This is a genomic window from Streptomyces sp. NPDC001292 (assembly GCF_042896465.1).
Classification (GTDB): Bacteria; Actinomycetota; Actinomycetes; order Streptomycetales; family Streptomycetaceae; genus Streptomyces.
Genome location: NZ_JBIAXG010000011.1, coordinates 115,344 through 172,185, shown reverse-complemented (window position 1 = coordinate 172,185; position 56,842 = coordinate 115,344). Strand labels below are relative to the sequence as shown.

50 protein-coding genes and 4 pseudogenes (2 of these 54 only partly in view) are annotated in these 56,842 nt (G+C 69.9%); 24 read left to right on the top strand and 30 right to left on the bottom strand.

The window, feature by feature from the left end; all coding sequences use genetic code 11:
- A protein-coding gene (locus tag ACFY4A_RS15225; protein WP_390829895.1) for an FG-GAP-like repeat-containing protein crosses the window boundary here: on the top strand, positions 1–69 show its end. Its footprint begins 2,886 nt before the window's first position; only the last 69 of its 2,955 coding nucleotides appear in the window; its start codon lies off the left edge, out of view; the stop codon is at positions 67–69.
- Positions 70–117: 48 nt separating this feature from the next.
- The gene (locus ACFY4A_RS15220) at positions 118–363 is read left to right on the top strand and encodes a hypothetical protein (RefSeq protein WP_390829914.1); all 246 of its coding nucleotides are present in this window, start codon (positions 118–120) and stop codon (positions 361–363) included.
- 92 nt (positions 364–455) lie between these two features.
- Here ACFY4A_RS15220 and ACFY4A_RS15215 read toward each other — a convergent pair.
- Positions 456–592: pseudogene (locus tag ACFY4A_RS15215) on the bottom strand (IS5/IS1182 family transposase); the annotation flags it as partial.
- Between the two features lie 320 nt (positions 593–912).
- Here ACFY4A_RS15215 and ACFY4A_RS15210 point away from each other — a divergent pair.
- Complete coding sequence (locus ACFY4A_RS15210) at positions 913–4,020, top strand: glycoside hydrolase N-terminal domain-containing protein (RefSeq protein ID WP_390829894.1); 3,108 nt, start codon at positions 913–915, stop codon at positions 4,018–4,020.
- A 332-nt stretch (positions 4,021–4,352) separates the two neighbouring features.
- Here the strand turns inward: ACFY4A_RS15210 and ACFY4A_RS15205 are convergent, their stop codons facing one another.
- Positions 4,353–4,916: a hypothetical protein gene (locus ACFY4A_RS15205; protein ID WP_390829893.1), complete on the bottom strand. Its 564-nt coding sequence runs from the start codon at positions 4,914–4,916 to the stop codon at positions 4,353–4,355.
- A 146-nt stretch (positions 4,917–5,062) separates the two neighbouring features.
- On the opposite strand from ACFY4A_RS15205, the gene ACFY4A_RS15200 reads away from it, so the two are divergent.
- Together ACFY4A_RS15200 and ACFY4A_RS15195 are read left to right on the top strand one after the other, a co-directional pair.
- Positions 5,063–5,749, top strand: coding sequence for a response regulator transcription factor (locus ACFY4A_RS15200; RefSeq protein WP_390829892.1), 687 nt, complete (start codon positions 5,063–5,065; stop codon positions 5,747–5,749).
- Positions 5,742–7,544 (top strand): sensor histidine kinase, encoded by a 1,803-nt coding sequence (locus ACFY4A_RS15195; protein ID WP_390829891.1) that lies wholly within the window; start codon positions 5,742–5,744, stop codon positions 7,542–7,544. The genes ACFY4A_RS15200 and ACFY4A_RS15195 overlap by 8 nt, the downstream gene beginning before the upstream one ends.
- A gap of 123 nt (positions 7,545–7,667) precedes the next feature.
- Here ACFY4A_RS15195 and ACFY4A_RS15190 read toward each other — a convergent pair whose 3' ends face one another.
- Entirely contained in the window at positions 7,668–8,312 is a 645-nt protein-coding gene (locus ACFY4A_RS15190) for a DUF1775 domain-containing protein (RefSeq protein ID WP_390829890.1), read from the bottom strand.
- Positions 8,313–8,501: 189 nt separating this feature from the next.
- On the bottom strand, positions 8,502–9,890 hold the full coding sequence (locus tag ACFY4A_RS15185; protein WP_390829889.1) for a copper resistance CopC/CopD family protein: 1,389 nt from the start codon (positions 9,888–9,890) through the stop codon (positions 8,502–8,504).
- Between the two features lie 715 nt (positions 9,891–10,605).
- On the opposite strand from ACFY4A_RS15185, the gene ACFY4A_RS15180 reads away from it, so the two are divergent.
- Complete coding sequence (locus tag ACFY4A_RS15180; RefSeq protein WP_390829888.1) at positions 10,606–10,923, top strand: hypothetical protein; 318 nt, start codon at positions 10,606–10,608, stop codon at positions 10,921–10,923.
- Positions 10,924–10,941: 18 nt separating this feature from the next.
- Here the strand turns inward: ACFY4A_RS15180 and ACFY4A_RS15175 are convergent.
- Both ACFY4A_RS15175 and ACFY4A_RS15170 read right to left on the bottom strand, forming a co-directional pair.
- A pseudogene (locus ACFY4A_RS15175) lies at positions 10,942–11,238 on the bottom strand (histidine kinase); the annotation flags it as partial.
- Between the two features lie 574 nt (positions 11,239–11,812).
- On the bottom strand, positions 11,813–12,478 hold the full coding sequence (locus tag ACFY4A_RS15170) for a response regulator (protein ID WP_390829887.1): 666 nt from the start codon (positions 12,476–12,478) through the stop codon (positions 11,813–11,815).
- Positions 12,479–12,645: 167 nt separating this feature from the next.
- Between ACFY4A_RS15170 and ACFY4A_RS15165 the strand changes: the two genes are divergently transcribed.
- The gene (locus tag ACFY4A_RS15165; protein WP_390829886.1) at positions 12,646–13,017 is read left to right on the top strand and encodes a response regulator transcription factor; all 372 of its coding nucleotides are present in this window, start codon (positions 12,646–12,648) and stop codon (positions 13,015–13,017) included.
- 113 nt (positions 13,018–13,130) lie between these two features.
- Here ACFY4A_RS15165 and lepB read toward each other — a convergent pair whose 3' ends face one another.
- The 5 genes and pseudogenes from lepB to ACFY4A_RS15140 all read right to left on the bottom strand — a co-directional run.
- Positions 13,131–13,661 (bottom strand): signal peptidase I, encoded by a 531-nt coding sequence (gene lepB / locus ACFY4A_RS15160; RefSeq protein WP_390829885.1) that lies wholly within the window; start codon positions 13,659–13,661, stop codon positions 13,131–13,133.
- Positions 13,658–14,161, bottom strand: a complete 504-nt coding sequence (locus tag ACFY4A_RS15155; RefSeq protein WP_390829884.1) for a hypothetical protein — start codon at positions 14,159–14,161, stop codon at positions 13,658–13,660. The genes lepB and ACFY4A_RS15155 overlap by 4 nt, the downstream gene beginning before the upstream one ends.
- Entirely contained in the window at positions 14,145–15,752 is a 1,608-nt protein-coding gene (locus tag ACFY4A_RS15150) for a multicopper oxidase family protein (protein ID WP_390829883.1), read from the bottom strand. Before ACFY4A_RS15150 ends, ACFY4A_RS15155 begins: the two co-directional genes overlap by 17 nt.
- 497 nt (positions 15,753–16,249) lie before the next feature.
- Complete coding sequence (locus ACFY4A_RS15145) at positions 16,250–18,238, bottom strand: fibronectin type III domain-containing protein (RefSeq protein WP_390829912.1); 1,989 nt, start codon at positions 18,236–18,238, stop codon at positions 16,250–16,252.
- Between the two features lie 201 nt (positions 18,239–18,439).
- A pseudogene (locus ACFY4A_RS15140) lies at positions 18,440–18,707 on the bottom strand (LysR family transcriptional regulator); the annotation flags it as partial.
- Positions 18,708–19,428: 721 nt separating this feature from the next.
- On the opposite strand from ACFY4A_RS15140, the gene ACFY4A_RS15135 reads away from it, so the two are divergent.
- The 4 genes from ACFY4A_RS15135 (at position 19,429) to ACFY4A_RS15120 (ending at position 22,030) form a co-directional block, all read left to right on the top strand.
- Positions 19,429–19,629, top strand: coding sequence for a hypothetical protein (locus ACFY4A_RS15135; protein ID WP_390829882.1), 201 nt, complete (start codon positions 19,429–19,431; stop codon positions 19,627–19,629).
- An 11-nt stretch (positions 19,630–19,640) separates the two neighbouring features.
- Positions 19,641–19,769, top strand: a complete 129-nt coding sequence (locus ACFY4A_RS15130; protein WP_390829881.1) for a hypothetical protein — start codon at positions 19,641–19,643, stop codon at positions 19,767–19,769.
- A 250-nt stretch (positions 19,770–20,019) separates the two neighbouring features.
- The gene (locus ACFY4A_RS15125; RefSeq protein WP_390829880.1) at positions 20,020–20,463 is read left to right on the top strand and encodes a hypothetical protein; all 444 of its coding nucleotides are present in this window, start codon (positions 20,020–20,022) and stop codon (positions 20,461–20,463) included.
- A 313-nt stretch (positions 20,464–20,776) separates the two neighbouring features.
- Positions 20,777–22,030 carry a M14 family zinc carboxypeptidase gene (locus ACFY4A_RS15120; RefSeq protein WP_390829879.1) on the top strand — a complete coding sequence of 418 codons (1,254 nt, stop codon included), beginning with the start codon at positions 20,777–20,779 and terminating at the stop codon, positions 22,028–22,030.
- 219 nt (positions 22,031–22,249) lie between these two features.
- Here the strand turns inward: ACFY4A_RS15120 and ACFY4A_RS15115 are convergent, their stop codons facing one another.
- A complete protein-coding gene (locus ACFY4A_RS15115) occupies positions 22,250–23,113 on the bottom strand; it encodes an AraC family transcriptional regulator (protein WP_390829878.1) in 864 nt (287 codons plus the stop codon).
- Between ACFY4A_RS15115 and ACFY4A_RS15110 the strand changes: the two genes are divergently transcribed.
- Positions 23,112–23,753, top strand: a complete 642-nt coding sequence (locus ACFY4A_RS15110; RefSeq protein WP_390829877.1) for a LysE family translocator — start codon at positions 23,112–23,114, stop codon at positions 23,751–23,753. The genes ACFY4A_RS15115 and ACFY4A_RS15110 overlap by 2 nt on opposite strands.
- 516 nt (positions 23,754–24,269) lie before the next feature.
- On the opposite strand, the gene ACFY4A_RS15105 is transcribed toward ACFY4A_RS15110, so the two are convergent.
- Positions 24,270–25,292 carry an MBL fold metallo-hydrolase gene (locus ACFY4A_RS15105; protein WP_390829876.1) on the bottom strand — a complete coding sequence of 341 codons (1,023 nt, stop codon included), beginning with the start codon at positions 25,290–25,292 and terminating at the stop codon, positions 24,270–24,272.
- A 110-nt stretch (positions 25,293–25,402) separates the two neighbouring features.
- On the opposite strand from ACFY4A_RS15105, the gene ACFY4A_RS15100 reads away from it, so the two are divergent.
- A complete protein-coding gene (locus tag ACFY4A_RS15100; protein WP_390829875.1) occupies positions 25,403–25,552 on the top strand; it encodes a hypothetical protein in 150 nt (49 codons plus the stop codon).
- On the opposite strand, the pseudogene ACFY4A_RS15095 reads toward ACFY4A_RS15100, so the two are convergent.
- Positions 25,521–26,441: pseudogene (locus tag ACFY4A_RS15095) on the bottom strand (NAD(P)-dependent oxidoreductase). The gene ACFY4A_RS15100 and the pseudogene ACFY4A_RS15095 overlap by 32 nt on opposite strands.
- 412 nt (positions 26,442–26,853) lie before the next feature.
- Here ACFY4A_RS15095 and ACFY4A_RS15090 point away from each other — a divergent pair.
- Positions 26,854–27,021, top strand: coding sequence for a hypothetical protein (locus ACFY4A_RS15090; protein ID WP_390829874.1), 168 nt, complete (start codon positions 26,854–26,856; stop codon positions 27,019–27,021).
- A 143-nt stretch (positions 27,022–27,164) separates the two neighbouring features.
- Here the strand turns inward: ACFY4A_RS15090 and ACFY4A_RS15085 are convergent, their stop codons facing one another.
- Both ACFY4A_RS15085 and ACFY4A_RS15080 read right to left on the bottom strand, forming a co-directional pair.
- Positions 27,165–27,914, bottom strand: a complete 750-nt coding sequence (locus tag ACFY4A_RS15085) for a class I SAM-dependent methyltransferase (protein ID WP_390829873.1) — start codon at positions 27,912–27,914, stop codon at positions 27,165–27,167.
- Positions 27,915–27,968: 54 nt separating this feature from the next.
- Positions 27,969–29,573, bottom strand: a complete 1,605-nt coding sequence (locus tag ACFY4A_RS15080) for an ISL3 family transposase (RefSeq protein WP_390829872.1) — start codon at positions 29,571–29,573, stop codon at positions 27,969–27,971.
- 537 nt (positions 29,574–30,110) lie between these two features.
- Here ACFY4A_RS15080 and ACFY4A_RS15075 point away from each other — a divergent pair.
- The gene (locus ACFY4A_RS15075; RefSeq protein ID WP_390829871.1) at positions 30,111–30,233 is read left to right on the top strand and encodes a hypothetical protein; all 123 of its coding nucleotides are present in this window, start codon (positions 30,111–30,113) and stop codon (positions 30,231–30,233) included.
- 306 nt (positions 30,234–30,539) lie between these two features.
- On the opposite strand, the gene ACFY4A_RS15070 is transcribed toward ACFY4A_RS15075, so the two are convergent.
- On the bottom strand, positions 30,540–31,175 hold the full coding sequence (locus ACFY4A_RS15070) for an MFS transporter (protein ID WP_390829870.1): 636 nt from the start codon (positions 31,173–31,175) through the stop codon (positions 30,540–30,542).
- On the opposite strand from ACFY4A_RS15070, the gene ACFY4A_RS15065 reads away from it, so the two are divergent.
- Positions 31,144–31,818, top strand: coding sequence for an NUDIX domain-containing protein (locus tag ACFY4A_RS15065; protein WP_390829869.1), 675 nt, complete (start codon positions 31,144–31,146; stop codon positions 31,816–31,818). The genes ACFY4A_RS15070 and ACFY4A_RS15065 overlap by 32 nt on opposite strands.
- Before the next feature lie 126 nt (positions 31,819–31,944).
- Positions 31,945–32,709 (top strand): GNAT family N-acetyltransferase, encoded by a 765-nt coding sequence (locus ACFY4A_RS15060; protein ID WP_390829911.1) that lies wholly within the window; start codon positions 31,945–31,947, stop codon positions 32,707–32,709.
- 46 nt (positions 32,710–32,755) lie between these two features.
- On the opposite strand, the gene ACFY4A_RS15055 is transcribed toward ACFY4A_RS15060, so the two are convergent.
- The 4 genes from ACFY4A_RS15055 to ACFY4A_RS15040 form a co-directional block, all read right to left on the bottom strand.
- Positions 32,756–33,979, bottom strand: a complete 1,224-nt coding sequence (locus ACFY4A_RS15055) for an alpha/beta hydrolase (protein WP_390829868.1) — start codon at positions 33,977–33,979, stop codon at positions 32,756–32,758.
- Positions 33,980–34,120: 141 nt separating this feature from the next.
- Positions 34,121–34,795 (bottom strand): response regulator, encoded by a 675-nt coding sequence (locus ACFY4A_RS15050; protein ID WP_390829867.1) that lies wholly within the window; start codon positions 34,793–34,795, stop codon positions 34,121–34,123.
- The gene (locus ACFY4A_RS15045; protein ID WP_390829866.1) at positions 34,792–35,076 is read right to left on the bottom strand and encodes a hypothetical protein; all 285 of its coding nucleotides are present in this window, start codon (positions 35,074–35,076) and stop codon (positions 34,792–34,794) included. Before ACFY4A_RS15045 ends, ACFY4A_RS15050 begins: the two co-directional genes overlap by 4 nt.
- A 216-nt stretch (positions 35,077–35,292) precedes the next feature.
- Complete coding sequence (locus tag ACFY4A_RS15040) at positions 35,293–35,706, bottom strand: MarR family winged helix-turn-helix transcriptional regulator (RefSeq protein ID WP_390829865.1); 414 nt, start codon at positions 35,704–35,706, stop codon at positions 35,293–35,295.
- Positions 35,707–35,900: 194 nt separating this feature from the next.
- Here ACFY4A_RS15040 and ACFY4A_RS15035 point away from each other — a divergent pair, with 194 nt between their 5' ends.
- The 4 genes from ACFY4A_RS15035 (at position 35,901) to ACFY4A_RS15020 (ending at position 39,788) form a co-directional block, all read left to right on the top strand.
- Complete coding sequence (locus ACFY4A_RS15035; protein ID WP_390829864.1) at positions 35,901–36,821, top strand: SDR family oxidoreductase; 921 nt, start codon at positions 35,901–35,903, stop codon at positions 36,819–36,821.
- A gap of 1 nt (position 36,822) precedes the next feature.
- Positions 36,823–37,710: an amidohydrolase family protein gene (locus ACFY4A_RS15030; protein ID WP_390829863.1), complete on the top strand. Its 888-nt coding sequence runs from the start codon at positions 36,823–36,825 to the stop codon at positions 37,708–37,710.
- Between the two features lie 10 nt (positions 37,711–37,720).
- Positions 37,721–39,265, top strand: coding sequence for a long-chain fatty acid--CoA ligase (locus ACFY4A_RS15025; protein ID WP_390829862.1), 1,545 nt, complete (start codon positions 37,721–37,723; stop codon positions 39,263–39,265).
- A 64-nt stretch (positions 39,266–39,329) separates the two neighbouring features.
- Entirely contained in the window at positions 39,330–39,788 is a 459-nt protein-coding gene (locus ACFY4A_RS15020) for a MaoC family dehydratase (protein WP_390829861.1), read from the top strand.
- Positions 39,789–40,158: 370 nt separating this feature from the next.
- On the opposite strand, the gene ACFY4A_RS15015 is transcribed toward ACFY4A_RS15020, so the two are convergent.
- The 7 genes from ACFY4A_RS15015 to ACFY4A_RS14985 form a co-directional block, all read right to left on the bottom strand.
- The gene (locus tag ACFY4A_RS15015; RefSeq protein ID WP_390829860.1) at positions 40,159–42,960 is read right to left on the bottom strand and encodes a SpoIIE family protein phosphatase; all 2,802 of its coding nucleotides are present in this window, start codon (positions 42,958–42,960) and stop codon (positions 40,159–40,161) included.
- A 543-nt stretch (positions 42,961–43,503) separates the two neighbouring features.
- The gene (locus ACFY4A_RS15010; RefSeq protein ID WP_390829859.1) at positions 43,504–44,931 is read right to left on the bottom strand and encodes an amidase; all 1,428 of its coding nucleotides are present in this window, start codon (positions 44,929–44,931) and stop codon (positions 43,504–43,506) included.
- Between the two features lie 30 nt (positions 44,932–44,961).
- Positions 44,962–45,789: an ABC transporter ATP-binding protein gene (locus ACFY4A_RS15005; protein WP_390829858.1), complete on the bottom strand. Its 828-nt coding sequence runs from the start codon at positions 45,787–45,789 to the stop codon at positions 44,962–44,964.
- The gene (locus ACFY4A_RS15000) at positions 45,786–46,766 is read right to left on the bottom strand and encodes an ABC transporter ATP-binding protein (protein ID WP_390829857.1); all 981 of its coding nucleotides are present in this window, start codon (positions 46,764–46,766) and stop codon (positions 45,786–45,788) included. Before ACFY4A_RS15000 ends, ACFY4A_RS15005 begins: the two co-directional genes overlap by 4 nt.
- Before the next feature lie 5 nt (positions 46,767–46,771).
- Positions 46,772–47,644: an ABC transporter permease gene (locus ACFY4A_RS14995; protein ID WP_390829855.1), complete on the bottom strand. Its 873-nt coding sequence runs from the start codon at positions 47,642–47,644 to the stop codon at positions 46,772–46,774.
- Positions 47,641–48,594 (bottom strand): ABC transporter permease, encoded by a 954-nt coding sequence (locus ACFY4A_RS14990; RefSeq protein ID WP_390829910.1) that lies wholly within the window; start codon positions 48,592–48,594, stop codon positions 47,641–47,643. The genes ACFY4A_RS14995 and ACFY4A_RS14990 overlap by 4 nt, the downstream gene beginning before the upstream one ends.
- Entirely contained in the window at positions 48,594–50,234 is a 1,641-nt protein-coding gene (locus ACFY4A_RS14985; protein ID WP_390829854.1) for an ABC transporter substrate-binding protein, read from the bottom strand. The genes ACFY4A_RS14990 and ACFY4A_RS14985 overlap by 1 nt, the downstream gene beginning before the upstream one ends.
- 150 nt (positions 50,235–50,384) lie before the next feature.
- On the opposite strand from ACFY4A_RS14985, the gene ACFY4A_RS14980 reads away from it, so the two are divergent.
- A complete protein-coding gene (locus ACFY4A_RS14980) occupies positions 50,385–51,506 on the top strand; it encodes a LacI family DNA-binding transcriptional regulator (protein WP_390829853.1) in 1,122 nt (373 codons plus the stop codon).
- Here the strand turns inward: ACFY4A_RS14980 and ACFY4A_RS14975 are convergent.
- Both ACFY4A_RS14975 and ACFY4A_RS14970 read right to left on the bottom strand, forming a co-directional pair.
- Positions 51,470–53,107 carry an amidohydrolase gene (locus tag ACFY4A_RS14975; RefSeq protein WP_390829852.1) on the bottom strand — a complete coding sequence of 546 codons (1,638 nt, stop codon included), beginning with the start codon at positions 53,105–53,107 and terminating at the stop codon, positions 51,470–51,472. The two genes, ACFY4A_RS14980 and ACFY4A_RS14975, sit on opposite strands and share 37 nt — an antisense overlap.
- A 91-nt stretch (positions 53,108–53,198) precedes the next feature.
- Positions 53,199–54,650, bottom strand: coding sequence for an APC family permease (locus ACFY4A_RS14970; protein ID WP_390829851.1), 1,452 nt, complete (start codon positions 54,648–54,650; stop codon positions 53,199–53,201).
- Positions 54,651–54,823: 173 nt separating this feature from the next.
- On the opposite strand from ACFY4A_RS14970, the gene ACFY4A_RS14965 reads away from it, so the two are divergent.
- Positions 54,824–55,558, top strand: coding sequence for a TetR/AcrR family transcriptional regulator (locus tag ACFY4A_RS14965; RefSeq protein ID WP_390829850.1), 735 nt, complete (start codon positions 54,824–54,826; stop codon positions 55,556–55,558).
- A gap of 204 nt (positions 55,559–55,762) precedes the next feature.
- Positions 55,763–56,842 carry the 5' portion of an NAD(P)/FAD-dependent oxidoreductase gene (locus tag ACFY4A_RS14960; protein WP_390829849.1) on the top strand. The gene runs 315 nt beyond the window's last position, so the window shows 1,080 of its 1,395 coding nt (coding positions 1–1,080); the start codon lies at positions 55,763–55,765; its stop codon lies off the right edge, out of view.

Genomic DNA, 56,842 nt, shown 5'->3' with positions numbered 1-56,842 from the left:
GGCAAGGGCACCTTCGGCTCACGTACGAAGATCGCGAGCGGCTGGGCCGGCTACAAGGGCCTTTTCTAGCCCCGCTGTGGCGCATGTCACGCCCTCGGCGAGGGAATCGCCGGGGGCATGACACCGGGCAGTGCGCACAGGGCGATCGCCCAGGCCGGGGCGGCCCTGGCGAAGGTCTGGGTACTGCATCGCGTCCCGCAGGACTCGGCTCCTGGGCAGCGACTGCTGGCCCGATTACCGCTGCCCTGGCTGCGGGTGCCGCGCGTGCTCGGCGTCGACGACTTCGCGCTCAAGCGTCGCCACTGCGGCGATGCCCGACGGATGGCCGAACTCGCCGTCCTCTGCCGTGTGCAGCCCGGGTGACTACCGTGCGCGAGCGCGGGGTCCTATGGCGGAACGCTTCCCATCCACGCCTTCCCGAACGGAACTCCCTGCCGCGGCATGTCCGGGCCCTCGGCGAGTGCACAGCCGCCGAGCTGGCGCCGGATCTTGCTGGTCAGCCCGCCACGCGAGCGACCGAGCGCCCTGTTGCGGAGCCCCCTGTTCGGGTTCCAGCGGCGTGCTGATGAGCGCGGACGATGGTGGCATCGACCGAGTCAGTCGATGCCGCTGCGTGATGCGGTTCTCCCGGCAGATGCGCTCGAAGGGCACCTCCGGTGCGTTGCGCGGGAGGGCGATCAGCGGAGACAGCGCCGCACACCTCTAGACATCCGATCTGTCCTCCCTTGAAGATGACCTGGCCGTCAAATTACATCGATGTGTCGCCCCCACCCCCCCGCGAATGAACCGATCAATGGGCCGGGAGGTCTCGCTGTGACCAATGAACCCCAACCGCAGAGACGAAGCATCCTCAAGTGCGGTGGTGCCCTCGCCCTCGCACCGCTGATCACTCAGCTGACCGGGGGAACCCCTGTGGGACGGGCCGTTGCCGCCGGGACCGCCGCGCCGACGCTCGTCCAGTGGCCGGCCCTGTCGCGCAAGGCGCTGAAGTACTCGATCCCTGCCACGGACTGGCAGTCGCAGGCCCTGCCGATCGGCAACGGCCGGCTCGGCGCCATGCTCTTCGCCAACCCCTACGAGGAGCGCATCCAGTTCAACGAGCAGAGTCTGTGGGGTGGTGTCAACAACTACGACAACGCCCTCGCCGGCCAGCCGGACAGCGCTTTCGACACCGGCATGACCGGCTTCGGCTCGTACCGGAACTTCGGTGATGTCGTCGTCGCCTTCGGTCCTCCCCGTGCGAAGGTCACGGCCCCGGGGGGACCGTACCGCACCTCCTCGACGGAGGGCGTCGACAAGACGTACGACGGTAACTCGAGCACCAAGTGGTGCATCGAGGCGCCCGGCACGAAGGTGCAGTGGCAGGTCGAGCTCCCCGATCCCGTCGAAGTCGCGTCCTACCGTCTGACGAGTGCCAATGACGTACCCCAACGCGACCCGCAGGAGTGGACGTTCTCCGGTTCGTCCGACGGCGCCACGTGGACGACGCTGGACAGCCGCACTCTGGCGACGCCCTTCGAGAGCCGTTTCCAGACGAAGGAATTCACCTGTGCCGATACCGCGGCCTACCGCTTCTACCGGTTCGACTTCGTCCCTGAAGCAGGGGTCAGCCACTTCCAGGTGAGCGAGATCGGTCTGTCCGGCGTCGACCTCGGCGGGGGCGGTTCGATGTACCTGTCGTCGCCGAGCGGGCACTCCGAGGGATCCGGTTCCGGGACCGGGCCCCAGGCCACGGACATCTCGAGTTCGGTGGACCGCGATCCGGCCACGGTCTGGCGGGTCGACGCCGTCGCACCGGCGATCGTCTGGCAGGCCGACCTGTCCACCGCGGCCGCCGTCACCTCGTACACGCTGACGGCGGCCCCGGACCGCCCGCAGGACGACCCCCGGCGATGGGAACTCCAGGCATCGCAGGACGGGCAAGCCTGGGTGACCCTCGACACGCAGAACCCCGGCGCGCCCTTCGCCGGCCGACGCGACACCCGGACCTTCCGGATCACCAACAGCACGGCGTACCGCACCTACCGGCTCACCTTCACCCCCGGTGAGTCGTCCACCGGCTTCCAGATCGCGGAGGTCGCCCTGGAGGGCAAGGGGTTCGACACGCGCATGCAGCGCACGTTCGTCGACTACCAGCGCGCCCTGGACTTCTTCGAGGGTGTTCATCTCACCCGCTTCGGCGCGCCGGGGCGGCGCGTTCTGCGGGAGGCCTTCGCGAGCCGGTCCGCGGACGTCATGGTCTTCCGATACACGTCGGACAGCGACCGGGGACTCTTCGGAGCGATCTCCCTGACGTCAGGACAGCAGGAGGCCCCGACGACCGTCGACGCCGCCGCCCGGCGGATCGCCTTCAGCGGTGTCATGGGCAACGGCCTCAAGCACGCGTGCACCCTCCAGGTCGTACACACCGACGGCGACTTCAGCGCCGACGGGGCGGTGCTCCGGTTCACCGACTGCACGACCCTGACCCTGCTCCTCGACGCGCGCACCGACTACAAACTCGACGCCGCCGCCGGATGGCGCGGAGCCGATCCGGAGCCGGCCGTCGCCGCGGCGCTCGACAAGGCGGCCGTCCGCTCCTACGACGAGATGCGCGACGAGCACACCGCCGAGATACGGGCGTTCATGAACCGCGTCTCCGTCGACTGGGGCACCTCCGACGACGCTGTCGTCGCCTTGCCGACCAACGCTCGGCTGGCGCGTTACGCGGCGGGCGGGGAGGACCCTACCCTCGAGCAGACGATGTTCGACTTCAGCCGATACCTGCTGATCAGTTCCTCGCGCCCCGAGGGCCTGCCCGCCAACCTCCAGGGTCTCTGGAACGACAGCAACACGCCGGCGTGGGCCTCCGACTACCACACCAACATCAATGTCCAGATGAACTACTGGGGAGCCGAGACGACGAACCTGCCGGAGTGCCACGAGGCGCTCGTCGGATTCATCAAGCAGGTGGCGGTGCCCAGCCGTGTGGCGACCCGCAACGCCTTCGGCAAGGACACGCGGGGTTGGACCGCCCGCACCAGCCAGAGCATCTTCGGCGGCAACGCATGGGAGTGGAACACCGTTGCGAGCGCCTGGTACGCCCAGCACCTGTACGAGCACTGGGCGTTCACCCAGGACCTGGTCTACCTCCGCAAAGTCGCCTACCCGATGATCAAGGAGATCTGCGAGTTCTGGGAGGACCGTCTCAAGGAGCGCGAGGACGGACTCCTCGTCTCGCCGAACGGCTGGTCCCCCGAGCACGGGCCACGCGAAGACGGCGTCATCTACGACCAGCAGATCATCTGGGACCTGTTCCAGAACTACCTCGACTGCGAGGCGGCGCTCGAGGCGGATGCCGACTACCGGGCCAAGGTCGCGAACATGCAGGCGCGCCTCGCGCCGAACAAGATCGGCCGGTGGGGTCAATTGCAGGAGTGGCAGGAGGACATCGACAGCCCCACCGACATCCACCGCCACACCTCGCACCTCTTCGCGGTCTACCCCGGCCGCCAGATCACCCCGAAGACGCCCGGTTTCGCGGCCGCCGCCCTCGTGTCGCTCAAGGCACGGTGCGGAGAGAAGGAAGGCGTCCCGTTCACGGCCGCGACGGTATCGGGCGACAGCCGCCGCTCGTGGACCTGGCCCTGGCGGGCGGCCCTCTTCGCCCGCCTCGGTGACGGGCATCGCGCCCAGATCATGCTGCGTGGACTGCTGACTTACAACACGCTGCCGAACATGTTCTGCAACCACCCGCCCTTCCAGATGGACGGCAACTTCGGCATCTCGGGCGCCGTGGCGGAGATGCTCCTGCAGAGCCACGACGGCACCATCCACCTGCTGCCCGCCCTGCCGGACGGGTGGAAGGCCAAGGGTTCCTTCACCGGGCTCCGCGCCCGCGGCGGCTACGAGGTCAGCTGTGCGTGGCGCGACGGGAAGGTCACGTCCTACAGAATCGTGGCCGACCGGGCCCGCAACCGGGGCAACGTCACCGTCCGGGTGAACGGCGTCGACACGAAGGTGAAGCCCGACAAGCCCTGAGGTCGGCCGTCCGCTGGCCGAGAAAGCAGCCGGCATCGCCGTGCACTGCACCAGCGTGCAGAAGGCGTTCATGCGCCGTCCAGGCCCAAGGGCCTGGACCTGCTCGCCCAGGCCACCGGCCGCGGCCCGTCGCTGCAACGGTGGTGACACGCGGGTCCTCGGCCCGCCTCGGTCGATCCCTCGTCTGCCGGTCTGTCCGTTCGCCGGTCAGCCGGCCTGCCGGTCCTCAGGGCAACTGACCTGCAGATCTTGCCTGGTTGCCGGCCTAGCCGGTCTCTCGACGGCCAGACCTTGTCGATCTGTCGGCCTGTCGACTTCGTGGTCCGGAGCCGTCAGCGGTCGTCGTGGCCGCCGTGCGAGCCGCCGTGGCGGTCGTCCCGGCCGTCGTGCGAGCCGCGCCCGTGGTGCTGGTCGTCATCGGAGGGGTCGTCCGCACCGTGACCGCGCGCACCGCCACGGTCGTCGCCCGCCGGATTGACCGCATCGTGACCCCGCAGACCGCCGTGGTCGTCGCCCGCGGGGTCGTCGGCGTGGTGCCGGGACTCGGGACTACGGTCGCCGGAGCGGCCGTGATGCGCGGTCGGGTGGTCGTCGGCGTGCGGCCGGTCCTCCACGGTGGTACCCGGCATGCCCTGGGTCGCCGGTGCGGTACGGGAGGTGTCCCGGCCGGTGCGGGCACCGTGGTCCGCGCCGGAGTGACGGCTGTGGTCGTCCGCGCTCCGGTCGTCCGAGCCGGGCCGGTGGTGGTGCGCCGACGGGGCGGCCGGGCCGGGGGCCCGGTGACCCGGCGGTGACGTGACGGCCGTGGCGGTGACGGCGCCTGCGCCGATCACGGCCGCGGTGACGAGCACGGCTGCCACGGTACGACGGCGGCCGGTGAGCCGGGAGATGCTCATGACGTGTCCCTTCGTTCGCTCCGCGGCCGGTGCGCGGAGTCCGTCCGGCGCGTTCACCGGACGAGAACCACCGTGCGCCACGCGTCCTGAAGCCAGGCTGAAGCAACCTGAACGTGTCTTCAGGAAGGTTCTGACACTCTGTGGGCATGCGCCTGCTGATAGTCGAGGACGAGCGACGCCTCGCCGCAGCCCTCGCGCGAGGGCTGGCCGCCGAGGGCTTCGCCGTGGACGTGGCCCATGACGGCGTCGACGGGCTGCACTTGGCCCGTGAGCAGGAGTACGACCTGATCGTCCTCGACATCATGCTCCCCGGCATGAACGGCTACCGGGTCTGCGCCTCGCTCCGGGAGGACGGCGACGACACCCCCATCTTGATGCTGACCGCCAAGGACGGCGAATACGACGAGGCGGAGGGACTGGACACCGGGGCGGACGACTACCTGACGAAACCGTTCTCCTACGTGGTCCTCCAGGCCCGCATACGCGCCCTGCTGCGCCGCCGCACCCGCACCGGCTCCACGGTCCTGCGCGTCGGCAGCCTGAGCCTCGATCCCGGAGCCCGGCGCGTGACCCGTGACGGGGAGGAGGTCCCCCTGACCACCAAGGAGTTCGCGGTACTGGAGCACCTCGCGCGGCATGCCGGTGAGGTGGTCTCGAAGGCCGACATCCTCGCGCACGTCTGGGACTTCGCCTACGACGGCGACCCGAACATCGTCGAGGTCTACGTGAGCGCGCTCCGCCGCAAGATCGATGTGCCCTTCGGACGCCGCTCCATCAAGACCGTGCGCGGCGCGGGATACCGCCTGGAGGCCGAAGGGGGACGCGATGTCTAGGCCGCTGGCGTCGGTCCGGGCGCGCGCGGCGCTCGCGGCCACCGTGGTGGTCTGTCTCGCGCTGGTCGTGGCGGGCTTCGGCGTGGTCGCGGTGCTCCAGCACAACCTCGCCGGACGGGCCGGCCTGGAGGCCGAGGTCACCGCCCGGACGGTGGCCGGTTCCCAGGACGCGCTGAACGGCCGGTTCGACCGGCTCGACCTGCCCGAGGACGGGCGCGTGGTCCAGGTCGTCGACTCGGCCGGGCACGTGCTGGGCGCCGGTGCCGCCCTTGCGGGCCGTGCCCCCGTCGCCGACTACGCCCCGGCCGCGGACAGCTCCGCCGCGCCCGTGTCCACCGCGCCCTCGACCTCCACGGCACCAGCGTCCGCAGCGCCGTCACCATCGGGGTCCGGAGCGGCATTCGTACGGCCTTCCCCATCGGTGTCCGGGACGGCAGGCGCGACCGGCACGGCCGCGCACGCGAACAGCGGTGCGGGCGTTCCAGGTAGCGTGCTCGCCGCCGTGTACGTCCCCGCCGGCACCGGGATCGCCCGCACCGTGGGCCCCGTGGACGACCACGGGCGCCGAGGCGGGGGCGGTGACGACCACGGCGGCAGCGGCGGGAGCGACGATGGCCCCGCCACGTCGGATGGGAAGACCAAGGAACCGACCGGTGACGACCACGGCGGCGGCGAGGACAACCACTCCGGGAGCGGTGGCAGCAGCGAGGACAGTGGCAAGGGCGGAGCCACCGGCAGCCCCCCGCGCGGCAAGGTCGGCACTGACGTGCAGCGGCGTACGATCCGGGCTACCGTGGCCGGCGCGACCCACGACTACAGCTTCGCCGCCGTACAGGGCACCACCTACGACGGCCGCACCTACACCGTTTACGCGGGGATCTCCCTGGAGGAGGAGCAGGCCACCCTGGACCAGGTCACGAAGTCGCTGCTGACCGGCCTGCCGTTCCTGCTCGCCGTCGTGGCGGCCGTGACCTGGCTGGTCACCCGGCACGCACTGAGGCCGGTGGAGGGCATCCGCGCTGAGATGGCGGAGATCACCGGGAGCGGCCACCTGTCCCGTAGGGTTCCGGAGCCCCGGTCGGGGGACGAGATCGCCCGGCTGGCCCGCACCACCAACCAGACGCTGGCCGCCCTGCAGAGGTCGGTCGAGCGGCAGCACCGCTTCATCGCCGACGCCTCCCATGAACTGCGCAGCCCCATCGCCAACTTGCGCACCCAACTGGAGGTCGCCGACGCGCACCCGGAGCTGCTGGACACCCACGGCCTTGTCCAGGACGTCGTGCGCCTGCAGCACCTGGCCACCGATCTGCTGCTTCTCGCCCGGCTGGACGCCGGGGAGAGTCCGGTCGGCGCGCGCGTCGACCTCGCGGACCTGGTCCGGGAGGAGGTGGCCGCGCGGGCGGCGACGGACCGGTTCGTCCCCGCCGTGACGCTGGAGGGCGAGTCGCTCGCGGTGACCGGCAGCAGGACGCAACTTGCCCGGGTCCTCGCCAACCTCCTGGACAATGCCCAACGGCACGCGGAGGGCGCAGTGGGGGTGACCGTGGCCGTCGAGGGCGACGACGTCGTCCTCACCGTCGGCGACGACGGTCCCGGGGTCGCCCCGGAGGACCGGGAGCGGGTCTTCGAGCGGTTCGTCCGCCTGGACGAGGCCCGAAGCCGCGATGCAGGCGGTGCCGGTCTCGGACTGGCCATCGCCCGGGATGTGGTGCTGCGGCACGGCGGCTCGCTCACCGTCGGGGGTGATCCCGGCGAGGGAGCGGTCTTCCGTGCCCGGCTTACGCGCGCGAAGTGACGAGCAGGGTTCGCATCCCCGCGGGGTCTTCCGTGCCGACCTCGCTCAGCCGGGTGACGGCCCACTCTCGCGCCCGGGGCCGCCGCGCGGGGGCGGGCGCTGCGACCCCGTACGGGGAACGGCTCAGCGGGACACGGCGCTCCGGCGTCGCGCTATGGAGCGCAGCGTCGGCAGCCCCGCGACTGCCAGGAGGACCACCACACCGCAGACGATCGCCGCCGTCCGCGCGAATCCCAGGCTCTCCCCGGCGTGGGGCGCCGACTCCGCGTGGGCCGCTCCGGCGAGACTCAACACCGGTGCGGGGTACTCCGGTTCGGGCTTGCCCTCGTCGGCCGGCTGGTTCCAGGAGATGACCTCGCCGTCGTCGTACTGCTGCTTGGCGACGAAGGTCAGCGCGTCCACGCCGGCGGGGACGCGGTCGATGTGCACGACGAAGTCGGCCCCGTCCCCGCCGCTGATCGCGCCGCCGGACCAGCCGACGGTGCCGCTCCCGCCGCCGGGTGCCTGCTGCTGCGCGGTCCACCCCTTCACCTGCTCCGCGCGCATCCCCCGCACGCCCTTCGGTGCCTCGATCCACACACCGACGGTGCGCGCGTCGTCCTTCTCGTTGGGCACGTGGAACGTCATCCGCACGTCCTTCGCGCCCGGCTCCACCTCGTCCTCGGAGTGCACATGCACATGCGCCCAGGCGGGGGCCGCCGTCACCATGAGCAGGCCCGCGGTCAGCAGGGCCGCGGCCATCCGGGTCGGCCGCCGGAGAAACGTCATAGGTGATTCCTCTCTCGGCGTCCGTGCACGCTGGTGACGGACGACAGGAATCGTGGGAGCGGCCGGCCTGAATCCGGCGCGGGAAGGCTCTGTACAGCGTCGGCGGCGGACTGCGTCGTGACGCCGGGTGTTCCGGGGCCGCACCCGCTTGGCGGGGACGGCCGGTGTGCGGCACGGTGAAGCGTTGCCTCACGCGGGCGGATTGGTGACGACCATGGCCGCCGTGACGCTCAGGACGAGGACCCCGACGAAAAGTTCCGTCATCAGGCCGCGCCGGAGGGTGCGTACGTGCGCCGTGTCCGGCAGCACGGGAGGCGCCGACGCGACCAGTGTCGCTGTCGCCCCGGTCCCGCCAAGGGGTTTGCAGAAAAAGGGAGTCGGTGCCGGGACCGCCGTGTGCCGGCGCAGCCAGCGCCGGGCGACGCCGCCGAGCGCGACGACCACGGCCACGCCGGCCGACTTCAGGAGCAGCAGCCGGCCGAACCGGGTGTCGAAGAGGGCGCCGACGGTGCCAACTTCACGCCACGCCTGGAAGGTGCCTGTCACGACGAGCACGGTCACGCCGGCGAACGCGAGCCGGGAGAACCGGGGCAGCACGGAGGCCAGCGCGCTGACGGCTCCCGGCCTTGCCAGAACCGCCACGGCGAGCGCGAGTCCGCCCAGCCACACGGTCATCGCGGCGAGATGGGCGAAGTCGGCGGCCAGGGCGAGGAATGCGTACCGCCCGTCGACGGAGTGGCCGGTCACCGGCCACGTGCCCCACAGGACCACGGCCGCCGTGGTCGCCACGAGGGCCGCCGCCCTGGCCCGCCTGCTCGACGTGCCGGCCGCAAGGGTCGCGAGCACGGTCGCGGCGCCCAGGGCGAGAAGGGCGTAGAAGCGTACGGCGTAGGCGTAGTCGGCGAGCGCCGCGTGCTGATGGGCGCCGGAGCCGGACCAGGCGTCCGACAGCGGCCGGCCGTCGGCCCAGACGGCGTGGACGGCCAGGACCGTGAGGGTGCCGGCGGCCAGCAGGCCGAGTCCCGCCCACACCAGGCCCCGGGTGCCGCGGTCACGCAGCCCGGCGGGCCACAGCCACAGTACGACCAGCAGCACGCCGGGGCCGATCGCGAGTCCGGCATAGCCGACGGCGCGCGACACGCCGAGGAGGCGGCTCGCCCACACGCTGCCGGAACCGCCGAGCGGCGGGACGACGCCGACGACCCGGCTGGTTTGGTGGATGGAGAAACGAAAGGCGCCTGCCACGGGATGTCCGTCGGCCGACGTCACCTGCCAGGCCACGGTGTACGTGCCCGGGTGCAGGCCGCCGGGCAGGGCGGTCCGGACGACGGGGTCGGGACGGTCGTCGGGGTGGCCGCCGAGGTCCACTCGGCGCATGTGGTCGTCGAACACGCGCACCGCGTTCTCCCGCGCGGTAACCGGCTGCCGGAACGTCAGCGCCGCCTGGGCGGGCAGGCCGGGCAGCACCTCGCCGGCGGCCGGATCGCTCGACCGCACGCCGGTGTGCGCGGAGGCGGGCCCGGCGGACGCGGCCGCCAGGCAGAGAACAAGGCAGAGCATGGTGATGATGCGGCGCATCCGTTTCCCCCCGGGTGCCCTTGAGATGCAGCGTGTCCAGGGTGGGTCCCCGCAGCCGCCTGCGGCAGCCTCGCCTTTGGGGGTGCGACCCCCTCAAAACGAGGGGGGTGTGAACCGCTGCCGGTTGACACTGGTTGAGCGTGTGCTGGTGTGCGTGAGTGAGCGTCGCGGTGACGGTGCGCGGCACGGGACGGCAGTGCGTGGCAGGGCGACGGGAGTTCTGGTGTCGAATGCGCGACCTTTGACCGGGGCCGGTCGTTGGGCGCGGTGACGGGCTTCTCCGGCATCGGGGGACGGGGCATGGGCGGGCTGCGCGAGGTGGCGGCGCCCTTCTGGCGCCCGGCCCGTCCGGGGTGGCGGTCGGAGCGATCGTGTGGGGCATCGGACCGTCCAGGCCCGACCGGGCACCCCGGGGCGTGAGGGACCCCGCCCCCGCAGCCCCGGACCGCGGACACGATCCGCCGGCGCCGGACGCGGAGCGAAAGCGGGTGCCCTGGGGGTATCCCCGGCGAAGCTGGGGGAGTGCCCACAACCGTTCGGGGCACGCTGTTGAGCACGAGTCCTGGCACCAGGACTCACTCCCGCTCAGTTTCCAGGAACGGTCAGGTGCGCAGCGGCAGCACGGTACGGACCTCGGTGCCGCCGTCGGGGCGTTCGTTGACCTCATCCCGCCGCCCAGTTCGGTGACCGTGTCCCGGATGAGCTGCAGGCCGAGGTGGCCGGCCTTGCCGAGTGCGTCTCCAGGGCCCTTCCCGTCGTCCGCCACCCGCACCAGCAGCCGTTCTCCGCCGCCGGTTACCTCGATCCAGGCGTGCCGTGCCTCGGCGTGCTTGAGGACGTTCGTGACGCACTCCCGCGTGCAGCGGTAGACGAGAGCGGCGAGGTCGGGCCCGAGCGCGGCGCGGAGCTCGACGGTCGTGGTGACGATGAGGCCCTCCCTGCGCAGACGTTCGGCGAGCAGTTCGACCGCCTGCGGCAGACCGTCCTCGGTCAGGTCCGGCGGATAGATGTCCACCATCATCGTGCGCAGTGAACCGACGGCGCCGCGCAGGACCTCACCGACCTTGTCGAGCATGCCGTCGGCCGTGGCGCCGGTTGCCGGGGGCAGTGCGCCGCGGACGGCCGACAGGGCGTATCCGGCCCCGGCGAGTTCCTGCACGACTCCGTCGTGCAGGTCGCGGGCGATCGCGCGCCGCTCCCGTTCGGAGGCGGTCAGGGCTTTGCTCAGCAGTCGGCTGCGTTCCGCGTCCGCCTTGCTGACGCGGCGCAACAGGTGGACTGACACCGGTAGTTGAGCCACAAGCAGAAGCAGCAGCGCCACGATGGAGAAGGGCACGAGGGTGTGCATCAGCTCCGTCCGCGCTGTGGCGACGCGGGCGTCGGTGGAGTACACCTCGAGTGCCAGCCGTTCACCGGAGTCCAGGTCGAGCGGGACGTAGACCTCCACGAGGCGGCGGCCGCCGTGGGCTTCGGTGAGGTTCTCCTCGTCGGACAGGTCGGACAGGTTGGCCCAGCTCGCCCGCCTGTCGATGGTCCTGCGTACGTCGTCGTTCGGGAAGGACATCCCGATGGCGTGGTGGTCGTTGGAGTACAGGACCTCGCCCTGTCGGTTCCACACCTTCACCCGGACGACGCCGGCCTCGCCCTGCCGGGCCTTGACGGCCTCGTCCAGTCGCGTGCGCGCGGCGACGTCCCCGCGGAGGAGCGCCGGCATGGCCGGTCTGAAGATCACGTTGCCCATGAGCTGCGCGGAGCGGGCCGCCTCGGCGAGCGCGGTCTTCTCCGCGATCGAGTCGGCGGCCACCACGGTGCCCGCCCCGACGACCGCGAAGGCACCCACTCCGATGAGCACCATGGCGACCAGCGCCCGCCGGACGGTTCTGCTGCCCCCCGTGTCCGCCGTGGAGCCGCCGCCCGTCCGGTCAGCCATCGGTACCCGCCTCGACGAGGCCGAGCCGTTGCGCCTTCACGACGGCCTCCAACTGCGAGCGCACCCCGAGTTTGAGGTGGATCGCCTTCACGTAGCCGCGGCAGGTGTTGACGCTGATCCCCAGCAGCCTGGCGATCGCAGCCGGCGCCAGGCCCTTGCCCATCAGGCCGAGCACCTCGGACTCCCGGGCGGTGAGACTGGCCGCGCCGGGCTCGTCGGTGACCTGGGGCCGGCCGGCGTCGCCGAACATCGACGCCGACACCAGCATCGACCCCTGCCGCACCTCCCGCAGGACGGTCAGCATCTCCTCCAGCGATCCGGACTTGGGCACGAACGCGCTCGCGCCCGCCTGGGCGGCCCGCACCACCCAATCCGGGTCGCGGTGCGCCGAGACGATGACGACGATCGCGCTCGGCGCGGCTTCCCGGACCCGCCGGGTGACGTCCAGTCCGCTCTCCCTGCCGAGCGAGATGTCCATCACCACCATGTCCGGGCGTTCCCGCGCGGTCAGTTCGACCGCCGCCGACCCGGTCGCCGCGCATCCCGCGCAGTCGAAGTCCGGCTGTGATCCGAGCGCGAAGGCCAGCAGCTCGGCAAACGTCCGATGGTCGTCGACGATCAGCACGCGCGTCCCCGACGAACCCCTGTGCTCCCCCATGTCCCCCCCACCGGGCGGACCGCCACCGCTGCCGGTCCGCAGGAGACATGGAACCACGGCATGTGAGGAAAGGCCCATTAGTTGTGCAGGAATGGTGCTTTTTCCGGGTGGTCGAACCCTCTGGTTTGGGGATGGCTGTGACGCCCGGGACCAGGCACCGTTGAACCATGCCGATTCGCCTGCTCGTCGTGGACGACCACCAGCTTGTGCGGGACACCCTGGCCACCATCCTGGGCGCAAGCGCACTCGTCGACGTGGTGGGCGTGGCGTGCGACGGGGCGGAGGCCGTCGCGGCGGCACTGCGGCTCGCGCCGGACGTGGTGCTCATGGATCTCGCCATGCCGGTGCTGAACGGCGCCGAAGCGACCCGGCGGCTGCTGGTCCTGCGGCCCGGCACCCGAGTCGTGGTGCTGACGTCCGCGGTCGGCGGACGGCTGGAACAGGCGGCCCTCGACGCCGGGGCCTCCATGGTGCTGCACAAGGACGCCGGGATCGACGCGGTGCTCGACGCGATCGTGGCGGTGGCGCCGCGGGCCTGAGCCGCCGGGCGGGTCGCTCCCGGTGTGCGGCCGGCGGCGGGCGGCATGCGACCGACGGCGAGGGCGGCGGCCCCGCGTGCCGTGCCGCCCGCATGGCGGTCCGCGGATCACGCTCACGGCGCCCCCGGACGCGGCCACCAGCGCAGCAGCACCCGTCCCCTCACCTCCCCGACGGGCACCGGGCCGAACTGCCGGGAGTCGACGGAGTGCCGGCGGTTGTCGCCCAGGACGAAGACGGTGCCGTGCGGCACGTGCGCGGGCCCGTAGTACAGGCCGTCGAGGGTCCGCCGGTCGATCGCCGGTTCCGTGACGGGACGGCCGTCGACCATGAGGACCCCGTCCTCGATCCCGACGGTGTCACCGGCCACCGCGACGACCCGCTTGACCAGCCGCGAGCCGCCGTGGTCGAAGACCACGAGGTCTCCGCGCCGGGGCGTTCCGCTCCAGTAGGCGTGTTCGTCGACGAGCAGGTGGTCGCCGGCACGGAGCGTCGGCTCCATGCTGGCCGACTCCACCCGTACGCGCTCCAGGAGGAGGCTGCCGACCACGCAGGCCGCGGCCACCACCACGCACGCGACGGCCCGGCGCACGGCGGCCCGCGGTGCGGCGAGGTGCCGTACCGCGGGCCGCCGGGTCGGGCTCACCCGAGCAGGCCGGTCAGTCCGAGTGTCCACAGGACCGTTCCGATGACGAGGAGTCCGTTGACCGCCCGGGACCGGGCGCGACCGGACAGGCACCGTACGAGCACCAGCAGTGCGGCGAGCCGCGCGCACAGCGCGGCCGTCAGCGGCGGGTCGGCCTCGACCGGGCGGTTCTGCTGTCCCAGGGTCACGCCGGTACTGACGGCCACCACGTACGAACCGATCAGCAGACCGAGCACGAGGACCGCGGAGAGCGCCGCGGCCGTGCCCCGCGAGACCCACACCTGCCGCGCCGCGACGAGCTGGACGACGGCGGCCAGCAGGAAGGGCAGGGCCCCGGCCAGGCCGTGCGCCACGCGCTGCTGGAAGGCGACCAGGTCCCCGGCTGCCGCGGCCACGCACAGCAGCGACGCGACGTGCGTGGTGCGAAGGCCACCCACGAGGCCCGTACGGCCCACCGGCACCGCCCCTTCGGCCGGCGACGCCTCAGGCGAGGGTGTCATCGTCGCCTCCCAGCTCGGGGGCGGGCTCGGTCTTCGCCGGGTCGGCGTAGACCGGGTGGTGCTCGGTGCTGGGCGGTCCCACGCGGAACTGCGCCATCATGTCGTGGTCCTCGTGCACGAGGTTGTGGCAGTGGATCATGTAACGCCCGGTGTGCGGGCCGAACCTGACCGCCACGCGCACCGTCTCGTTCTCACCGACGTACACGACGTCCTTGCCGCCGAGCTCCCAGGGGCTGGGTGCCTTGCCGTTGCGGTCCAGCACCTTGAAGTCGACCAGGTGCACGTGGACCGGGTGCCACCAGCCGCCGGACTTGTTGACGAACTCCCAGACCTCGACGTCCCCGAGTCCCGGGTCGGCCCAGACGTACTCGTAGTCGGAGGCGATGACGTCGGCCCAGGTCTTGCCGTTGATGGTCCAGGTTCCGTCCTTGCGGACGAACTCGAACGTCCGGGTCCTCTTCGCCATCGCCGCGGTGAGGTCCATCGCGGGCGCGTTCGGGTTCAGCAGGTCCGGGATCGCGTTGCCCGACAGGTCGGTGGGGTCGCTGACGACGTCGAAGGCCATCACGTCACCGGTGGTGTCGAAGTCCTCGACGTTCGGCACGCTCAGGTTCTTCAGGACCACCCGCTGGCCGATCTTGTACCTGGCGAAGTCGATGATGACCTCGTACCGTTCGGCCATGCCGTGCCGGTAGCTGGTCGCCGAACGGGGCTGCGGCATCAGCCCGGCGTCCGTCCCGATGAAGACGAACGGGTCGCCGGTGCTGAGCGCGAACTTGAAGCCCCGTGAGATCGCGCAGTTCAGGATCCGGAAGCGGTACTTGCGCCGCTCCACCTTCATCACGGGCCAGGGCCGGCCGTTGACCAGGATCACATCACCGAAGAGTCCGGAGTGTCCCTCGTCGTCGTACAGCAACTGCCCGTCGCGGTCGAACATGGCGTCGCGGATGAGCAGCGGCACGTCGTACCGGCCCTTCGGGATGGGCAGCGACTGCTCCAGCTCGTCGTGCATCGTGTACAACGCGGCGAGGCCTATGTACGCGTTCTCGGCCGTGTGGTGGGCGCCGTGGTCGTGGTACCAGAGCGTCCGGGCGTCCTGGAAGTTCGGGTACTGGTAGTCCTTGTACTGGCCCGGCCGTGTGATGTCGCTGGCGTAGCCGTCGTACTCCGGAAGCGATCCCGATCCGTGCAGGTGCACCGAGGTCCACGACTCGTACCCCAATCGGGGGTGCACCGAGGGGAGTTCGTTGATCTGCCGTACGACGGCCGGCCGGCCCCGCGTGGCCCGGATCGTCGGGCCGCCGAACGTCCCGTTGTACGACCAGGTCTCGGTCTTCATGCCGGGCAGGATCTCTGTCGCCGCGCTGCGCATGCTGACGGTGTAGTAGTCGGTGGTGCTCGACCGCTTGGTCGGAACCGCCTCGGGCGGTACCGCGAACGGCACGGTGAACGGCTTCGGGAACTTGCTGACCGCGATCCGGTCGGAAGCGGTCTTGGCGCGCGCGACGCGTTCGAGTGGCAGCGCCAGAGCTGCCGACGCGAGGACGCCGAACTTCATCAAATCACGTCTGGACAGCGTGCTTTCGTGCATGTGCGTGCTCACCCCCATGGTGGGCCGCCGAAGCGGCACTCGGGCCCTGCTCTCCCCCTGGAGTCGCGGATGCCCGTGTTCTTCTCTCGGTGCTGGTCGGTACTGCTCGGCGCTGGTCCGTACGCGGTGGGTCATGTGCGGCGCCGCACATGACCCACCGGCAGCGATGCCCGTGTGGGTGGACGGGCTGTACGCCGGTCGTGCTCCCCGGCCGTGGGGGCCCGCGGTGTTCCTGAAAGCACCGCTGAGGAGAGGCGACCAGGCGGGAAGGCAAGGAGCGGGCAGCCGGTGGAGGGGGGTCCACCGGCTGCCCGGAGGAAACAGGACGGCCGGTGAACTGGGGGCTCTTACGGCTGCCCTGTCCGGGCCGGCTCCCCGGTCGGTCGGCGGGTTCGTTGAGGAGACGAACACCGCCTGCCGGGGCACCGGTCGGCCGGTCGGCGCTGTTGCGAAAGTCCCTCGCCGCCGCCGGGCAGACGGGACTTGCGCAACAGGCCCTAGCTGTTCGGCACGGTCACCGGTCCCAGGGTTCCGCCCTTGTCGGACGAGATGTAGACGGGGGACGGGTTCCTCGTCGCGGCACTGCCGGTCCTCAGGCGCAGGCTCCAGGTGCCGTTGACCGCGCCCGCCGCGGCCGGCTGCACGATCACGTCGGTGGCGAAGACGGGACCGGTCGACGACCCGGAGCGGAACGTCAGCGACGCGCCGGGAACGGATCCGGTCCCGTCGAGCCTGAGGTCGCCGGACTTCCACTTGGCGAGGGTGATCACGATCTTGTCGACCGCGGGCACCTTCGGGGTGACGTCGGCCGGCGTCGACGCCGCGCCCCGGCCCACCGCGTTCACGGCGACGACCGTCACGGTGTACACCGTGTCGTTCGTCAGCCCGGTGAGGAGCAGGCTGGACACGCTGGGTCCGGCCGTGGCCGTGACCGGCGTCCCCGAGGCGGGCGTCGCGGTGATCTCGTAGCCCGTGAGGGGCGACGTGCCCGGGTCCGCGGGCGCCGTCCAGCGGACCGTCGCGCTCGCGTCGGAGCCCTGGACGGTGACCCCCTGAGGGGCGCTCGGCGCCCTGGTCGACCCGAACGTGTACTTCTCCATCCTGGCCTGCGAGGCGTTGCCGGCCGGGTCGAAGGCCACGTACCGCAGGGTCTTCGGCCCGTCGGACGCCTTCAGCCCGATCGGCCCGGTGTACAGCGTGGCCGCAGGCCCGGCGGTGCCCGCCTCCAGCGGGTCGGAGCCGTCGAGCGTGTAGTAGATCTCCGAGCCGGTCTCGTCGGCGCTGAGGGTGACCTGCGTGTCGTCCGTGTAGAAGCCGCCGGCGGGCTTCGCGGTCACGGTCGGCGGCGCCGTGTCGCCCGACGGGGTGTTGCCCTGCAGCGCGGGCGGCCAGGACTCGCCGGTCTCGCTGAAGGACCTGACCTCCACGCGCTTGCCGTTGACGGAGCCCGGCAGGGTCGCCGTGGTCGCGTCCGGATTGTTGACGCGGACCCCGACCTCGCTCTGCACACTGTTCCTGCTGAGCTGGTCGACGGCTCGCACGGTGTATCCGAGGACCCGCGCGGCTCCGGGGACGGGCTGCGGCGGGGTCCAGCTCACGGACGTCGAGTCGCCCTGGTCGTGCACCTCGACGTTGGCCGGCGAGGCCGGCCCCTGCTGCGACGGACCGGGCGGGCAGCCGCCCATCCCGGGCCCGCCCACCTCGCCGAACTCCGAGATCGTCACGCCCTGGGTGTTGCCGTCGGGGTCCTGGTCCTGCCAGCTCGTCGCCATGTACAGACCGTCAGCGGCCGTGGCGGCCGTGTCCGCGTCGAGGAACTCGTAGGTCGCTGTGAACTTGCCGTCGGCCACCTGCAGTCCGGACGCGTAGCCGCCCTTCGGCGCGTTCGTGAGCGGGCCGGGCGCCGCCCGCACGTCGCGCCGTGCCACCACGGTGTCGCGCAGGGCCGGTTCGACGATCCGCTGTTCCAGGAACGTCGGATCGACCTGGGACCCGAGCCGCCCCTGGATCACCAGGGTGGTCGGTGTGGTCAGGGTACCGCCGGTGACACCGAGATCGAAGGTCGTGGCGTCGGCGGCCACGGTGCCGCCGAACTTGACCGACACCACGTCCCCGGCCCGGATGTCCGGGGTCACCTGGGGACCGCCGCCCGCGCCCCAGCACAGGCCGCCCGGGTGATTGATCTCGATGGCCGGGTTGCCCGCCGCGATCGAGGCCGCCGCGGCCATCGTGCCGGTGGCCGAGCCGACGACACCGTCGCCGGGGCGCCGCACCTCGACGGTCACCTGCTCTCCCGCGTGCTCGGAGAATCCGTCGATGGAGACGAAGTCCCGGTCCGGGAAGATCGTGATGTTGTCCGGGAAGGCCGGAACGGCGGCTTGGGCGGTGACCGGCGGCATCGAGGCGCTGATCACCATGCCGGAGATGACGAGGCCGGCGGCGGCGGTGCGCTTCCCCCTGCCCCCGCCCCGCGCGAACTTGCTCATGACGACATTCCCCTCTGTGGCGGCACCCGGACCGACCGCGCCGGGCGGTCGGCTGCGATGAGCGGGTTCCAAGGTCCCCAACTCCCGTACACCGCGGCAGCCTCGTCTTGGGCACCCCCCTATCCCCAATCTGGAGGGGGTACCCCCTCTCAGGGCGTGCCACGGGGCGACGCGAGTAGGTGGTCTGGGTTCAGAAGGCGGCAGTGGCCAGAGGCCGGCGAGTCGGGCGCTGCGCGCTGTCAGACGTACGTCGGGGTGTGCCTCCCGGAAGGCCATGACGGCCGCGGGGAGCAGCGAGGCGCTCACCGTGGGGAAGGTGGCGGTGCGGAGGGTGCCCGCACGCAGGCCTGCGAAGTCGGCGAGTTCGTTGCCCGCGGCCCGCAGCTCACGCTCGATCCGTCCCGCCCGTTCGGCCAGGGCCCCGCCCGGCGGTGAGGCTCACTCCCCGCGCATGGCGCTCCAGCACATCGACCTCAGCGCCTGTCCACAGCCGCACCGGCGGCTCGCAGCGTCCGGGCGGTGTCGGCTTCCAGGCAGATCAATGTGCCCTGAGCGATGGCGAGTTCACCGTCGTAGCCGGTCCAGCCGGAGCGGTTGGACGGGGGCTGGTGGAGCGGTCGCGCGGGCGGGCTGCGGCATCGCCCGGTGCGTCGGCTGGTGCCTGCCGCGGTGCGGAGCCTGCCGGATCCGGGGCGTGTGCCGGCCGGATCCGGCAGGCTCTGATCACATCTCGTAGTCGAGAGTCCATGGGCCGACTGGCCCATGTGCATGACGAAACTGCCATTGCCGGCCACGTCGGCCGGCTCGCCGCTGCCCGAGCCGGCCACCACGGTCAGGTCGGCCTTGATCGTGCCGTCGGCGAATACTCGGGGTCTGTACGGTCAACGGCTCTGTCGCGTAATCGGTGGTGACATTCCGTATCGATGAGGCAAGTAAGGATGCGGCCATGCATCGTCCAGCGGCGAGTACCTCGACGTCTTTCATGCCTGGAACGCTATCAATCTTCGCCGAGTACACATCAAAATTGCCTTTCGGTGAGCGGTTCCCGCACGGAAGACTCGACGCGTCACACGCCTGCCCTCGACCGGGGAAGCGCGGCGTTGGGAGGGCGGCGATTCCGGCGCCCTACTCGAATCCGGTCCCCCCGCACGGCCGGTGGTGGCGCCTGATGGACCCACGGAGGATCGCAGATGAAGTTCGGCAAGAGCGGAGAAGGTGTCCTGAGTAGTCTGCTCCGTCGCGCGGCAGGAATCACCGCCGCGCTGATCACGGGAGTGTTCTCGTTGAGCGTCGCGGAGGCTCCAGCGGCTCAGGCGTCTGCCCAGGAAGTCGTGGCGTTCCAGAACCAGGCGACCCTGATGTGTCTGGACGGCTACGGAGGCAGCACCTAAGCGTCCTGAACATGGACGCCCACGTCGTAGTCGCAGGTGGCACCAAGAAGGTCCGGGAAATCCAGCAGTGGCTCAACGGCCGGTACCGGCAGAAGGCCGCCTGCAACATCGGCCCCGCCGACCGGATCTACTCCCAGTGACGTGCATTCGAACTCACACTCAGGGCCGGTCACCCCCGGCTGAGGGGCGTCGCCGACAAGATCCGCCGGTGGAACGACGAACCAGGGCCCGTGGGCGCGGGCGTCACCGACGCCTTCGACCCCGAGCGCCGCAGCGCTGCGCGGGCCTATGCCCGGCGTAAGGGGCAAGGGGCCCTGGCGAACCCGCCCGCTCCGTACGGCCCCGGGCCGTACCAGCACTGTTATCCGAGAAGTGAAGGGAAGGTCAAGCATGTTGCGCGTCTTCGAAGGCTGGCGAGAACGTCTCGCCGTCCTGATGGCCTTGGTGGCGGTATTCTCCGTGGCCCAGGCAACCACGGGTGTGACGCCGGCGAGTGCGGCCGGAATCAACTGCCGGGACCTCGGGAACGGCCTCCTGTGTTCCAACTCCCGGTGGCCCAATGGCACAGGCGAGTGGGGTTTCACCGACATCTGGTACGACAAGTACGCGGGTCCGGCCGTTGAGATCGTGGCAATCGGCTACTGGCACGAGGGCAGCCCCGGCTACACGGATGCCTATGTCTACCGGACCCTCTATCCGGGGCAGCGAGTGATGCACAACTTCGAAAGACCACCGTACTACGGTCCCTTCTGCATCACTCCGCGCCTTTGGTACCGCCCGGCAGGCACCCAGAACGCCCCGCAGCGGCTCGACGGCGCGCAGAACTGCTTCTGAAGCGACGGGACCCGCTCGGTTTGGGGCGTTGGTTCCCGGGGAGCCGGGCATGTTCGGCGGACATGACGCGCCCGGACACCGTCGGTGCGGGCAACTCCAGCCGCACCGACACACCGCCCAGACCACGATGGCATTACATCTCAATTGGGGAAGTCGCGGTAGCAGACGAGGGTGCATGCCCGGCCCTCGGGGCCGTTCGCCGACATGGGCATTCATGTACGCCCCATTGACCTTTCCTTGACCCTCGGGTGAGCATGATCCGGAAACGCCCCCCACGCCAGTCCCGCCCGTAACGTCGTGAGGAGCCCGCCCCATGCGCACCTACCCGCGGAACACCCGTTCGCGAGCGCTACGCACAGCCGTTGCCACCGCCGCGGCCTCCGTCGCCCTCGGCTCCGTACTGGTCACCTCACCGGCCGCCGCCACCGCCACGGCCGCCGAAGGCGAGCCGGGCAACTGCAAGATCTCCGACGATCCGTCCTGGTCCGGCTGGACCGACCACAATCAACTCGGCGCCACACTGAGGCAGATCGAGGAGACCAGCAAGGGCCGGGTGCAGGTCGAGGTCGCAGGGCGCACCATCCAGGGCCGCGAACTGTGGGCCGCGCGAGTGGGCACCGGCCCCCGCGTCCTGATGGTGACCAGCGCCATTCACGGCAACGAGCGCACGGGCACGGAGGCCCTCATCGGCATCCTCAAGGAGCTCGGTTCGGACTCTGGACCGAAGGCCGCCGAACTCCTCAGCAAAGTCACTTTGGTTGCCATGCCGATGGTGAACCCAGACGGCGGCGAGCTCAACCGTCGTATCAACGTACGCTCCTGGGACCAGACCGTCGCGCAGTTCCCCCAGCTGGCCGGGGCGCCGCGCGCCTGGTACCACAGCCTCAGGGGTGACGGCATCGACCAGCCCGGCTATGACCTCAACCGGGACTTCAACCCGGATCTGAACTACGTCCCGCAGGCCTCCGACCTCCCCGGCAACCAGACCGACGCCGGCTTCTTCCTTTCCCCCGAGTCGCGCGCGATCCGTGACACGTATGTGAAGATGCGCAATGAGAAGGGATCTGTCGACGCGTTCATCGATCTGCACCACATGGGTCCCTGCGAGCGGATCACGGGCGGCCCTCAGGACGGCAAGCTGATCACGGTCTCGCTGGACTATCCGCCGCTCGGCGTGAACGACGGGGCCAAGTACAAGAAGCAGTGGCCGAAGCTGGACCAGGACAAGTCCCGCCGCTATGCGCTCACGGTGGCCAATGGCATCGCCGACGCATACGGCGAGCAGTCGAGGCTCGCCGCGACCGGCCGCTATCTCCACCCCGACGCGCGCGAATACGCCGGCCAGGGCCGCTCCGCTTTCGCGCTCAACGGAACCGGCACAGTCCTCTTCGAAGTCCGCGGACAGCAGGACGACTTGGGACAGCGGCAGCGCGGCATGTTCGTCCAGTCCGTACGTACCGGAGTGGAGTCCCTGATGACGGGCCTGGCCACGGGCAGCGCCGACCGGGTCAACGGGGACGACTTCTTCAAGCTGCCGGACTACGGGTGGGAGACCACGGCGGACTGACCTCGGCGGAACGGGTCCCGTGCGCAGGCACGTGACCCACGGCAGCGACGCGGCCCGCGGCAGGTTCCCGACCTGCCGCGGTTACCGCGTCTGTTCGTACCCTGACCCCCCTGGGATACCTGTCAGCCAGACCCGTACGCGGCGGCGCAGCGACCCGTCGACGGCAGTCCTGGCGGATGTTCCGACGTTCCGGTGCAGCCGCCTGAAGGAGTGTTTATTTCAAGCCGCTGCATTCTGGGTAAGTGAAGCCCAAATGGCCGGTGTGATGCCGTAGGTTCTCTTGAATTGCCGAGTCAGATGACTCTGGTCGGCAAATCCTGTCTCCGTCGCCACTTGGGCGATTGGTTCGCCAAGCTCGATGGCCTTACGTGCCAGCGCAACCCTGCGCAAGGTGCGGTAGCGGTCGGGGCTTGTACCGAACGCTCGGCGGAATTGACGGCTGAGCGTGTACCTGTCCTGGCCAGTGATTTGTTCCAGCGTCGCCGCGGAGGTTTGCTCGCAGGCGTGTGCCGACAGATATTCGCGGGCCAAGTCGACGGCTCGTATATCGATGAACCCGTAATTCATGACTTTGGAAGGATGTGCAAGAGTGGCCAGAGAATCGGCGATTATTGCGGTAATATCGACATGTGAAAGATCTCTGATAGGATCGTCGATATCGGCGAGCCAGGACTTTATCGAACAGAGCTGGCCGACTGGATCCTGTACCGGTTCGGAAACAAAGGGCAATTCTTTGTCGCCAAGCGCTGCACGTATCGCCTCGGCTGCAATGTAAAAGATTCGATAGGCGAAGCCTTCATCGGTTCCCGGGCCCCCGTCATGCTCCTCGTCGGGATGCAGGATGTGCATCTGGCCGGGCACGCAAAAATGAATGCCCCCGCGATACTTGAACTTTTGGACGCCTGCAGTCGTGATCCCGATGGCGTAGTCGTCATGGCGATGAGGTCCGAATGCATGCACGGCGAGTCGCACCTCAGCCCTGTCAATGCCTCGAAAGCCCTGCCCGAACCTGATCGAGTCTCGCGAAGTCGTGCACGATCGTTCAAGACCGAGGGACTCCAGTAGGTCTACGGTCCCTGACATGATCCAAAGCTATCAGTACGCGACTTCGGCGTCGACAGCAATTCACTGGACATCCGCCGGGCCGCTTCTCCTCGTGGCACTGGCAGTCATGGGCAGTCCCGGGCCTGCAACGCTCAGCCTCGTGGCGGCCGGATCTGCCTACGGGGTCAGGCGCAGTTTCGCTTATCTCATGGGGATTGTCATCGGAACGACCGCTGTTCTCTTCGCCGTGGCTACGGGCGTTACAGCCGCACTGCTGGCTGTCCCTTCTTTGCGTCTCGGACTGCTCGCCACCTCGATTGTCTACATCGGGTGGCTGGCCTACAACATCATGACCGCGCCGCCGCTGTCCCAAAACGCGGCCCCAAGCCGTTCCCCGTCATTGGCTGGTGGTGCACTGCTGGGAATCGCCAATCCGAAGGCTTGGATCGCGATCGCGGCGGTTTTCAGCACAGCAAGCCTTGCAGAGAGCGCGGCTGCCGACGCTGCGTTGAAACTGGTGCTTCTGACGGTCATGATCGTCCTGATCAACGGTGCATGGCTCTTCGCGGGAGCCGCGCTTACCCCGCTGCTGCGTGCGCCTCGCCCAGCTCGCATCGTCAACGTGAGCATGGCGATCCTGCTCGTCGCCGCGACCGCGTTCCCGCTCATCGAGAAGTGATCGCCGCGTCCCTTGCACCGGCTGCTGCCAGCGGTCTGCCCCCACCTCCGTGAGGCTGGCTGAGGAGGAGGCGTCCGTCCGCCGCACAGGGAACGTCGTGACTGCCGCTGGTCGTCGGTGTGCCATCCGCCAACACCCACGGAGCGCCTGAGACGCCATAGAGATGGGATCCCCATCTTCGGGTGGGCGGTCGATGTTCCGTTCATTGAATAGGCAGGATTTTTCGGCCCCCCTGAGATAACGTGACGGTCCGTCGACAAAGGCGGCGGGCCATACAAGGCTCTCCAGGTCTCCTCAGCCGCATGAACCTGTGGGGGCTATCTACGTAACGTCACCCAGCATGGCGCCGCCCGAGTAGCACGGGCCCGGCTCACCAGCGGCGGGCGGTACCTTCCACGCAGGTCACGGCCGCAGGCGGCTTCGAGGTCGCCTGCGGCCGACGGCCAGGCCCTGTTCCGGGTCATCTTCAGTCTCCTGATCAACGCGGCCGAGGGGCTGACGACGGCAACCGTGCAATCATGGCGCTGGCTGCGTAGGGCAAGTCCAACGCCGGGTTCCACTCCTGGCCACTGCGGCAGGCCACGCGCGGGGAAACGGCACCCGCAGGGATTCGGCCGCGACGGGCGTATGCTCGGCGGTCGCATGCAGCTGCCCGTCGCGCAGGACGATGGCGCCGCTGCGGAGCATCGTGTCGACCAGTTCGGCGGCGAGGGTCTCTGGTGTGTTGCCCAGCAGCTGTGCTGCGTCCCTCAGCCAGGCCCGGGCGTGCAGGTAGGGCTCGACCTCGGTGGTGGAAATCCCGCCGCGGATCATGAGGGCGAAGGCGAAGATTCGGCGTGCGCCGTACCATACCGCGCCGGCCGGGTCGTCGACGAGGCGCTGTGCGCGGCGCGTCGCGGCAGCGAACGCGGCGCTCGGGTCGGCGGGAACCGGTCCGTGTGCAGGCAGCAGCACTCGGGCCTTGAGGTCGGCCATCCGGTGCAGGGAGGTCAGTGCGGCCAAGCTGGCGTCGGGTCCGTCGAGCGCGAGGTTGACCCAGCCGACGTCGTAGTCCGACAAGGCGTCTCCGACCACCAGCAGCCGCTCCTCGGGCTGCCACAACGCCAGGTGACCGGGGGTGTGTCCGGGTGTGTGCACGACCTCCCAGTCGGCGTCGCCGAGCCGGAGGATCTGCCGGTCGTGGAGTGGTTCGTCGACGGTGTAGGGGCTGACCGGCTGGTCGAGGTACTCGGCCAGGCAGCAACCCGGATGTCGCCGGGTGACGGCCTGGGCGTCCGGTGTGCTTGCCGCGATGCCGGCGCCCATGGCCTGCAGCAGCGTGTTGCCTCCGACGTGGTCGGAGTGCCAGTGGGTATTTACGACGAGCGCCACGTTCCCCGCGTGCGCGCGTGCCCAGGCGACCGTGTCTTGTGCGTGGCCGACGAACCCACTGTCTACCAGGGCCGGTTGGCGCCCGTGCAGCAGGAGCAGGTTGGCGTCGGGAAAGGGTCTGCGCCGCCAGGTCACCCAGGCCGGGAGCTGCTCGGCATTGCCATCCATGAACGACCTCCTTGTCCGTACAGGCAGTTGCCGTCATCACCACTGGGCAGAGCGGGCCTTGAGCTGCTGCGAGTGGCGTCGGTGGGTACCTGGCCGTGTGGGATGAGCTGGTGCCAGCCGAGGAACTGCTGGACCGGACCGTCGCCGTCGCCGAACAGACACCCGTCGACTGCATGGAGTGCGACGACCGCTGGGGTGCCGGCGGAGAGCGTGAAGTGCTCGCCGAGATCAAGATGCTCGCTCCTCGTGTTCGTCGGTGATGCGGCAGGCTGCGGAGCCAGTGCCGTCGGTCCGGGCCTCCAGAGCGCGCACTACGGCCACCATGTCCTCGCCGCCGTGCCCCCGCTCGACGGTCTCGCTGTAGAGAGCGTGGCACACGTCGAGGAGCGGAGAAGCCAGATCGGCCTTGCGGGCGGCCTCCGCGATCAGCCGGTTGTTTTTCAGGACATCCGCGGCGGCCGCCTGGACGGTGAAGTCGCGGGCCAGCAGTTTCGGCGCCTTCACGCGGGAGACAGCGCTGGCCATGGGGGCCGGCGCCCAGGACCTCCCGCAGCAGGCGCTGGTCGAGCCCATGCCGGTCGGCGAAGTGGAACGCCTCGGTCAGGCCCGTGACCATCGTGATCAGGAACAGGTTCGCCGAGAACTTCATCAGTAGCGCGCCCGGGACTGCGCCGCAGCCGAACACCTCGTGGCACATGGGCGCGAGCAGAGGCCGCACGGCCGCCACGACGTCGTCATCACCCGCCAGCATCCCTACCAGTTGGCCCTGCTCGGCAGGGACGCGAGAACCGGAGACCGGGGCCTCGACGTACCGGCCGCCCGCAGCCCGGATGTCGTCCTGCAGGCTGCCCGAGTACTCGGCTGACGTCGTGCCCATGTGGACCACGGTGCGCCCGGCGACGCGGCCGAAGTCCGGGGTCCCGCGCCCCAGCACCTCGTCGATGGCGTTCTCGTCGCCAGCATGAGGATCACGGTCTCGGCCCGGTCGAAGACCTCGGCGGGGTTCGCCGCGACCTCGGCGCCGGCCGCGCGCAGCGGTTCGACCCTGGCGGGCGTGCGGTTCCACACGACGAGGGGCGTTCCGGCGCGGGCGAGGTTGAGGGCCATGGGCTGTCCCATGACCCCGAGTCCGACAAAACCGACGTACACGTTGCACCGCCTTTCCCGGCCCACGGGGCAGGCCGAGCCGTCGCCACCACGGTCACCACGGGCCATGACAGCGGTCATAGTAGCCTGTCCTATGACGGCTGTCATAAGGTGGTGCAGCAGGACTCGCGAGCTCGAACACGGCGGTGTCCGAAGAGGGCCCGCGCAAGTGGATGGGTTTCAGCGCGGATCAACTCATCCGGCGCGACGGCGCATCCCCACGGCATACGCAAGGTGGCCGCCCACGCCGAGACTCCCGGCGGTTCGCTCCAGCGCTACTTTCTCGGTGGCAAGAGGCAGCAGGTCAACGAACCGGTGGGCTGGGCGGAGTCCACCGCGTCCACCCGTGAGGGCCGCAGCCGCCGTTTTCGCCACTTGGACCGGACTCGTGGCCCGTGCCCTGGCGGACTTGGGAGTGCCCGAGAAGTGGGCCGAGGCGATCACCACGCTCGTGATCAGTTCCGTGGCAAGGGTCATTCTCATCGCCCGGGCCGAGCGGGATGTCCGCGGCGAGCGTGGGGCCATTCAGTTCATGTGCGGCCTGCATCATTTCAGTGAGAAAGGCAGCGGCTGGCTCCGTTGATGACAAAACTCATCGACACCGAATCACGCGATCACGGGGCGCTGCCAGAACTGACCGTCAAACGCTCCCGTCACTCGGGTTCTGGCACAGATCTTGGGGAGCGGTCACGGAGGGTGATCCCGGACCTTCTCAGAGGCAGGTGGTCAGGTGGCTTGGAGTCGGAAGTGCAGCAGGTCGGTGACATCAGCAGGGGCGGGCTTGCCGTCCAGATCGGTGACGGCGGTCACGGTCAGGCCGACGGTCGTGGCCAGCTTCTCGAACTGCTCCCGGGTGTACCAATGCATGACCCACGGGCGCTCTTCGATGGTGCTGTCTGAGCCGTGGTGCCGTTCGTAGCGTAGAAGTGTCGTCTGTGTCCGGGCGGTCTCGTCGCGTTGCTCGGCGACGACGGATACCCGGAGTTCGGCGCCGTCGGGTGCGGCGGCCGTGCGGACCCGGCCGATCTGTTCGGCGGGGGTTGGTGCCGGGGTGAACAGGGGCACCAGTGCGGTGCCGCCCTCGGCCAGGTGAGCGCGGATGCCGCGCAGGGCGGCGAGCGCTGTGGCGTCGTCGGGGAGCAGGGTGAAGGTCGGCCCGGCGAGGAAGATGGCCCGGTAGCGGCGGGGCAGGTTCAAAGCCTCCATGCGCTGGTGGAACACGTTGGCATGGATGCCTTGTTCGTCTGCCCGGCGCCGGAGCCGCTCCAGCATGTCGGCGGAGGAGTCGACGCCGTCGACGTCCAGGCCGCGTCGGCGCAGTTCGAGCAGGGGATCACCGTCTCCGCACCCCAGCTCCAGTGCCGGCATGCCGACTTGCTGAATGAAGGCTGCGTAGGGCTCGGCGTCCTGGGAGAAGGACTTCAGCGGTCCGTAGAGTTCCGCGACGATGCCGGTGTAGAAGTCAGCTGGGTCCACGCTCGTCACCCTACGCAGCCCCTTCCGCACGTTCACTCGAATATCGAGGGTGGGTCACTGCAGCAGGATCATCTTGCGAAGCAGGTTGAATCCCGCTCGTCCGTAGAGTTGCCTCTTGATCTTTTTGATGCGGTTCACGGCACCCTCGGTGCCGCCGGAGCTCCAGTGCACGGTGAGGCCGGCCGTCACGGCGTCGAGGTCCCGGAGCAGGTGGAGGGCGAAGCCGGTGAGACCCGGCAGCTGACTGCCGTCAACAGCGTCGATCCAGGCAGGGAGCGTGGCACCGCGGCGGTGGGCCATCATCTCGCCGAAGTCGCGGACGTACCCTGCGGCCGCGTCCAGCTCGGGGCATCGGGCCAGGACGTCCTTCAGTGCGGCGCGGTCTTCCTCGCTCAGGGCTGTGGGGTGGCGGGTGAGCCAGCCGGTCACCTGCCGCACCGTCGGCGGAGGGGGCGGTGCCTGCGGTGGGGCGGCGCGCAGAGTGGCGATGTAGGCGCGGACCATCTGATAGGTGACGGGGGCGTTCTCGGCGAGGAGCTCGCGGTGCAGGAGGGTGACGTTCGAGCAGCCCGCGGCGAACCGCCGCTCCAGGTACGGCTTGTAGGGGTCCAGCCTGCTGGGCCGGGGGCGGTTCTCGCGCAGGGTGTCCTGCCAGTGCGCGGCGCGCGCGTAGCGCAGCACGGTGTTGAGGCCCCAGCCCAGGTGACGGGCGATCGCCCGGCGCGAGTGGCCCTGCCCGAGCAACTCATGGACCAGGGCGTGCGCGGCCTTCTTGCGCTGGGCCCGCCTGCCGACCGGCTCCCGGCCGGCACGCTCCGAGCCGTCCGGAGGAGTGTCGTCGCTCGTCGCCTTGAGCGGTGCCGATGCTCGTAAGCACTCCCTGTGAGCCGCGACGCAGGTCTCCACGGCCCGGCCGAGGCCCTGCCACAGGTGGAACCGGTCGGCGACCTGGAGGGCATCGGGGGCGCCGAGCCGGGCGCCCTCGGCGTAGGCGCCCGCCCGGTCCCGGCAGATGATCTCCACGCCCGGGTGGGTGGTCAGCCAGGCGGCCAGCGGCCCCGCGGCGCGGGTCGGGAGCACATCGACCACACGATGGGTTTCTCCGCAGGTCAAGACGGTGGAGTAGCTCTGCCCCCGGCGGATCGCGAAGTCGTCCACACCCAGCACGCGTGGCGTGCTGAACTGCGGATCCGGCAGTGCCATGACCCTGCGCAGCAAAGTCATCCGCCCCGCAGTGATGCCAAGTTGGCCTGCCAGGCGGGCGCCGGCCCGTCCGGCGAGTGCGAGCCCGACACGTTCCAGGACGTGGTTGAGCCGTGTGGTGAAGCGGGCGTATGGGGTGGTCAGTCGAGCGAACGGCTCGGCGAAGGTACGGCGCGGGCAGTCGCCTGCACCGCAGATAAAGCGCCGGACCGTCAGCCGGATCATGACGCTCTGCCCGCCGAGCGGAAGATCCTTCAGCCTGCGCTGGTAGGAGTCGTGCACCCGGTCCGAGAACCGGCCGCAGTCCGGACATGCCGCGCCAGCTGCCCGGCCTCTGGCCGTCACGTCGACCGTGCCGAAGGCAGCGGTCACTGCCTCGACGTCCACGTCGTCGATCCCGCCGAATACGAGAGAGTCCCACAATGATGTGTCGGTCTGCATGACCAGTACCGTCACCGACCACAGCGGACTACGGCGGAGACTGTCACGTACCTGACGAAGCGTCACTTTCACTTGTAGGACGGCACGGTATGCGCGGTCTCACGCGAACCCGAACCCTCGCAATCGAACGCTGCCGTTACGTTCTGCGACCGCTCCCCAAGATCTGTGCCAGAACCGAGTGACTCGTGGACAGAGCCAAGCGGCGACGTCGCGACCAGCGTCACGTGACAGCCGAAAGCTCTGCCATCACCGGCAGCCCGAACCCCAGGCGTCAGCCAGTGGCAAGGGCATGTCGAGGTGAACGCCGACCAGTTCAGGTCGGCGATGGTCAGGGGGCCACGCCATGCCAGCGGGCAGAGTTCGAGGTCGCTGAGGACGGGCTCGCCATTCGGGGGTGAGAATCGCCCAGATCTGCTCGTCGTGACGGGTTTCGCCGTAAGGCAAGCACTCGCGTACCACGCCCTCGAGTCGCATGCCAGCAGCTTGGTCATGGCGGTAACTGCGCTCGTTGTCCGTTCGGCACTGCCACTCCGCGCGGTGCAGCCCTGGGACGTGAGCGCCCACGAAGGTCTGACACGCTTCCGTGACCGGGCCGCGTCCCTCGGCGGTCATCTCCAGCCGGCAACCAGCCACCCCAGCGCCACCAGCGACGCGACGGTGTGCGGCGGCCAGTAGCCGCGCTGTCAGGGTCCGCACCAGTCATCGTCAGGGATGCGGCCGGCCACAAGTGCCACCAAGGTCTGGGGCGGTCACCGCAGTCGACGGGGTCCCGCCGGAGCAGTGCGCTCGCCCGCACGGGCATGGTTGGGCATGACGTGCATTCCTCGAGTCGGGCCAGTGATGCTCCCGCATCGGCTGGGCGGTGCGAGCGCAGTTCCGCGTCCCCCTGGAGAGCTCACTGCGCGTCTCCCCCCGCTGAGCCCATGTGGGCCGTCCTCTCGGGGGTTTCCGGGTCACCGGGAGGACTCCCGGTGGAGTGGGTCAGTGGCGGGCGTACCGTGCGGTCATCACGGCGGCCAGGGGGGCGACGGCGAACAGGCCGAACATCCAGCGTGCGGTGCTTTGCAGGTCGCCGGCGCCCGCGCTGCCGGAGAATCCGATGACATTGGCGACCGTTCCTGCGAGCGCCGATCCGAATGCGGTCGCGGTGAGCTGGATCGTCGTGACCGAGGAACCGGCGAGGTCCTGGTCCTCCTCCGGCGTCAACTGCAGGACACGGGTGAGCAGATGAGGCCATGCCATGCCGATACCCCAGCCCAGTAGGAGCAGCGCGACGCCCACCGCCGCAACTGCCGTGACCGCGCCCGAGTGCACCGGACCGGCGAAGAAAAGCCCGACAAGACCGATCAGGGAGAAGACCGGACCGATGCCGGTGATCAATCCACTGCGGTGAGACATGCCACTGCACACGATCGAGCCGAGCGTCCAGCCGGCGGCCAGGATGGCGCCGAGGTATCCGGCTGCAAGCGGCCCGAGTCCCTGGAGGTGCTGCCCGAAGTAGGGGACGTAGACCTCGACCGTGCTGAAGAGCACCAGGAGCGCCATGGTGAGGTGGACGAGTCGCAGCCGCGCGTCGGGGCCGAACGTGGTGGCCGGGACGGGGATCCGCGGATCCACCACCGCCACGCGGGGTGACGCCGACCGGCGCGGGCGCCGCCGTCCCCGGTCGGCGGCCGGCAGCCCGAAGAGCGAGGTCGAGGTGCTGTCCTGCGACTGGTACGTCCTGCGGAAGACCACCTTCCACTACCAGCACAGCGACGGACACTGGAGCCGCCAGCAGCGCGAGACCTACGACCGCGGCGACGGTGCGACGATCCTGCTGTACAACGCCGAACGCCGTACTGTCCTGCTCACCCGCCAGTTCCGCCCGCCGGCTTACGTCAACGGGCACCCTGACGGCATGCTGGTCGAGACCGCCGCCGGGCTGCTGGACGGGGACAGCCCTCTGGAAGCGATCCGTCGCGAGGCCGCCGAGGAGACCGGACATGACATCGGCGCACCCGAGAGCGTCTTCGATCTCTACATGAGCCCAGGCTCGGTCACCGAACGCCTGTACTTCTACGCGGCCCCCTACAACGCCCCGGCCTCGGCTGCCAAGCACGGTGTCGCGGCCGAGGGTGAGGACATCACCACCGTGGAGCTCCTCTTCACCGACGCCCTCGCGATGATCAGCAGCGGCGCCATCGCCGACGCCAAGACCGTTATCCTGCTCCAATGGGCCGCGCTCCACGGCCCCTTCCGCCGTGACGACTCCGGCTGACGACCGGCCCGGGTCCGGGCCGGCGAAGGAGAAATTCCCGTGCGCATCGATAACGGTCATGATGCGATGACCTCCGTGAAAGCAGCCAAGTACCCCCATGGCGGTGTTCCCGATCTGCTGGTCGAGATGGAACGGAACCTTGCCGAGCATGCGTGTCACCTGCACCGTCACATGCCGGGCCCGACCGTCACGGAGACGGACGACCTCCTGATCGCCGACAGCGGACTGGCCGACGACACGTTCAACATCGTCGCGGCGGCGAGACTGCGCGCGGACACCGCCCAGACCCGGGTCAGGGAGACGGTCCAGGCCCTCGCCGCGACGGGGCGCCCCTTCTCCTGGTGGGTGGGCCCGGCCTCCGCACCCTCACAACTGGCCTCACTGCTCGAAGATGCCGGTCTCAAGGCATCCGAGACCGAGACGGGCATGTGGACGGAACTGAACGCGGCACCGCCCCAACCGCACCTTCAGGGCTTGGACATCCGTCCTGTGACGACCCCCGGGCAGCTCTCCGACTACGCGACCGTCCTGGCCGCCAACTGGGATCCGCCGGCCGCCACTGTGCGCCGCTTCTTCGCCGATGCCGCCGAGTGGGCACTCACCCCCGGCTGCCCCGCCCGCTACCTGGTCGGCTACGTCAACGGCGAACCGGTCAGCTCGGCCGAGGTCTTCCTGCACGGGAAGGTCGCCGGGATCTACAACATCGCGACCCTGGCGGCTCACCGCCGACGCGGATACGGCGGCGCCATGACCCTGGCGACCCTGCGCACTGCCTACGACGCGGGTTACCGCACGCTGGTCCTGCAGGCGTCCTCGGATGGTGAACCCGTTTACCGTCGCCTTGGTTTCGAGGCGTGCGGCGGATTCACCGAGTACACCGTCACACCGTGACGTCTTTGTTGCCTCGTCGAGCGAGGCGGGGCAACGAGGCGCTGGGTCATCGGGTCAGGAAGTCGCGCAGGATGTACCGGCTGGTCTGAGAGGTAATGCTCCAGTAGGCGTCGTCGAAGGCGTGCTCCGCGAAGGGAAGTTCCTTGACCGTGGTGTCGACGCCCTTGGCGCGCAGAGCGGCACCGAGATCCTTCACCGTCCGGGGCGGCGCGCTGCGGTCGCGGTCGCCGACGACGAGCAGCGTCCGCTGGAGCCCTTCGGTGACCTGGGCGGTCGGAGACACCTCGCGGTAGCGGTCGGGGTACTGCTCGGGCGCGCCGCCGGTGAACAGTTCTGCGGCCTCGCGTGAGCCTCCCACGTCGCGCCGCCACATGTCCGTGACGCCGGTTCCGGGGTAGAAGCCGACGACGGAGGCCGGGGGCTTGGGCGTGCGACCGTCGGTGGCCTTGAGGGTGCCCTTCTGCAGACGGTAGGCGGTGTCCATGGCGAGGGTGCCACCGGCTGACATGCCGCCCATGGAGATGCGGTCGACGTCGATGCCGTAGCGGTCGGCGTGGTCTTCAACCCATTGCAGCACGGTGACAAGGTCCTGGGGCGCCTTGTCCCAGGTGGGGCGGTCGGGTGTGGCCAGACGGTAGTCGACCGCTATCGCGGCGATGCCATGGTCGGCCAGCCAGCGCCCGGTGCCGCGCAGGTCGCTCTCGTCGAAAGTGTGGAAGCCACCCGCGTGCGCGAGCACGATCGCGGGAACCTTGTCCGCCGTGCCGCCACGGGCACCCTTGGGCAGGTAGATGTCCGCCTTCAAGTGCTCGCCGTCGCGCACGGCGTACGTCGGGGAGGCGTCGGGGGCTACGCCGGGGTAGGCGAGCTGGGTGAAGATGTCGCCGAAGGAGACATCCGTGCCCTCTTTCTGCGCCGCGGTGAACTGGACGGCTCCGCCGAGCGCGGCGCCCGTCGACAGGGCAGTGACTGCGGCCAGGGCCTGTCCCCAGCGCACCAGGCCCCAGCGCCGGACCAGCACTCCGAGGGCGAGCCCCAAGAGCCCGAACAGGGCCATGTGGAAAGGGTATTGGCCACCCAGGACGGGGCCGATGATGCCCGCTTTCGGGATTGCCGGGATATAGGCGCCCAACATGATCGCGCCGATGAGGAAGGCTAGGAACGACGCGAACACGGCGAGAGCGAGGCGCAAGGTCCGGCGGACGGGGCCGGGCCGGGCGGGGCGCCGGGTGGTCGGCTGAAGAGGGTTCGGGGGCGCGGACGCGGACATGGCGCTGCTCCTGTGGTGGGTGGGGTTGGGGGGCGGTGCTGCCCGCTCCCCGATGCACCACCAGCATCACGTTCCGCACCTCTGCCGGGCGTCCCCCGGCAGAGCCAAGTAGTGGTCTGGCTCTGTGGGGTGAGGGGTACGTCAGCGGGGTGTGGTGCCGGGCACCACGAGTCCGCTCTCGTATGTGAAGACGGCCGCCTGGGTGCGGTCGCGCAGCCGCAGTTTCATGAGGATGCGTCCGACGTGCGTTTTGACCGTCTCCTCAGCGATGATCAGCCGCTCCGCGATCTCGGTGTTGGACAGGCCCAGCGCGACCTGGGTGAGGACCTCGGTCTCCCGCGGGGTGAGCTCCTCGATGCGCACGCCGGGCGAGCGCTTGGGCTCATTCGTCACGCGGGCGAACTCGGTGATGAGCCGCATGGTCACATCGGGCGTGAGCAGGGCGTCACCCGACGCGACGACCCTTACGGCATGGGCAAGTTCTTCCCCGGAGGCGTCCTTGAGGAGGAAGCCCGCCGCTCCCGCGCGCAGTGCTTCGTACACATACTCGTCGAGAGTGAACGTGGTCAGGATCAGGATCCGGGTACCGGATCCGGGGCGTGCGGTGATGCGGCGGGTGGCCTCGATGCCGTCGAGGCGGGGCATGCGGATGTCCATCACGACGACGTCCGGGGCCAGTTCCTCGGCGCGCGCCACCGCGTGCGCGCCGTCCTCGGCAGTGGCGACCACCTCGATGTCGGGCTGCGCGCCGAGCAGTACGGAGAAGGCGTCCCGCACCATGGCCTGGTCGTCGACGATCAATACGCGGATGGTCATGGGGTGCGCAGCGCCCGCTCGTGCGCGGTGGTCGCGATCTGCTCGGTGAGCCGGACCCGGTCCTCACGCCGCCCACGCCCCACCGCACCCGCGCCCAGCGCCAGCGCGAACAGGGCCATACCGAACGCCACGAGCGACCACGAGCCGACGGCAGCGCCAGCCGATTCGAGGACCAGCAGCACCAGCGCGCCGACGGCCGTGGCGACGGCCGCCGACCCGACCTGGATCCGCAGCGCGAGCAGGAACAGGACGCAGGCCTTCGCCCCGGTTCCGTATGTCACAGGGCACCGGTCAGCCCGAGCGCGGCCGAGACAGGGGAGGCGTTCCAGTCCCGCGACGGTGGCTCGCGGAGACCGTGTTTGTCGGGCTCGCCCGCCCCGACGGCGAAGATGTCGTCGTCATTCGCGTGTTCGCGCTCAAGTAGAGCCTGCGGCCGGTGACCGATGCGCCTCCCGGAGCTGGTCCCGACAGCTTCACCGGCGGACGGGCCTGCGCCCTCAGGAGAGTGTCCGCCATGCGCGGTTGAGCATGTCCCGAAATTGGTCGACCTCCTCAGCGCTCAAGTCGGTGACCAGGCGCTCTTCGAGCTTCTTGGCCGGCTCCGCGTACTCGGCCAGCAGCCGACGCCCCATGTCGGTGAGCAGGACGAGCCTCTCCCGACGGTTCTGGGGGTTGGGTTCGCGACGGATCAGCCCGCGATTCTCCAACGTGTGGACCATGTCGGCCATGGACTGCGCGGTGACGAAGGAGTCACGTGCGAGTTTTGCTGCGGACACCCCGTCCTGCCGCTCCAGGACCGTGAGGGCCGTGTACTGCAGCGCTGTGATGCCGGCGGGCTTGAGCAGCTCCTCCAGGCGTGCGCGGACCACGAGCTCGGCTCGCTTGAGCAGGTAAAGCAGCGAGGGACTCACGTTCACCCTTCCGAGGTCGTGCTCTGTGTGGGTTCGCTCATGTCGTTCCTCCTCGACGTCACCGTGAGCGGCTGGCACCCACCCTAGGGCATTGACAGGAATCCTGTGCTTCCAGAACACTGACGTTCATCAGGATTCCTGTCGATCGGCGGGTGAGTACTTGCTTTCGGCATCCCACCCACAGCTCACGAGAGGTGCCATACATGGATCTGCATGGGAAAGTCGCCGTCGTCACCGGAAGCGGACGCGGCCTCGGACTGGCGTATGCCCAGGCCCTTGCTGCAGCGGGAGCCGCGGTCGTCGTCAACGACGTCGACCAGGGCGCGGTCGATGCCGCAGTCGCCACCATCACGGCCCAAGGGGGCAAGGCGACCGGTGTCGTAGCGGCGGTGGGTGACAGCGAAGCGGCCCAGCGACTTGTGGACGCGGCAGTGCAGGCTTTCGGGCGCCTGGACGTGCTCGTCACCAACGCGGGCATCCTGCGCGACCGCGTGTTGTGGAAGATGACCGACGACGACTTCGACGCCGTCGTCAGGGTCCACTTGCGCGGCACCTTCACCTGCGCCCGGGCGGCCGGCATCCGCATGCGGGAGCAGGGCACCGGTGGCCGCATCATCCTGATCTCCTCACCTGCCGGACAGCGGGGCAACTTCGGTCAGACGAACTACGCAGCCGCCAAGGCCGGCATCGTCGCCATGGCACGGACCTGGGCCATGGAACTGGCCAAGGCCGGCATCACCGTCAACGCCGTCGTACCCGTCGCGGCGACCGAGATGACCAAGACCATTCCCGCCTTCGCACCGGTCGTCGCCGAGTCCGAGCGCACCGGCGCCCCGCTGCCGGACTGGCTGCGCAAGGACGAGGGCCTCGGCACCGTCGAGGACGTTGCCGGGCTGATCACCTTCCTGGCCTCGGAGGCCTCCAAGGACGTCACCGGCCAGGCCATCGGCACCGGTGGCGACCGACTGGCGCTGTGGGCACACCCCAAGGAGAAGGCGGTCGTCTTCGCCGACGGCGGCTGGAGCGCCGACGCCATCGCCGCCGAGTGGCATGACGGCATCGGTGCCGAACCGGAGACCTACGGCATTCCCGCACCCAAGGCACCGGAGGCCTGAAGTGGGCGACCCCACGCTCGACCTCGATCGGCTGACCGCCATCGACGTCCACACGCACGCCGAAGTGTCGAAGGACGGTCACGGAGCTCTGAGTCCCGAACTGTTCGGCGCCTCCGAAAAGTACTTCAAGGCCCACGGACACCGGCAGCCGACGATCGAGGAGATGGCCGACCACTACCGTGAACGCCGCATGGCCGCAGTAGTGTTCACCGTGGACGCCGAACACGCCACGGGGCACCCGCGGATCTCGAACGAGGAGATCGCGGAGAGCTGCGCCGCCCACGCCGACGTGCTGATCCCCTTCGCCAGCATTGATCCGCACAAGGGCCGAGCCGGAGTGCGTGAAGCTCGCCGCCTGGTGGCAGAGTGCGGCGTCCGAGGCTTCAAGTTCCACCCCAGCATCCAGGCGTTTTCCCCGAATGATCCGCTCGCCTACCCGCTGTTCGAGGCCATCGAGGAACTCGGCGTGCCCGCGCTGTTCCACACCGGACAGACCGGCATCGGCGCCGGCGTCCCGGGCGGCGGCGGCATCAGGCTCAAGTACTCCAGTCCCATGCTGATCGACGACGTCGCCGTGGACTTTCCGCAGTTGCGGATCATCCTGGCCCACCCGTCGTTCCCCTGGCAGGACGAGGCCCTGGCGGTGGCCACCCACAAGCCGCACGTGTACATCGACCTGTCCGGCTGGTCCCCGAAGTACTTCCCGCCGCAGCTGGTGCGATACGCCAACACCCTGCTCAAGGACAAGGTCCTCTTCGGTTCCGACTACCCCGTCATCACGCCCGACCGATGGCTCGCCGACTTTGAGAAGCTCGACATCAAGCCCGAGGTCCGGCCGAAGATCCTCAAGGGCAACGCCGCCCGTCTGCTCGGCCTGATCAAGGACTGAAGGAGTCGCCGTGTTGAACCAAGGCATCGGTTCCTGGCCGGCCCGCCGGGCCCGAAAGACACCCGCCCGGATCGCCATCGTCCACGAAGGCAGCCAGTGGACCTACCGCGACCTGCACCAGCGTGTCCTGAGCCTCGCCCACGGCCTGCGTAGTCTGGGCGCGGGGCGTGGCGACCGAATCGCGTACCTTGGCCCCAACCACCCGGCCTTCCTGGAAACGCTGTTCGCCGCTGGCGTGCTCGGTGCGGTCTTCGTCCCGCTCAACACCCGGCTGGCCGTCCAGGAGCTGGCCTACAACCTGTCCGATTCGGGTAGTACCGTCCTCGTCCACGCACCCGAACAGGCCGAAGTCGCCGCAGCTGCCGCCCACGATGCGGGCGTACGCCACCGCGTCACTCTCGACGGGACCGATGACGGGGCACTCGGCTACGAGGACCTGCTGGCAGCAGGCAGAACCGAGCCACTGGACGCGACCGTCGCCCCGGACGACCCGTGCATGATCATGTACACGTCCGGGACCACGGGCCGACCCAAGGGCGCAGTGCTCTCCCACGCCAACATCACCTGGAACAGCGTCAACGTCCTCGTCGACACAGACCTGGCCGGCGACGAAGTGACACTGGTCGTGGCGCCGCTGTTCCACACAGCCGGTCTCAACATGACCTGCTTGCCCACCCTCCTCAAGGGCGGGCGGGTACTGCTGCTGGGCACGTTCGACCCCGACCACATCCTGCATCTCATCGAGACCGAGCGCGTCACCTACATGTTCGGCGTTCCCACCATGTACGACGCCATGACCGCCAGGCCGCAATGGCCGGACACCGACCTGTCCAGCCTACGCACCCTCAACTGCGGCGGCGCACCGGTCCCCGCACGTACCATCGCCGCGTATCTCGCCCGAGGCCTGACCTTCAGCCAGGGCTACGGCATGACCGAGGCCTCCCCGGGAGTGCTCTTCCTGGACCGGGAGCAGACCACGGCCAAGGCCGGCTCCGCGGGCGTGCCGCACTTCTTCACCGACACCCGCGTGGTGCTGCCCGACGGCCAGGACGCCGAACCCGGACAACGCGGCGAGATCCTCGTCCACGGCCCCAACGTCATGACCGGTTACTGGGGTCGGCCCGACGACACCGAGGCCGCTTTCACCGACGGCCGCTGGCTGCGCACCGGCGACATCGCCCGGATCGACGACGACGGATACGCCTACATCGTCGACCGGGTCAAAGACATGTTCGTCTCCGGAGGCGAGAACGTCTACCCGGCCGAAGTGGAGGACACGATCCTCGCCCACCCCGCAGTCGCCGAATGCGCGGTCATCGGAATGCCCGACCAGGTCTGGGGCGAAGTCGGCCGCGCCGTCGTCGTCCTCAAACCCTCGGCCCACGCCGACGAGCACGACATCCTCGACCACCTCCAGGGCAGGCTCGCCAAGTACAAGATCCCCAAGTCCGTGATCTTCACGGATGCTCTGCCCCGCACAGCCTCCGGGAAGATCATGAAACCCGCTCTGCGCGACAAGAACGCGGGCCGTCACACGGACCGGCTCCGCCCGTAGGTAGGCCCCTCGCAGGCCGCATACACGACACCACACGACATCGGCGCCATCGAAAGGAATCCCCATGACCACCACGGCCGACGGCCTCGACGAGATCAAGGCCCTGAGCGGAGCTGACCTCGGCCGCACAGACTGGCGTGAGATCACCCAGGACCGGGTGAACACCTTCGCCGACGCCACCGACGACCACCAGTGGATTCACACCGACCCGGGGAGGGCCAAGGACGGCCCCTTCGGGGGCCCCATCGCCCACGGCTACCTGACCCTTTCCCTCATCATTCCGCTCTTCAACGAACTGCTCGACATCACCGGCATCTCCATGAGCGTCAACTACGGCCTCGACAAGGTCCGCTTTCCCAGCCCGGTTCCGGTCGGCGCGAAGATCCGCCTGCACGGTGCCGTCGGAACCGTGGAGGAAGTCAAGGGCAACGGCGTGCAGATGCCCCTCACCTTCACCGTGGAGGTCGAGGGCAGCGACAAGCCGGCCTGTGTGGCACAGGCCGTCTACCGCCACTACGCCTGACAGTGAGGCTCTGGGGCCGGCGCGGTTGGAGCCCGGAGCGCTGAAACCGACGAGGCGCTGCCACTGACCGCCGGACAGTTCGGCACCGCCCCGCAGTTCCTTGGTGAGGAGGGTGTCGAGCTGCTTCGGCAGCCTCTGGACCGCCTCCCGCATCCCGGGGCGTCGACCGCGTCCCACACCGGCCCGTCGTCGGCTCAACCTCAGCGCTTCCGAGCCGTGCCAGGGAGCCAGGGGCCGCCCCGCCGCCCTGCGCCATGAGGCCACAACTGCGCTCGTCCAGCGGTCAGGCATCTCGGCCGCGTGCAGAAGCAACCTCTACCCGTGCACGTACGGAACGTGCAGCCAGGCGTCGGCACGGTGGGCTGCTGCGCTATTCGGCCAGATCGTCCAGCAGGGGGATGAACACCTCCTGCTGCCCGCCGGTCAGGGACTGCTCGGCCCAGATGACCTTGCCCCGGGCCGTGTACCTCGTCCCCCACCGTTCGGAGCACTGGGCCACCAGGAACAGCCCACGGCCGCCCTCGTCGGTGGTCTTGGCGCGGCGCAGGTGGGGGGAGGTGCTGCTGCCGTCGGAAACTTCGCAGATAAGGCTGCGGTCGCGCAGCATCCGGACCCGTACCGGGGCGGAGCCGTAGCGGATGGCGTTGGTGACCAGCTCGCTGAGGATCAGCTCGGCGGTGAAAGCCAGCTCCTGCAGCCCCCACGCCTCGAGTTGGCGGGTGCATGAGGCGCGGACCGGGGAGACAGCCGCAGGGTCGGACGGCACGTCCCAGTCGGCGACCTGTTCGGGGGGTAGCAGGCGGGTGCGGGCGACCAGCAGGGCGATGTCGTCGCTTGGTTGCGGGGGCAGCACGGTGTCGCAGACCGCAGCGCAGGTCTCCTCGGGGTTGCGGTCCGTGCTGCCGGTCAGCGCGGCGCGCAGCAGGTCGAGGCCGGTGTCGATGTCGCGGTTGCGGTCCTCGATGAGTCCATCGGTGTAGAGGACCAGTTGGCTTCCCTCAGGCATCTGTAGGTCCGCTGTCTCGAACGGTTCCCCGCCCAGGCCGAGCGGTGGGGAGGCGGGTACTTCGGGGAAGGCAACGGTGCCGTCGGGGCGGACCAGCGCGGGGCCCAGGTGACCGGCGCGGGCCATGGTGGCCCGGCCGGTGACCGGGTCGTAGACGGCGTACAGGCAGGTGGCTCCGGTGATGCCTTCGCCGCTACTCTCGGCCCCTTCCTCTTGGTCGAGCTCGGTGACCAACTCGTCAAGATGGCTGAGGAGTTCGTCGGGTGGCAGGTCCAGAGCGGAAAAATTACGCACGGCGATTCGCAGTCGGCCCATGGTCGCCGCGGCATGCACGCCGTGCCCGACCACGTCGCCGACCACGAGGGCGACCCGGGCCCCCGGCAGTGGGATGACGTCGAACCAGTCCCCGCCCGCCCCGGCCTGAGCCGACAGGTAGCGGGAGGCCACCTCGACGGCCTCCTGCGCGGGCACGCCACGGGGGAGAAGGCTGCGCTGGAGGGTGACCGCCAGGGTGTGTTCGCGGGTGTAGCGGCGGGCGTTGTCGATGCACACTGTGGCATGCGTGACCAATTCTTCGGCGAGAGTCCGGTCATCCACGTCGAAGGCATCGGGTCGTTCCGAGCGCCAGAAGGCCGCTATGCCCAGGACGGCCCCTCGTGCCCGCAGCGGGACCGTGATGAGGGAGTGGAATCCGTACGCGAGCGCCTGTCGTGCACGCTCGGCATCCTGCTCCCACCATGATGGGTCGTCGCTCAGATCCGGCACGGCAACTGCCTGCCCGAGGTGGAGGGCCCGGGCATGCGGCGTGCTCGGAGCGAAAGTGATCAGCTGGTCCTGCGGGTAGAGGGGATGGTCGTCGCGGATGCCGCTGAGGGCCGTACGGCGAAAGGTCGTACCCACCGGCTCCTCACCCTGCAGGATGGGGTCGACCAGGTCGACCGAGACGAAATCTGCGAACCGGGGCACCGTCACCTCTGCCAGTTCCTCGGCCGTCCGTCGCACGTCGAGGGTGGTGCCGATGTACACGCTGGCGTCGTACAACAGCTTCAGGCGCTCCCGCGCTACCTCGGCTCGCCCCGAAAGGGCGCGTAGCTCGGTGGTGTCCCGGAGCGTCGCCACGCTGCCGGGCGGTCCTCCGTAGAGATCCGTGGGCCGCTGGTTCACGGCCAGCAGGCGGTCCCCGGCCGGGTGTACCTCGTCAGTGGCGATACGTCCGGAGACCAGTAGTTGCGATATGTCAGGATCCAGGCCGAGGGCGGTGACGGGGCGTCCTTCTGCGTCCGGAGGCAGGTCGAGCAGGCGTTGCGCCTCGTCATTGGCGAGCAGGAGCGACCGCCCGCCGTCCGTGATGAACACGCCCTCGCGGACCGAGTGCAGTACCGCGTCGTGGTGCTCGTACATGCGGGTGATCTCTGCGGGCCCGAGGCCGCGGGTCTGGCGCCGCAGCCGTCGGACCACCAGCGCCGTACCAGCGGTGGTCACGGCCAGCGCGGCGGCACCACCGCCGGCGAGGATCGGCAGCGTCCGATACACCGTGCTGTTGATCTTGCTGACCCTGAGCCCGGCACTCACCAGGCCCACGACCGTGCCATGGGCATCGGTCACCGGGGCCGTCGCCTGTATCTCATAGCCGAGAGGATCCTGGACTTTCTCGACGTACGTGTGGCCAGCCAACGCCGGTCCGATAGTGGCCACCATCCTCTTCCCGATGAGTGCTGGATTTGTCTGTGTGTAGCGGATCCCGTGCGTATTCGCCACGACGATGAAATTGACATCGGCGCGCTTACGGGCCGCCTCGGTCAGCGGCTGGAGCACCGCCGTAGGATTCGGTGACTTCAGTGCCTGCTGGATCCCCGGCGCATGGGCGAACATCTCGGCGGCGGTGACCGAGCGGTCACGCGCATTCCGCGTGCTCTCGCTGCGTGCCAGGAACACGAGGGCCAAGACCGCAGAAGCAATGGTCAGCAGCACAATCGCCACCTGCAGGAGGAAGACCTGGCCGGCGATGCTCCGTGTGTTCAGCAGGGGCCGCAGGCGCTGCCCGGGTCGGCGCCGCGACGTGATACGCCTGTCTTCACGACCTCCCTCGGGACCCGCGCCACCACGTCGATCGAATTTTTCGACTGCCCGGGACAACGGCAGTCTAAAAATGCCACCATGTTTCATTTGTATCACCCGGTATTCAGAGATGCAGGCCCGGGAAGGTGGCCACAGCCGCCTGACCGTATAGGGGCCAGTGAATTCCTCGGAATTCCACTTGCTCCCTCACACCCATATGTCCGCCGAACCTGTCTGAAGGCCTACTCCGGCAGGGCCAGGCTCCGAACGTGCCGAGATCGATGACATCCTGCACGCCTCACCGAGAGGGGCTGCTCGCAGAGCGCCTCCCACTCGCGGCAGCCGCCAACCCAGGCTATCGGAGGCCGGCGCCAGACGGTGGTGCACGATGGCGGGGCCGGATGAGGCGAGCAGGCGGTCGGCCCGGCCCCAACGACTTCGCGACGCCGTGGACCCTCGGTGCTGTCAGGCCGGGGGAGTACATGCCGCATGACTTCCCGCAGTACAAGACCGCGTACGACGACTACGTCGGCCAGGGCTGCCGTGCCGCCGGAGTGCACCGCGGGCCCGATCGCCGGCTGGGGCGGGGGCGAGGCGTGATGCGGCGGTGTGCTCGCCCACGTGCCTTCGGAACCCGGTGACACGGCCGAATCAGAGGATCGGGACGCTGGACCAGGGTCGGGCGGCCTCGATCGCTGCCGCCGCGCGGAACACCGTGGTGTCGTCGTAGGTGCGCCCGACTACCTGCACCCCCGTCGGCACTCCGGTCGAGGCGAAACCGGACGGCACGCTCAGCACCGGGCAGCGGCTGGCGATGTTGAACGCCGTGGTCATCGCCGCTTCCAGGTAGAAGTCCAGCTCGACGCCGTTGATCACGACCTTGGTCGAGAGGTGGTCGTCGTCCGCCTTGAGCGCCGGGACGGCAGTGGTCGGGCACAGCAGCACGTCGTAGCGGTCCAGCAGGGCACCGAGCGTCGTCTGCACGGCGGCCTCTGCCGTGAGGCCCCGCAGGAAGCTGCCGGGCTCGCGGACGGCCTCGGCGGCCCGTCGGGCGAAGTCGAGCGCGTACGGGGTGAGCTGGTCGCCGTGCTCGGCGGCCACCGATCCGATGTAGGGGCCGAAGACGGAACCGAAGTGGATCATCGCGGCCCGCATCACGTCCGCCCGCATGATGGGGACCTCGACCTCCTCGACGACGGCCCCGGCCGCGCGCAGCGCCTCCGCGACCGCGCGGGTGTTGGCCTCGACCTCGGGATCGACCGGCCAGTCACCTAGGGTGACCGAGAGCGCCACCCGCAGGCCTTCGGCGCCCTCGAACCGCTCGGGCAGGACGAGTTTGGGCCGCAGCGAGACCGCGTCGAGCGGGTGGGGCCCCGCGATGACGTTCTCCAGCAGGGCGCAGTCGCCGACGGTGCGCGCCATCGGACCGTCGTGGCAGTACGTGTCGAGGTTGAACGGCGTCATCGCCGGCACACGCCCGTACGGCGGCTTGAATCCGACCGTGCCCGTGTACGAGGCGGGGATGCGGATCGAGCCGCCGATGTCGGAGCCGGTCGCGAGCGTCGTCTCACCCGCCGCGAGCGCGGCGCCCGCGCCGCCCGAGGAGCCGCCCGGAGTGAACTCCAGGTTCCACGGGTTGCGGGTGACGCCCCACAGCCGTGACTGTGTGAACCCGGCGCAGCTGAACTCGGGGGTCGTGGTCCGGGCGTGCACGATGCCGCCGGCGGCCTGGATCCGCTCGATGACCGGGTGTGTCTGCTCGGCGATCTGGTCCTGGAACGCCAGGGATCCGTCCGTACTGCGGCGGCCCGCGATGGGCTGCTCCTCCTTCGTCGCGACGGCGAGACCTTCCAGCGCGCGGGGCGCCTCGCCCTTGCCCGCGTACCGTGCCTCGGCCTCGTGGGCGGCGGCGAGCGCCTCCTCGAAAGTCCGCTCGGCAAGGGCGTTGACCTTCGGCTCGACGGCTTCGGCGCGCGCGATGACCGCGGTCATCAACTCGACCGGTGACAGGGAGCGGTCGCGGAACCGGCGCAGGGCCTCGGTGGCCGGGAGATGGGCGAGGTCGGTGAGATCGGTCATGTGATGGTCCTTCGAGGTGAGGCGAAAGGGTCAGGTGAGCGCGCGGCGGCCCGCGGAGATGTGGGCCGGATCCCATCCGGGCCGCGGTACGGAGTCGATCAGGAGGCGGGTGTAGGGATGCCGTGGGCCGGTCAGGACGGAGATCGTGGGACCGGACTCGACGATCCTTCCGCCCCTGAGCACCACCACCTCGTCGGTGATGTGCCGGACGACCGCGAGGTCGTGGCTGACGAAGAGGAAGCCGATGCCCTCGTCGCGCCGGATGTCGGTGAGCAGTTCGAGGATCTGCGCCTGGATGGAGACGTCGAGCGCGGCGACCGCCTCGTCGAGGATGAGCACCTGAGGCCGGGCCGCCAATGCCCGGGCGATGGCCACGCGCTGACGCTGCCCGCCGGACAGCCGGCGGGGCAGCGCCGTGGCCTCGCGCTCTCCCAGTCCCACCTGGTCGAGGAGTTCGGCGACCCGCCTGCGCCGCGCCGGCGCGTCCGCCGGGAAGTGCAGGCGCAGGACCTCCTCGATGCAGGCGCTCACGCTGATGCGCGGGTCGAGGGAGAGGTACGGGTCCTGGAACACCATTTGGATCTCGCGGGCGCGGGCCAGACGCTCGGCGCGGCCGCGGGCACGCGCGAAACGGTCGCATCCGCCCAGGTGGACGCTGCCGGCATCGGGTGTCTCGAGGCCGACGAGCATGCGCGCCGTGGTGGTCTTGCCACATCCGGACTCGCCGACGATGCCGAGTGAGCCCCCCGGCCGCAGAGTGAAGGAGACGCCGTCGACCGCAGCCTGGCCGCCGAACTCCTTCCGCAGTCCGTCCACCACGAGACCGGAGGCGCCGGCCTTCTCCGTCGCGGCACTCACAGCGGGATCCCTTCTTCGGCGCGCAGGCAGGCGGCCAGGCCCTCGCCGCCGTACTGCTGCAGGACGGGCTTGTCGACCGAGCAGCGCTTCTGCGCGTGCGCGCAACGGGCGGCGAACGTGCATCCGGACGGCGACTCGGCGAGCGAGACCGGGCGGCCGGGGATAGGTCGTGGTGGCGCCGCGTCGGGTTCGATGCGGGGCGTGCACGCGAGGAGGCCGGCCGTGTACGGGTGGTGCGGCCGTTCGAACAGGTCACCGGCGGCCTGCGTCTCGACGATGCGCCCCGCGTACATGACGTAGACGCGGTCGCAGACGGCCGAGGCCAGTTCCAGGTCGTGGGTGACGAAGAGCAGCCCCGTGCCGTGCTCGGCCTGCAGGCGGGTGAGGATCGCGATGACCTCGGCCTGGGTCGTGACGTCCAGTGCGGTAGTCGGCTCGTCGGCGACGAGCAGCGAGGGCCGGCTTGCCAGTGCCGCCGCGATGACGACGCGCTGGAGCATGCCGCCGGAGAACTGGTGCGGGTAGCGTCGCAACGCGCCTCGTGGGTCGCGGATGCCCACGGCATCGAGAAGTTCCTCGGCCTGGCTCGTCGCCGCCGCCGCAGGTACGCCGGCGGCACGCATTTGCTCGGTGAGGAAGTCGCCGACGCGGCGCATCGGGTTGACCGAGGCACGGGGGTCCTGGAAGATCATCGAGACCTGACGGGTCCTCAGTTCCGTCAATCCGGTCCGGTCCAGCCTCAGTACGTTGCGGCCCGCCACCCGGACCTCGCCGTCCGTCCGCGCCGTTTCGGGCAGCAGCCCGAGCACGCTGCGGCAGGCGACCGACTTGCCGGAACCGGATTCACCGACCAGGCCGACGGTCTCACCCGCCGCGACGTGCAGGGACACGCCGTCCAGGATCGGCCGGGCCGCGTGCCCCTCGGGCAGCCGCACGGAGAGGTTGTCGATCTCCAGAAGAGTCTGCTGCACAGTCATCCGTCTCACCGCTCCCGCTTCGCGACCCGGTCGGCGATGCCCTCGCCGACAATGCTGAACGCCACGACAGCGAGCACGATGCACACGGACGGCGCGAGCGCCGGAAGCATCGCGCCCTGCAGCAGCGCGCCCTCACCCTCGTTGATCATCGCGCCCCAGTCGGCGGTCGGCGGCTGCACCCCGAAGCCGAGGAAGGAGAGCGCCGCGAGGTCCATCAGGGCGTACCCGAAGTTGATCGCCGACTGGGCGAGCACCGTCGGCGCGATGTTGGGCAGCAGGTGCCGGACGCAGATCGTCCAGCCCGACCAGCCCTGCACGAGGTAGGACTCGATGTACGGACGTGCCTTCTCCTGCCGGGCGATGCTGCGCACCAGTCGCCCCACGTACGGCGTGTACGCGACTGCCATGGCGACGACGGGCGCGGTCATTCCCGGTCCGGTGACCGCCACGAACATGATCGCCACAAGCAGTCCGGGGAAGGAGAACACCAGGTCCATCGACCGTGAGAGGACCGCGTCGACCCAACCGCCGCGCCAGGAGGCCACGACGCCCACCAGGATGCCCAGCAGGGTCGACAAGCCGACAACCACGAGCGGTCCGAGCAGCCCAGAGCGCGCTCCGTACAGCAGGCGCGACAGCACGTCGCGGCCCGACTGGTCGGCGCCCAAGAGGTGGTCGGTGCTGCTCCCGGCCAGGGTGGCCTGCAGGTCGAGGGCGTCGGGGTCGTACGGCGCGAGCAACGGTGCGAACACGGCGACGGCCACCAGCACACCCAGCAGCAGGACGGCAGCGGTGAACAGCGGCCCCTGCCCGAGCACGCGCGGTGGGCGCAGACCAGGCCGCCGGCGCAGTTCGGTGACGGGGACAGCGGTGGTCATGAGGCACCTCGCCGGGTCAGGGTCAGCCGGGGGTCGATGAGTGGCGCGAGGAGGTCCACGACCAGGTTCACCAGGACGAACGCCGCCACAGTGATCAGCGTGATCGCCTGTACGACGGGGAAGTCCTTGACCGTCACCGACTGCACGAGCAGTGAGCCGATGCCGGACACGTTGAAGGCGGTCTCCACGATCGAGGTGCTCACCAGGAGTCCGGCGAGCATCGTGCCGCCTACGGTGACGATCGGGCCCAGCGCGTTGCGCAGCACGTGCCGCCGCACCACGGTGCCCTCGGCGACGCCGCGGGAGCGCGCCACCTCCACGTGCTCGCGCCTCAGCTCGTCGAGCATCGAAGAGCGGGTCACCCGGGCCAGCAGCCCGGCGAGGGTGACCGCGAGGGCGAAGGCGGGCAGGGTCAGGTGGTAGAGCCGGTCCACGAAACCGGTGCCGGCGGCGCCGGGCCCGGGGAACCAGCCCAACTGCACCGAGAACAGCGAGACCAGCACGATGGCGCTGACGAACGGCGGGGTCGCCGTGGCCACGCCGGTGCACACGAGCACCATGCGGTCGACCACGCCGGGGCGCAGTGCGGCGAGGATGCCGGCGAGTACGCCGCCGAGGCAGACCAGCACGGCCGAGTACCCGATGAGGAGGGCCGTGCTCGGCAGACGCGAGCCGATCAGGGATCCGACGTCGTGCCGGAACTGGACGGAGCGCCCGAAGTCGCCGTGCAGCACATTGCCGACCCACTTCAGGTACTGGGTGAAGAACGGGTCGTCGAGGTGGTACTGGGCGCGGATCGCGGCCTTGGTCTCCGGCGAGACCGGGTGGCCCTTGAGGAGGAAGGACACCGGGTCCCCCGGGGCCAAATGCACCGCGCTGAAGACCAGGAAGGAGGTGATCAGCAGTACGGTCACCAGCCCCAGGAGCCGGCCGATGAGGTAACGGGCCATCAGTTCGCCGAGCCGATCTTCGCCGCCCACGGGTAGTACAGCTGGGCGATGCCGGCCGGAGCACCGGTGATCCGGCTGCCCAGGAACACCGAGTGGGGAGCCTCGTACAGCGGGATGGCGGGCAGGTCGCGCAGCGCGATCTTCTGCAGCTCGGCGGTCAGGTCGGCACGGGTGGCCGGGTCGGCGACCGCCGACGCCCGGTCGTAGAGCGCGTCGAACTCGGGGTTCGAGTAGTCGCCGTAGTTGCCGAAGTCGCCGGTGCGGAACGACTGGTAGAACTCGAGCGGGTCGGGTGAGTTGATGTAGCCGTTGGTGAAGACCAGGTCAATGCCGGCACGGGCGTGCGGGTCGGTGAAGAGCGCGGTGTACGCGTCGGGTGCGATCGGCTTGATCTGCACGTCGAGACCGATCTTCTTGCCGGCCTCCTGCACGGCGTTGGCGACGACGGTGATCTCCGGAGTGAGCGTGCTGCTGGCGATGACGACCTTCTTGCCGGTCGCACCCGCCTCCTTGATCAGCTTCTTGGCGCCGTCGATGTCGTACACCAGGTCGGGAAGCGCGGAGAAGTAGCCGGCCGTCCGGTCCGGGGCGGTGAGCCAGGCGCCCCGCGCGGCCGGAGCCTTGGCCGGGACGGCCACTCCCGCGACGGCGGCCCCGATGATGCTCTGCCGGTCCAGCGCCATGGACAGGGCTTTGCGTACCTTCAGGTCGCCGAGCGTGCCCTTGAGGTTGAACACGGCGAGGTCGGAGGCGGCGGTGTTCGGGCCGAAGTACAGCTTGCCCCGCGAGGTCGACTTGAGCTGCCCGATCGAGGTGGCCGGCACCAGGTACCCGCCGTCGACCGATCCGGAGAGCCAGGCGTTGGTGCGCGCGGCCGGGTCCTGGATGAAGACGAACTTGACGCTCTGCGCCTTGGGAGTCAGCGTGCGATCCCAGTACGTGGGGTTCTTCTTCAGGATGATGCTGTCGCCCTGGGCCCAGGTGCCGAGCGCGTAGGGGCCCGTGCAGTCGACGCCGGCCTTCGGGTTGCCGTAGTCCTGGCCGGCCCTGGCCAGGAACGCGGCGCTCTCGACGGTGCCGGGGGAGGCCGCCATCAGTTCGTTGAGCAGGACGTCGGGCTTGTTGAGCTTGATCGTCACTTCGAGCGGGCCGGTTTTGGTGATCGAGGCGACGTTCTTGAACGCGCTGCCCCACGCCGAGCCCACGGCCGGGTCGAGATGGCGCCTGAGGGAGGCGACGACGTCGTCCGCGGTCATGCTCGAACCGGAGTGGAACTTCACGCCGCTGCGGAGTGTGTACACCCAGGTCCGCGGGTCGGGATTGGCCGACTTCAGGGCCAGGCCCGGCGCGATCCTCATGTCGGGTGTGATGCGGAACAGTTGCTCGCAGACGTTCGCCAGGACGGTGTTGGGCGGGTAGTCCCAGGCCTGGGTGTAGTCGAGGGAGTAGGGCTCGGCGTAGAGCGACCAGGAGAACGACGGGATCGAGCCCTTGGCCGCGGGTGTGTCCGCGGAGACCTGGTAGGCGGTGCTGCCCTTGGCGGACCTGGCGCCGGTGGACGAGGCGCCGGAGCAGCCGGAGACGGCCGCAGCCAGGGCGACCGCTCCGGCGAGCAGGGCGGTGGATCTGGAGGCACGCAAGGAACCGACCCCTTTCCGGGGGGTAGAGGGTTCTGGAGGTGGCAGCGAGTATTGATGCGGGAACGTTCCCGCACAAGGAGCTGCGGGAACGGTTTTTTTGAGGTCACAGGCACGTGGACGACGGCGCGTGGCGGCTGGCAGCATCAGCGCATGACCGAAACTCCGCGCCGCACTGGCCACGGCGTCCCGGCCGTCGTCCCCCGGGTCCGCCTCGTCGACGTCGCCCGCGAGGCGGGTCTGTCCAAGACCACCGTCTCCGCGGCGCTCAACGGCACCGGACGCCTCTCGCCGGCCGTGCGCGAGCGCGCCCGCGAGGTCGCACGCCGCCTCGGCTACCGGCCCAACCCGACGGCACGGCTGCTGCGCGCGGGGCACGCCAGGCTCATCGGCTACGCCGTGGGGGAGTACCCCACGGGCCCCGGGTCCTACATGGACTCCCCCTACTTCACCAAACTGACCAGCGCCGTCGCGACCACGGCCCTGCGCCACGGCTACGCCCTGGTGCTGCTGCCCACCGGCTCCTCACCCGGTGAGTGGGCCGACCTGCCGCTCGACGCCGCGATCGTCGCGGACCCGCTCGCGGACGACCCGCTGGTGGAGGAGTTCATCGCCGCCCGCATACCGCTCTTCACCGATCGCTCGGTGGAGGGCCGCCCCGGCACGCACTGGGTGGACGTCGACGCCGACGCCGCGGTACGCGAGGTGCTGGATCACCTGCACGCGCAGGGTGCCCGGCGCATCGCGGTCGTGGCGCCCGACACTCCGACCCGCTTCTACACCGCGGCCCTGGACGCCTACCGGCGCTGGTGCGCCGAGCAGGACGCCACGCCTCTCGTCACGCTTTCGGCGCGGCCGGGCAACGGCCCCGCCGTCGAGGCGGTCGAGCGGTCCCTCACCGCGCCCGACCGGCCCGACGCCCTTTTCGTGCTGACCGAGGCCAATCCGCCACTGGTGCTCGACGCCGCACGCCGCCTGGGCCTGTCGGTCCCCGCAGACCTGCTGCTGGTGTGCGCGAGCGAGGACACCTCGGCCGCCCACGCCGACCCGCCGGTCACTACCCTGAGCCTCCAGCCGGTGAGCGTGGCCGAGAAGGGCCTCGAACTGCTCGTCGCGGCCTTGGAGAGCGGGAGCCAGGAGCCGACCGGCGCGCTGGTGCGGACGGAACTGGAGATCAGGACGTCGTCGGAGCGCGGGGGCGATTCCACGGCCGCGGCCGCGCTCCGACGGCGCGGCCGTCACGAGACGGAGTGCACCAGCACTCCACTCACGTAGGTCCGCAGGACCCGGGCCGTGTGGATCTCCTCGGCCGGGGCGGTGAAGATGTCCCGATCGAGGACCACCAGGTCGGCGAGGTGGCCCGGCCGCAGGGTGCCGGTGTCGTCCAGGCCGTTGACGTGGGCCGAACCCGCCGTGTAGGCCGCGACCGCGGTGGCGAGGTCGAGGCGCTGTTCGGGCAGGAAGACCCGGCCGTCGGCCGCCCCGGGCTCCATCCGGTTGACGGCGACATGGATCCCGGCGAGTGGGTCGGGGCTGCTCACGGACCAGTCGCTGCCCGCCGCCAGGGTCGCGCCGGACCGCAGCAGGGAGCCGAAGGGGTACTGCCAGGCGGCGCGTTCGGGCCCCAGGAAGGGAATGGTCAGCTCGTCCATCTGCGGCTCGTGGGTGGCCCAGAGCGGCTGGATGTTGGCGATCGCGCCGAGCCGCGCGAAGCGCGGGATGTCGTCGGGGTGGACCACCTGCAGGTGGGCGAGGTGGTGCCGGGTGGCACGGCGGCCGTTGGCCGTGCGGGACGCCTCGATCGCGTCCAGCGCCTCGCGCACCGCGCGGTCGCCGAGGGCGTGGAAGTGCACCTGGAAGTCGAGCGCGTCCAGTTCGGTGACGTACGAGCGCAGCGCGACCGGGTCGACGAAGCTCAGGCCGCTGTTGGCGGTGGCGCAGCCGCAGGCATCCAGGTAGGGGCTGGTCATCGCGGCGGTGAAGTTCTCCGCGATGCCGTCCTGCATGATCTTCACCGAGCCGGCCCGGAACCTGCCGTGGTTCAGTTCCGCGCGGCGGGAGACCAGCTCCGGGATCTGGTCCGGGCCTCGGCCGCGGTCCCACCAGAGCGCGCCGTTGACCCGGGCGGTGAGGGTTCCCTCACGGGCGGCGGCGAGGTAGGCGTCCGAGGGGTCGGGCTGGCCGTTGAACTCGCCGAGCAGGGCGTCCTGCCAGCCGGTGATACCGAGCGAGTGCAGCAGCCGCTGAGCGCGCAGCAGGCCGTCGAGACGGTCGGCGGCGGTCTTCGCGGGCACCAGCCGGGCCACCAGGCCGGTGGCGCCTTCCTGCAGGACGCCGCTCGGTGTGCCGTCGGCCTCCCGTTCGATCCGGCCGTCGGCGGGGTCCGGGGTGTCCCGGGTGACGCCCGCGAGTTCCAGCGCACGGGTGTTGGCCCAGGCGCCGTGGTGGTCGCGATTGACCAGGTACACCGGCCGGTCCGGCACCACGGAGTCGAGCAGCTGCCGGCTCGGAAGGCCGCCCTCGAAGCTCTCCATGGACCAGCCGCCGCCGGTGATCCAAGTGCTCTCGGGGTGGTCGTCGGCGAACTCGCGGATGCGGCGCAGGTATTCGTCGACTTCCACGGCGCCGGTGAGGTCGCACTCGGCCAGCTCCAGGCCGCCGTAGACAGCGTGGATGTGGGCGTCCTGGAAGCCGGGGAGCAGCAACTTCCCACTGAGGTCGACCACTTCGGTCCGCGGGCCGATCAGCTCCCGTACCTCGTCGTGGCCGACGGCTGTGATCCGCTCCCCGGTGACGGCGAGACTGCTCGCCCGGGTGCGGGCGGGGTCCCCGGTGTGCACGGGGCCGTGGGTGAAGACCAGATCGGCCTTGGTCATGAAAGGTTCTCCTGGTGGGTCGGTGGTTCGCGAGCGGGCCGCGGGAGGAAACGGGGGTCGTGGTCTGCTGGGTGCGTCCGCAGCGGGCTGGTCAGCCGGCGCTGCTCGGGTCGCTGGGGGAGGCGGTGTCGGGGGAACGGGAGAAGTAGGTCGACCGGCGGCGCGCGCGTGCCCACGCGGCGGCCAGGAGGCCGGAGCCGATCATCAGCACCGGGACGAGCAGTGTGAACCAGCCGTTGTCGGCGGAGAGTTCGAGGTGATCGGTGGAGCGGTAGAAGGTCCAGGCGAGGTAGCCGCCGATGGCGAGCAGTGCGAGCGCGCCCAGCACCGGTCCGACGACCGCGCGCAGAGCCTCCATCGGTGAGGTGCGCAGCAGGTGGCGGAAGTGCACGGCGGCGGCCGTGGCGGTGAGGGCGTAGTAGAGGGCGACGACGATGCCGATCGCGTTGACCGCGGCGAAGATCAAGTCGTTGACGGTGGGGATGACCAGGGCCAGCACGGCGAGGGCAAGGGCGATCGCGGTGATCAGCAGGGTGCCGGCGGCGGGGGTCCCGTGCCTGGGGTGCAGGCGTGTCCAGACGGAGCCGAGAACGCCGTCGCGGCCCATCGCGTACATCCCGCGGGCGGTGGGGATGACGGAGGCCTGGAGCGACGCCACCGCGGAGAACATGAGGGCGATGAGCGGCAGTGCGGCCAGCGGCTGGTGGGCGAGTTTCGTGCCGAAGTAGGCGAGCCCCTGCGCGCCGTTGTCGGACAGTTCGCCCAGCGGCAGGACCCGCTGGAAGGCGGTGCCGGCGAGCAGGAACAGGAGCAGCATGACGGTCAGCGCCATGAATCCGCCGCGGGAGGCGTTCCGCGGGTCTGCGACCTCCTCACCGACGCTGAAGACCGACTCGAAGCCCCAGTAGCAGAAGACGGCGAGCACCATGCCCTGGGCGAGGGCTTCGGCCGAGGGGATGTCGAAGGGGTTGTACCACTGCAGTGAGAAGGGCTGGTCCCCGGCGAACAGGCCGTAGCCGCAGAAGGCGAGCAGCACGCCGTATTCGAAGATCAGCAGGTATTTCTGGAGACGCGCCGCGAGGTCGAGCCCGCGCACGGCGATCAGCGCGGCGGCGACCAGAACGGCCATACCGAGGAGAGTGGACTGGAGGGTGGAGTCCGGATCGAGGGAGAGGCCGGCGACGCTGTGGACGGTGGCCTGGCCGAGGAGCTGGATGATCGCCGAGCCGGTCACTGTGGTGGTGTACGCCATGAAAACGATCGTGCCGACCACGTTGACCCATCCGGTCAGAAAGCCCAGCCAGGGGCTGAGGATGCGGCCGACCCACTTGTAGCTGCTGCCGGCGTTGGGTTCGACACGGTTGAGCCGCCCGTATCCGCCGGCGATGCCGAGCACGGGCAAGAAGGCCAGCAGCATGATCGCCGGCAGGTGCAGGCCGACGATGCTCGCCATCAGACCGAGTCCGATACCGATGCTGCTGGTGGCCGCGGTGCTCGAAGCGGCGAGGACCATGCCATCGACGACGCCTATGGACTTTCGCATCGCGGACCCGGGAGCTTGGGGGCTTTTGCTCGGTGTGCTGCCCGCGTCCTTCACTGGTAGTGCCAATGATCTTCGCCTTGCTGGTAGGGGAACGTGGCCGAAGGGGCCTGGTGGCAGGCCATGGAAGTCCTTGGGCTCTTCACATGTCAATGGTGTTGTCATAAGCTCCGGCCATGGCTGAGCGTGTGGTTCCGGAGCCGTTTCGACGGCGCAGAAGGCCGACGAAACAGGGCACGGTGCTGTCCGAGCGGGTCATCGTGGAGACGGCGCTTCGGCTGGTCGGCCAGCATGGTGCGGAGGCGTTGACGGCCCGGCGGCTGGGAGCCGCACTGGGCGCCGATCCCAGCGCCCTCTATCGGTACTTCCGCAACACGGACGACTTGCTGCTGGCCGTCGCCGACGAGCTCATCGGCCGTGCCCAGCATGGCTGGCAGCCCACTGGCAACTGGCGTGCCGACCTGTGCGAGTTGGGCCTGCGCGTCCATGCCTCGTACCAGGCGCACCCGCAGGCCGCCATGTTGGCGGCACACCGCACGACGGGGCGGGACAACGAGATGCGGGCCGTGGAGATGATCCTCGGCGTGCTGCGGTCGGCGGGCTTCCGCGACCCGGAAGCGGTACGGATCTATCACGCCTTCGTGGACCAGGCGCTCGCCTTCGCGGCCTTGGACGCGGCGGCGCTGGCCATGCCGGCTCCCGCGCAGACGGCCGACCTCAAGGTGTGGCAGGTCCTTTACGGCGGCCTGGACGCGGGCACCCACCCCAACATCGCCGCCACCGTGCGCCTGCTGGCCGCCGAGATGCCGCTCAGCGGCTATCCCTTCGCGCTGGAGTTGCTGCTCGACGCCGTCGCGGCCAGGCTTCCGGGTCCGGGTGCGGGTGCGGGTGCGGGTGCGGAGGCCGGCTGAGGCCCGGATCGCGCGCCCTCGCCAGGCGCCGCGTAAGGGGCCGGGCTGGGCGGATCGCTGCCGGGATACCGGGGGTGTCGACCTGGGTCCGGGAGCGGGGGAAGCGGGCAGGCTTATGTCAACGCCGTTGACAGTTTTCTGGGGCTGGAGGTCTGATGGCTGGACCCCGGAGGCCAACCCCTCCCTGCACCCAAGGAGTCCTCCATGGATCCCGTCCGCGCGCTCAAGGACGCCGGCCCCACCCCCTTCTGGCTGGACGACCCCGGCCGCCCGGAGGCCGCGTCGGCCCTGGTCGCCGACACAAGCTGCGATCTGCTCGTAGTGGGCGGCGGCTACAGCGGCCTGTGGACCGCCCTGATCGCCAAGGAGCGCGACCCCTCCCGCGACGTGGTCCTGATCGAAGGCGAGGAGATCGGCTGGGCCGCCTCCGGTCGCAACGGTGGTTTCTGCGAGTCCAGCCTCACCCACGGTCTGAGCAACGGCATGGATCGCTGGCCCGGCGAGCTCGCCAAGCTGGAGCGGCTCGGCATGCGGAACCTTCAGGCGATCGAGGACACGATCAAGAAGTACGGCATCGACTGCGACTGGCGGCGCACCGGCTCTCTCAACGTGGCGACGGAGCCGTACCAGATCGACGACATGCACGAGTTCGCCGCGCTCGCCGCCCGCCGCGGCTGTGAGCAGACCGTACTGGACGCCGACCAGGTTCGCGCCGAGATCAACTCGCCGACCTTCCTGGGTGCGCTCTGGGACAAGGACGGCACTGCGATGCTCAACCCCGCGCGCCTCGCGTGGGGCCTCAAGCAGGCTTGCCTTGACCTCGGCGTACGTATCCACGAGCACACCTCGGCCGCAGCCGTCGCGGAGGCCGGCCCGGGGATCGCGGTGCGGACCCCCTACGGCCGCGTCCTCGCGAACCGGGTCGCCCTTGCGACCAACGCCTTCCCCTCCCTACTCAAGCGGCACCGTCTCTACACCGTCCCCGTGTACGACTACGCGCTGATGACCGAGCCATTGACGGACGAACAGCTCGCCTCCGTCGGCTGGCACAACCGGCAGGGATTCTCCGACGCCGCCAACCAGTTCCACTACGTGCGGCTCTCCGCCGACAACCGCATCCTGTGGGGCGGCTACGACGCCGTCTACCACTACCGGGGCCGAGTGCGCGCCGAGCACGACCAGCGGCCGGAAACCTTCGCGACCCTGGCTCGGCACTTCTTCCGGACCTTCCCGCAGCTGGAGGGGCTGAGCTTCACCCACGCCTGGGGCGGCGCGATCGACACC

Bases quoted from the DNA above. Each gene is read 5' to 3' on its own strand.
- ACFY4A_RS15220 (WP_390829914.1), top strand. From the start codon at position 118: ATGACACCGGGCAGTGCGCACAGGGCGATCGCCCAGGCCGGGGCGGCC.
- ACFY4A_RS15205 (WP_390829893.1), bottom strand. From the start codon at position 4,916: ATGAGCATCTCCCGGCTCACCGGCCGCCGTCGTACCGTGGCAGCCGTG.
- ACFY4A_RS15200 (WP_390829892.1), top strand. From the start codon at position 5,063: ATGCGCCTGCTGATAGTCGAGGACGAGCGACGCCTCGCCGCAGCCCTC.
- ACFY4A_RS15195 (WP_390829891.1), top strand. From the start codon at position 5,742: ATGTCTAGGCCGCTGGCGTCGGTCCGGGCGCGCGCGGCGCTCGCGGCC.
- ACFY4A_RS15190 (WP_390829890.1), bottom strand. From the start codon at position 8,312: ATGACGTTTCTCCGGCGGCCGACCCGGATGGCCGCGGCCCTGCTGACC.
- ACFY4A_RS15185 (WP_390829889.1), bottom strand. From the start codon at position 9,890: ATGCGCCGCATCATCACCATGCTCTGCCTTGTTCTCTGCCTGGCGGCC.
- ACFY4A_RS15170 (WP_390829887.1), bottom strand. From the start codon at position 12,478: ATGGGGGAGCACAGGGGTTCGTCGGGGACGCGCGTGCTGATCGTCGAC.
- ACFY4A_RS15165 (WP_390829886.1), top strand. From the start codon at position 12,646: ATGCCGATTCGCCTGCTCGTCGTGGACGACCACCAGCTTGTGCGGGAC.
- ACFY4A_RS15155 (WP_390829884.1), bottom strand. From the start codon at position 14,161: ATGACACCCTCGCCTGAGGCGTCGCCGGCCGAAGGGGCGGTGCCGGTG.
- ACFY4A_RS15150 (WP_390829883.1), bottom strand. From the start codon at position 15,752: ATGCACGAAAGCACGCTGTCCAGACGTGATTTGATGAAGTTCGGCGTC.
- ACFY4A_RS15145 (WP_390829912.1), bottom strand. From the start codon at position 18,238: ATGAGCAAGTTCGCGCGGGGCGGGGGCAGGGGGAAGCGCACCGCCGCC.
- ACFY4A_RS15135 (WP_390829882.1), top strand. From the start codon at position 19,429: ATGAAGTTCGGCAAGAGCGGAGAAGGTGTCCTGAGTAGTCTGCTCCGT.
- ACFY4A_RS15130 (WP_390829881.1), top strand. From the start codon at position 19,641: ATGGACGCCCACGTCGTAGTCGCAGGTGGCACCAAGAAGGTCCGGGAA.
- ACFY4A_RS15125 (WP_390829880.1), top strand. From the start codon at position 20,020: ATGTTGCGCGTCTTCGAAGGCTGGCGAGAACGTCTCGCCGTCCTGATG.
- ACFY4A_RS15120 (WP_390829879.1), top strand. From the start codon at position 20,777: ATGCGCACCTACCCGCGGAACACCCGTTCGCGAGCGCTACGCACAGCC.
- ACFY4A_RS15110 (WP_390829877.1), top strand. From the start codon at position 23,112: ATGATCCAAAGCTATCAGTACGCGACTTCGGCGTCGACAGCAATTCAC.
- ACFY4A_RS15115 (WP_390829878.1), bottom strand. From the start codon at position 23,113: ATGTCAGGGACCGTAGACCTACTGGAGTCCCTCGGTCTTGAACGATCG.
- ACFY4A_RS15105 (WP_390829876.1), bottom strand. From the start codon at position 25,292: ATGGATGGCAATGCCGAGCAGCTCCCGGCCTGGGTGACCTGGCGGCGC.
- ACFY4A_RS15060 (WP_390829911.1), top strand. From the start codon at position 31,945: ATGGAACGGAACCTTGCCGAGCATGCGTGTCACCTGCACCGTCACATG.
- ACFY4A_RS15055 (WP_390829868.1), bottom strand. From the start codon at position 33,979: ATGTCCGCGTCCGCGCCCCCGAACCCTCTTCAGCCGACCACCCGGCGC.
- ACFY4A_RS15050 (WP_390829867.1), bottom strand. From the start codon at position 34,795: ATGACCATCCGCGTATTGATCGTCGACGACCAGGCCATGGTGCGGGAC.
- ACFY4A_RS15020 (WP_390829861.1), top strand. From the start codon at position 39,330: ATGACCACCACGGCCGACGGCCTCGACGAGATCAAGGCCCTGAGCGGA.
- ACFY4A_RS15015 (WP_390829860.1), bottom strand. From the start codon at position 42,960: ATGAAACATGGTGGCATTTTTAGACTGCCGTTGTCCCGGGCAGTCGAA.
- ACFY4A_RS15010 (WP_390829859.1), bottom strand. From the start codon at position 44,931: ATGACCGATCTCACCGACCTCGCCCATCTCCCGGCCACCGAGGCCCTG.
- ACFY4A_RS15000 (WP_390829857.1), bottom strand. From the start codon at position 46,766: ATGACTGTGCAGCAGACTCTTCTGGAGATCGACAACCTCTCCGTGCGG.
- ACFY4A_RS14995 (WP_390829855.1), bottom strand. From the start codon at position 47,644: ATGACCACCGCTGTCCCCGTCACCGAACTGCGCCGGCGGCCTGGTCTG.
- ACFY4A_RS14990 (WP_390829910.1), bottom strand. From the start codon at position 48,594: ATGGCCCGTTACCTCATCGGCCGGCTCCTGGGGCTGGTGACCGTACTG.
- ACFY4A_RS14980 (WP_390829853.1), top strand. From the start codon at position 50,385: ATGACCGAAACTCCGCGCCGCACTGGCCACGGCGTCCCGGCCGTCGTC.
- ACFY4A_RS14975 (WP_390829852.1), bottom strand. From the start codon at position 53,107: ATGACCAAGGCCGATCTGGTCTTCACCCACGGCCCCGTGCACACCGGG.
- ACFY4A_RS14970 (WP_390829851.1), bottom strand. From the start codon at position 54,650: ATGCGAAAGTCCATAGGCGTCGTCGATGGCATGGTCCTCGCCGCTTCG.
- ACFY4A_RS14965 (WP_390829850.1), top strand. From the start codon at position 54,824: ATGGCTGAGCGTGTGGTTCCGGAGCCGTTTCGACGGCGCAGAAGGCCG.